This is a genomic window from Bacillus sp. MYb209 (assembly GCF_002975175.1).
Taxonomy (GTDB): domain Bacteria; phylum Bacillota; class Bacilli; order Bacillales; family Bacillaceae_G; genus Bacillus_A.
The window spans coordinates 1-57,671 of record NZ_PCNZ01000008.1; the positions used below are offsets into that span (position 1 = coordinate 1).

The following is a 57,671-nucleotide window of genomic DNA, read 5'->3' on the forward strand; positions in this document are numbered from 1 at the left end:
TCGTTGGGAATTCACTTACTTCTGTAATTTTACCTGTCCACTTCTTCTTATTATTTGCTTTCGCAGTTACAGTAAACGTTTGATCCTTTTGAATTTGTGACTTTTGAAGTTCTGTTAAAGTCCCTTGAACTTGGAACGGATCTTTAGAAGCTACTTGTAAGAATGCTTTTCCTTGACCACCTAAAGCTTGGGATGAACTTTGCGCTGCATCTTTATCTAACTTCTGTACAACACCAGCAAAATTACTATAAATCGTAAGTTCTTTCTGTTTTTTATTTAACTCTTCTTTTTGTAACTTTCCTTTTTCCTTCTCAAGGTCAGTTGTTTTTTGTGTCATTTCTAATTCACTTACTTGCTCTTCCATTGGGTCTGTTACTTCTTTCCCAGCCCCGCTATCTTTCACCTTCTTAATTTCTTTCTTCAACGAATCAATCTTCTTTTTCCCTTGATCATAACGCATATCAGCCATCTTCTGATCAAGCTCAGCTTGCTTCATTTGCAGATTAATTTCTTCATTATCATAAGAGAATAATTTCGTTCCCTTTTCTACCTCTTGTCCTTCTTTCACTTCAATATCTTTCACTTTTCCTTTAGTCGGATCTGCATAGAAACTTTCAATATTCCCTGGCTTCACCTGACCAGAAATTAATTTCGTATTATTAAGCTTACGCTCTGTCACTTTCTCAAAACTTACAGCATCTGTCTTCGCTGTGCCTTTCTTCTTACCTTGCATAACAAAAATATTAACTGCTGCAACAATAACAATTAGTGCAATAACCCCGATAATAATCCATTTCTTCTTCTTATTTGGAGTACGAACCGTATTTGGTAACATATTCTCTCTCCTTTTATATCTTATAGTTTAATAGATATTTAATTGTATAAAACTTTCTGAAAATAAATATTCCACTTACATTGTTACACTCATTTTACAAAGTTTTACACAATCATTTATATTGTAACAAAAATTCCAATGATTAGAAATATGACATCTTATCTTTTAAGATAGTTTTAAGGAAAGATTATCCTATAAAAAAAGCGATCCAAAATAATGATTGGATCGCTTTTCCGAATAAACTATTATGCCACTTTAGGACCTTTTCTCTCATGTCCACGTTGAACGATGAATAAGAAGATTGTTGATAAAATACCGCCCGCTAGTAGTAAGATGAAACAGCCATCCCAGCCAGAACGATCAACAATAACACCAATTGCTGCGTTTGCTACAAGACTTCCTCCTACATAACCGAACAAACCACACATACCAACTGTTGTACCTACTGCAAACTTCGGCACTAATTCCATTGCACTTAAACCGATTAAGAATTGTGGTACGTAAATTAAACAACCGATAATAGAAACTGCAATACTTACAACAAGTACGCTAGATGCTTGCCAATATACAACCGTACCTATAACAACTCCGGCCATACTAATAATACATAATGGCATACGTTTCCCTTTAAATAATTTATCACTTAAAAGACCAACGATTAACGAACTTGGAATTGCCATACCTTCAAAGATCGCGTATGCAGCATGTGCTTCTGCTTTTGAAAAACCTTTAACTGTTGTTAAATAAAGTGGAACCCAGTTAATAACACCGAAACGAATTAAGTAAACAAATGCATTCGCAATACATAAATACCAAACGAACTTATTTTTCACTACATATTTCATTAAAATTTCTTTTGGTGACATCTTGTTAGCATTATCTGCTTTTTCAAGATTTTCATAGTCATTACGATACTCATCAATCGGAGGAAGACCTTCCGATTCTGGTGTATCCTTCGCATTAATCCAAACAAGAACTGAAATTACCATTGCGATAATAGCTGGGAAAATAAACACGCCGCCTTGCCAATGGTTTTCACCGAAAATACCTACACCGATTCCGACAAGTGGTGGTACAAGCATTCCGCCAACGTTATGTGAAATATTCCAAATACCTGTTTTCGTACCACGCTCTTTCTTCGAGAACCATTTTGTCATAACGATACTACAAGGTGGTGCTCCCATACCTTGTACAATACCGTTCAGGACAAGTAATGTAACAATCATTCCAAATGAATTTGCAAATCCGAAGCAGATATTTACAAGCCCTGATAAGAATAATCCGACTGCGATAAAGCGCTGGGCAAAAGCTTTATCTGATAAATTCCCCATAAAAAACTTACTAAATCCATAAACAATTGCCATTACTGAACCTAGTAGTCCAATTTGAGCTGTACTAAAACCATATTCTTGTACTAAATACGTACTTGATAACGTAAAGTTACTACGAACTAAATAATAAGCAGCATACCCAACTGAAATTCCAATTAGTACACGAATACGCAGTAATGTATATACTTTAGCAATCATATCCGCTGGTAATCTCTCAATTGCAGGTGCTGGCTTAAGCCATTTAAACATATTTTTTCGTCTCCTTTTCTCACTTTTGAGAGAGACGCTGTCTATTCCATATCTCGATTATTCCACTATTTGATATATTTTGGTTCGTCCTTCTAACTGGCTGGCCTTCTATTTCTTTCTCGTTCTTCGCAAACATCGTTGGTACACCAAACGACACTTTTTCTAGAATATGCCCCGCTTCTTCTGATAAACAATAATCAATAAATAAATCCGCAATAATACCACTCGGCGCACGTTTTAGTTTTGAAATCGCATTGACAGACAAACCTGTTTGCTCAGGTACGTTACTTAAAATCGGAAAGCCTTGTTTTTGAAGCATTCTCTGATCTCCCATGAAATTAATGCCTATCATATATTCACCGCTCGCTACAAGTTCCGCTGGCATATAACCATTCACCGTTACTTCACCAACTTGCCCTGCAAGATTCTTTACATACGCTTTTGCCTCTTCTTTACCTAAAGTATCAATAAGTGATTGAAACAGCGTATATGCTGTACCCGAAACGTTTGGATCTGGCATGACAATCTTTCCAGTGTACGCAGAATGTAATAAATCTTGCCACCTTGATGGATACGGCAGACCAAGCGGCGCTATTTCTTCGTTCCACCGCTCTTTATTAATTGCGATTGCCAATTTCTCCACTTCGTAACCGTACCAATAACCATCTTTATCTTTAACAGTTTTTGAAATACGATTCGCATGCTGACTTGTCACAGGAATAGAAAGATTCTTTTGCTTCATCATTTGATGTGCATCTACTGTGCCACCAATAATAATATCCGCTTTCGGATTTCCAGATTCTTCTTCCACTCTTCGAAGAAGTTCTTCTGTCGAAAGACGAATAAATTCATACGTACATCCACGCGGTTTACAAAATGATGAAAGCAAAGCCTCACCAACCTCCTCACGAGCTGCTACATACGCAACGAGATGACGATCATCCAAAATAGGGAGACCACTTTTATTATATTTAATAGAGGTTGTATCTCGAGAGCAACTAGACATCGCTCCTCCGATTACTAGCAAAAAGAAGAAAAAGGCTACCTTTCTCATGACACATTCTCCTTTACAAAGAAATCTGCTAGGGATCCTTTCATATACATGACATTCCCGTTATTATCACCGAGATATTGCACAACAAAATACGATGGATACACAGAAATCGTAAGAATATCTTCTCGCTCATTCTTAATACGCTTACCTGTTTTATAAGCAGTAATATAAGCGATAGGATCCTTCTGCGATTGCAATAACTTCTGAATTTCTCCGTAATCTGTAATTTGTTTTGCGTATCGAATAGAATCAAATATTTGCGTAAGATTTGTAGTACGTATTACATCCCCTTGCCTCACTACAACTTCCTTTGCCTCTGCAAAGAAATTGCTAATGCGCTCTGGTGTATAATACAGACTTAACAAATACGTTTGAAATGCTGAGATCATCGGATCCGTGCCATTCTTTCCGTATACGTTCGCCTCATACTGGAACAAGTCACCTACTGCAAAAGTACGTTTATGTCCATTCAAGTACGTTACTTCTCCAGTAAATACTTGTTCTTGGCTCTTAGCTTCTCTCGGCTCTATTCGAATTCGGTCAAAGAATGAAACAATCGTATGCAAACGAACTTCATCCGTTACAACAATTTCTCCCCACTTTTCATGCCTTACTTTCACTTCAGTAGGAAGAGATTCATTCACTCTTTGTAAAACAACCTGCTTGTCATCCACAATCCTGATTCGGTTATATATTTGCTTCTCAATAACATAAAACAAAATAAGAGAAACAATAATACAAAAGACAAACATAACAATTTGAAATGATAGCCTTTTCATTTCTGCCTACCTCCAAGATAAAAAAACGTTGTTTCGAAAATACCGCATAATTGTTTCATAAATGTATCATTTAACCGCTTTCAAGTTTTTTATGTCTTCCATCCGTCTCGGAAGTAAAAATGTAATAAATATTGTAGTCCCCATCTCTTCGCTGCTCTCAATTCGCATACTTCCGCCCTGCTTATTCATAATCTCCTGACAAATATACAAACCATAGCCATTCCCGTAACTAGAAGGAAGTACCTTACCTCCTGGAGACTCATTCCACTCCGCAAGCACACCTTCATCTATACCGATACCATCATCATGAACAAAAATCTTCGCCTCATGCTCATTTACAATTACATTCATACGAATTTGCGAGGCATCACTATATTTAATCGCATTATCAAGCACATTTAAGAAAATTTGCTTCGTCTTATCAAAATCCGCAACGACATGTACATCCGTTAACTCATTTATAACTTCAATTTCAAACTGCTGCAAGCGAGGTCTCACAATCGAAATTGCCTCTTCAGCCAAATCCTTAATATTCACAACCGTAGGTGACACTTCAAACGTGCTCGTCCCATACTTCGAAGATTTAAGTAATTCTTCTACAAGTGATAATAGACGCTCACTTTCTACAGTCACATAACGGAGACTCTCCTGAACATCTTCCTTCGATTGTAACTTCGGAATTAAATCGACATAACCGATAATCGCTGTTAGCGGTGTTTTCAGCTCATGTGTAATTCGGTCTAAGAAATCTTTCTGCTTCTCTTTTTCTTCCTTCAGTTGCTTAATGTGCAGTTCAATTCCATCAGCCATCGCATTAAAAGATGCTGAAAGCTGCGCAATTTCCACATACTCATTTAGCTCAATCTTACTTTCATAATCTCCATTCGCAAGCCGATGTGCCATTTGCCTTAATTGATCAATTGGTTTATGAAGAGACTTCGCCAAACGAATCGCAAAGAAAATACCGGCAGCCACTAAACAAAGAGACGTCATTAAAAACGTCCAACTCACATTTGTTAAAACTTCCTTCTCATCCGTTAGCTCATTTATGAAACGAATGCTCCCAATGACATCGTTTCCATAATAAACCGGACTTGAAAACAAAAGAATTGGAGCTGGTTCTCCCTCCTCGAAAACATAAGATTTCTTTCCCTTCAAAGAACTCTCAATGTCGATATTTCGATGAAGTAATGCTCCCTTTTGTGTATCTGCCACAACATCTCCATTCTTCCCAATCATCTGCACACGGACATCCATTCGCTTTGCTAAATAAGAAGCAATTAAAAGCGAATTCGGACCTAGCGTCTCGACTTCCGCTTCCTTCTCTAAATAATTCATCGTATAAATTTGTGCTTCCACACTTAATTTCTCTAAGGAATCTGCCGCATTATGATACACATTCTTCTCCAGTGCAATATACACAACTGCATACAAAAGAACAAGAATTGGAATCAGCAATCCAACTATTCCAAACACCATATTTCGTTTTAAAGACATATCATCACCTTTTAGCAATCAAGCTTATATCCAACACCATAAATCGTCTTAATATACTCCCCACTCTTCCCGAGTTTCTTCCGAAGTCTTTGCACCATAATATCAACCGCTCTCGTATTTCCGATATACTCAAAGCCCCATACTTTCTCAAGTAACTCATCTCTCATAAACACACGCTGAGGATTCGAAACAAACAACTGACATAAATTAAACTCTCGATACGTTAACTGAATTTCTTGCCCACTCACATGTACCTTTCTTTCCTTTGGACAAATTACCAATTCTCCTGCTCGAATCACCCCATGATTAGAAGACACTTCCTCCTTCTTTACACGACGACTCATATTTTTCACACGAAGAATAAGCTCCGCATAATTAAAAGGCTTCGTCACGTAATCGTCTGCACCAAGCTGCAGACCAAGCAATTTATCATTCATCTGACTCTTCGCTGTCAGCATAAGGACCGGAATATCACGATCCTTCTCTCGGAATAAACGTAATAACTCATACCCATCCGTATCAGGAAGCATCACATCTAAAATGAGTACATCTGGCTGCTCATTCCATTTCTCTAAAGCTTCTCTCCCGTCAGCTGCCGTCAATACTTCATATCCTTCCATCTCTAACTGCATCCGAATCAAATTACGAATACTCGATTCATCATCAACTACAAGTATTTTCATCATTCTCCTCCTTCCATCCTGTATTATAGTACAGTTTAGTATAGCAAAAATCATACAAAAAAAGAGAGGGTATTGTCGAACATATGTTGAACGACGATCCCCTCTCTTTTTTATTTTTACTTACTTCTCATAACCATGAGGTTTCTTCTGATGCCAATTCCACGCATGCTCAATAATTGTCTTCACATTTACATGCTCAGGATTCCACCCTAACTTCTCTTTCGCCTTTTGAGAAGAAGCTACTAAACGTGCTGGATCTCCTGCTCGTCTTGGTGCAATCTCTGCTGGAATTTCATGATTCGTAACTTCACGAACTGCATCAACGATTTCTTTCACACTGAAGCCATTACCATTCCCTAAGTTATAGAAATCACTTTCCCCGCCATTTTGTAGATCCTTAAGTCCAAGGAAGTGTGCTCCTACTAAATCATCAACATGAATATAATCACGGATACAAGTACCGTCTGGTGTATTATAATCATCACCAAACATCATAATCTTCTCACGTTGACCTAATGCAACTTGTAAAACAAGAGGTATTAAGTGTGTCTCAGGGCGATGATCCTCACCAATAATGCCACTTGGAGTTGCACCAGCTACATTAAAGTATCTGAAAATCTTATACTTTAAATTAGAAGCTTGGCTATACCAATGAAGCATCTTTTCGATCGCTAACTTCGTCTCTCCATACGTATTCGTTGGATTTGTTACCGTCTCTTCAGTAATAAGATCAACATCTACCTCACCATAAGTAGCCGCAGTAGAAGAGAAGATAAACTTATCTATTTTGAACTCATCCATTACTTCTAGCAAGCAAAGTGCACCATACACATTATTATTATAATATTGAAGAGGTTTCTCCATACTAACGCCAACTAAAGAATCAGCTGCAAAATGCATAACCGCCTCAATATTTTCTTGTTTAAAAACATCTCTTAGAAAACCTTTATCACGAAGGTCCCCTTTATAAAACTTTGCACCCTCTGTAATCGCATCTTCATGCCCAGTTTGTAAATTATCAACTACTACTACAGATAGGCCTTCATCTATTAATTTTTTTACAGCGTGAGAACCGATGTAACCAGCTCCGCCACATACTAAAATTGAAATCATGTTCTTCCTCCTGCTCATATGTTAGAGTCTTATAGTTACTTCCCTATTATAAAAGGTATACGATTCAACGTATACCCTTTGGCACTTGGGAAACCGAACTCCTCTTGTAAGTACGGTAAAATCTCCTTCGTAGTTGCATTTGGCCATGCTTCCCAATGGTCAATATATGCATAACCATTTTACTTCGCAAATTGCTTTAATGCTTCAATTGCTTTCGGATAATTTTTCGCACCATACACTGGGTTTGATGGTTGGATCATAATCGTATTGCCTTTTGCACTACTAGAAAGTTCTCCAACAAATTTTTGTGCATTAGCGACAGAATTTCCATTACCCGTTTTATTATTGTCTGTAATGAACGGTGCTTCAAATAAAATAACATCTGGATTTTCTTTCGCAATATCTTGAGCACGTTTATTCGCAATTAGTTCCTCAGTACTTTCATTCTTATATTCCTTAACCGTCACATTCCATAAACCTTTTCCATAATTGGCATCTAAATTAGATACAAACTTAGACACCCAAGTATCCTTCGCAGGTGAAGAAGCTTCATCACCAACAATAACAATGTTTACTGTCTTCTTATAAGCTGCAGCTTTCTTTAATTTCTCTTTTACTGCATCTGGTAAATTCTTTGCATATGCTTCGTTAAAAGATGCCTTTGCATCTTGCTTTTCTTCTTCCCTTTTCGTCTTCGTATTCTCTACTTTAGTCTTTGTCTTTGTCATTTTCACTTCATTTGTTTGTACTGTTGCATTAACAACCTTCTTATTCCAGTGTATCTTACCACTTACAATAGCAGCTACAAACAATACGAACATAACAAGGACCGTTATTGCTTTCTTACTCATCGATTCACCTTGTCTAATAATCTTACATTATATAATACTAATATAAAGACATAAAAAACAAACCCAGCTCTTTCCAAAAGAGTCGGGTTTATTCGTATTATTACTTATTTTAACTCTAGATGCGTTCTTAATTTATTCGTTAAATCTTGTTTCGCTGCTTCTGGAACATAGTAATACCAAATACCATCAGATGCTTTATGACCATCACCTGGGATTTGAATATCCTCACTATTTTGTAAGCAATCTTTATAATTCTTTTGCATATCAAACATTTGATCTTGCGTTAAGTTTGTTTTCACATTCTTTTGAATCGCTGTTAACACATCACCATAACTTGTAAGTGATGTGAAACTTGCACCCTTTTTAATAACAGCTTGCATCACTTGACGTTGACGCATTTGACGACCGAAGTCACCACGTGGATCTTCTTTACGCATACGAGTGAATGCTAAAGCTTGATCACCTGTTAAATGAATATTTCCCTTTTGGAAGTGCTTTCCTTCAAGAGAGAATTCCAAGTCATTATTTACATCAACACCGCCCACAGCATCAACAATGTCCTTAAATCCTTCCATATTCACTTCTATATAATAGTTAATAGGAATATTTAATAATTTTTCTACTGTCGCAACAGACATATCTACTCCACCGAATGCATAAGCATGGTTAATTTTATCACTTTTTCCTTTTCCAACAATTTCTGTATATGTATCACGAGGGATACTTACTGTCTTCATAGAATTGTTCTTCGGATTTAACGTAATAACCATTAAAGAATCTGAACGACCTTTATCTTCACCACGTTCATCCGCGCCTAATAATAAGATTGAAACAGGCTCAGATTTATTAATTTTCTCTTCTTGTTTATTATTTTGATCACGTTTTAAAGGTTGATGAACTGTATCTAATGTTTTTGAAACTGAGGAATATATATTATAAGCGTAAACTCCTCCACCTATAATCAGTACTCCTATGATTCCTAATATCCAAAATAGAATTTTCTTTTTCATTATCTTACCCTTCTTTCTTAGATTTCCAAAGGAATAAAGTGCCAATTAAATTATACATGGAATTAGCTCTCTTCATCAAATGAAGCTATGTTTCATATCTAACATCTAACTTATATATTTCCTCATATAACCTCTTATCTATACACTAGATAAAACGGAGAATTCCTTTTATTAATACAAAGAAAGCCCAATTGCACAAATAACAATTGGGCTTTCCTTCTCAAACTAAGATTATCTCCCTAAATCTGGATTAGACACAAGCTTCGTATACACAATAAAACGATCTGGTGCGTCACCAATATACTCAAACGGATAGCACGTTGTTAGCGTCAGCGTCTCATAATCAGTTGGAACAATAATTGTTTCATCGTTTGCTCTCGTAATTTTAAAGTCTGTGATTTCATACACAAAATCACCATATGGTGTTGCGAATTTGATTTGATCACCTTTTTTCACATCTTCCAACTTACGAAAACTTGTATTACGGTGTCCACTTAACACAACATTTCCGCCTTGCCCTGGTAACATACTTCCAGAAAAATGTCCAACTCCTGATTTTAACTCTTTCGGATGCGTTCCTTCTACAACAGGAACCTCATATGAAAGAGATGGGAACTTCAGGTCACCCAGTTTCTCCCCTGGATCGGGAATCTTAGACCACATTTGTTTAAACTCTTTTTCCGCTTCCTCTGGCTCATACGATGTAATCACTGTATGAGCTAACAATGTTGTTTGCTTAGTAAGTTCCCAGCCAAAAAAAGCAACAATACCAAGACCTAACAAAATAATGGAAACGGGAATCCCAATGATTACCCATCTCCATTTTGATTTACGTTTATGTACTTTCTTTCTCTTCTTCATAAAATGAATTATGCTTGCTCTGTCTTACGAGCTAATCGCATCGCTGGAACTAATGCAGCTGCACCTAGAAGTACAATTAAGCCACCAATTAACATATACGTTTGTTCATTAGATGCTGTATTTGGCAGTTCAGCATTTGTCATTGGAACAAAGTGACCAGTTGCGTTTAGCTCACGCTTCGCTTCCATCGCAACTTTCAATGCATTTACCATGCTTTTGAAGTTAGCTGCTTGTACCATTTCTCTTGTTGGGTTAATTGTCGCAAGCAGTTTTCCATCTAAATCTTTTAATTGAATTAATAAGTTATTATCCTTACTAATTGTATAGTTTAAAAGATCTAACGACTTCCCACTTTCATCTACAAGTGAAACTTGTAAATGTGCAAGTTTCACACTATCGAGGAATAAACGAAGCATTTCTACTTTTTGCTCATTCTTTAAACTCATAACATCCTTCGCACCTGAAAGAATTTCACTCACTCGAGCTGCATTTGCATTAATTTGAGCTTGCTCTTGATCAGTTAAGCCCGTCTTTTGTAAATATGCATATAAATAGTCCACGTGATCAAGATTTAAAGTTTTTAATGCACTTACTAGCTTTTGTGAAGCTTCTTTTCCATTCGTATCCGCATGTGCAGCTGGTGCAGCAAACGCTGTTAAGCTAAGACTAAGCGCAGCAACTAATGAACCTTTTTTCATAATGTCTTTGAAATTCATGGTTGTTTCTCCTTTTTATAACAATTTGGTAATTTAAATATATCACGAAGAATCCTATGAGGGATAACTTAAACATGATTTCTCATTATCGGAGTTAGTATAGTCATATGGACACAACTTAGTTAAGTCCTTACAATGGATTTCAAGGAGGAAGTGTCCGTATGACAAACAAGAAATTTAATGAAGACTTTAAAAAAATGGTTGTTGAATTATATCGTTCGGGACAGCCCGTAAAAGAATTAAGCATATACAAGTCAATAATTCCAAAGCATACTCATGAATTATAAAATAAAGTCTTCTTTCAGTAAAAAAGGGTGCCCTTATGACAATGCTCGTATCGAGTCGTTTCATGCCATTTTAAAGAAAGAAGAAGTATATCGTACACAATATGTCACGTTTGAAGAAGTAAATCTAGCACTATTTCAATACATCAAGGGATGTTATAACCGTAAGCGAATCCATAGTAGTATTGGTTATAAAACTCCCCAAGCAATAGAAGATCTAACTAAAGAAGTAGCTTAGATCTTCTATTGTTTGTGTCCAAAATATTGACTCAAATCCACCTTTTTAGTAAAAAACTATTTTGACCATGCTCATTTTAACTTAGCACTTCTTCCCTGTTAGTTATCTGTATACTAATTCCTTAAAACATCCGATTCCTTTTTTATTAATAAAGCTGCAGACTTTTTCTCCCTTGCCAAAATATATCCATAGGTTAACAAATAAAATAAAAAATAATTAGCATTATTTTTCACTCCAAATGAATTATATCCGGAGAGTGCAAAAATAAAAATTATCGCTAATATCTTATACTCTATTCTGCATAGGATAAGAATTAACAAAAGAATGTAGAATAATATAAAATACCCCACATCAAAAAATAAAATAATCCAAGGGTTTTCAGGAATTATAGGGGTATTGTATTGACCGATTATTCGAATATTCTCTGAAGCTCCACCTAAACCCATAATTTGGAATGAAAACAAATGTTTTATAAAATAGTCTATTAACATAAAGCGTGCATCCGTAGAATCACCTGCATTACCAACTCGACTCATCAAAGTAGATCCTAAAGATGTATTAAATGTCAATAAAAATGCAATCCCCATTACACATACAGTGATAAAATATTGCTTAATTTTCTTCGATCCATCCTTGAAACTCTGTCCATTATATAAAAGCACCATAAATGATATAACAAAGATACTTCTTGAACCGGTTAGCAAAATATCGATTACAAATAATAGAAGTAAAGTATACTTTAACTTATTATCCTTAACCCTCATTTGAACAATAATCATTGAAAAAAGGAAGAATACAGCATTATCTAATGGATGTCCAATTATGGTTTTAATTCTGTACCCTTCACGGTATGTTGACTCTAACCATGTCGCATTGCTTCTACTATAAAGTTCTTGAAAAATATTAATTTCTGTAAAATATTCAAAAATCCCTAGTAACCCAATTAATACTGAACAACAAATCATAACATTTACTGCCTTATTGACCTTTTTAATATTAACTTGCTTTTTACAATAAAAAAACAGGAAGAATGCGATAGGCCCAAGATAGTTATGAATTGCTAGTGGTAGTCCATCCATTCCTTTAACAACAAAAGTGACTCCAAAAAATGAAAAGAGTACTAATATACATAACAGAAAAATCTTATCAAAAATTATTTTTTTTGTTAATAAATTTTCTATAAAAAATAGAAAGAAAACAACTAACCAGGCAAGTACAAAAGGATGAATCTTTAATGGATTTAACTCATTATTATTATAAAAATCAAGAAGGAAAAAATCCCCTGTTAAGGCCAAAGCAATACTAAGTACTGGAATTATAAATAAAAAAGGGGTTTCCCGCCCTAAAAATTTTGTTAATAAATAAAAAATAAATCCAAGCAACAAATATATAAAGTATGCATAATAATTTGTTCCCAGTAAAAAAGAAAATGCAATAATGCAAATTAATGGGAGAACCAAATTAATAATAACTTGCTTTAATTTTATTTCCATATTTCCCCTCAACATCTGCTTAATATATTTAACTGAAAAATGTTTCCTTTATAGTATAGGTGTAAAGTGAATTGCACCACTGAACTACTACCCATACCGTATAAGCACCTGAAAATTCATTTATCAAAACACTAAATCAGTTATATATTTAATTATGTTTCAACCAACTACTTGATTGAACTAAACGATATACTTTATCTAGACATTAAGTAAACCATCCATAAAACAGTTAAAAATATTTTTTCCCATTTAAAGTGATGATACTGAATACTCAATGTGTTTTTGCAAACAAAATACAAAAACCTAATTCGAAATCTGCTGGACACAAAGTTCCTACAAGGACAATTCACTCATCTAGACGAATACATTCGATGATACTTAGGCGGCTAATCTAATTTAACATCAAATGTATTTTTCATTGCACTACTCTATAACAATACTTCTTTTCTATAATTTACTTGGTTTCATTAAGAATGTACCTATTTTTATAATTTAAATACATTTTTATTAATATTACCGAATATAATAATCGTGCCAGTGCCACACTAATTGCAGCCCAAATCACTCCAAAAGAAGGTACAGTAAGGAAAATCAAAAGTATAATTAGCCCCATTTGAATATACTTACCTAAAGTAATGAACATTGGTTTTCCTAAGGAATAAATAGCCTGTTCAATAGGAACAATAATAAATCCTAATATTGCCGAAATCAACATTATTTGAAGAATAGTAACAGCCCCTAAATACTTTTCCCCCAGAAAAAATGGGACAATTAGTGGTACTAAAGGTACCATACATAACATGAGGACAGAAACTATTACTGTAGGCTTTATAATTTTTTTAGTTTTGCTCACTACTTCTCGCCCATCTAGCTCTGACATTGTAGGTAGCATTACTTTTCCAAAAGCAAATGGAAGAAATGAAACAATGGCCGATAATTGGAAGGCAGCGTTATAAACTCCAATTTGCTCATAAGTAACCCAAATAGAAATCATAAAGAAATCAATTCTACCTAAAACATTATTAGGTATAGAAATCATTAACATCCACTTTTCATAATGAATAATCTCTTTTAGTAATTTTTTAGGGAAATGTGAAGAAAAGTAAATTTTAATACATTTAAAATACTTAAATGCAAATGGTAAGGAGATTATAATTGGGATGAAGTATAGAATAAATACATACTTCAATAACAACATATTATTTAATAGTAAACTTAAAACTATAAGTATTAAAGTAAAATACCTAAATATGTTAATCAATGCTCTCAACTTGAATTTTTGAATGGCTTGTAAATAAGTATCATTAACAAATAAAAGTGATTCTCCTATATATCCCACGATTAAATATGGGATATATTGAATTATTTCATCTTTACCTTGGCTAGAAAAAATATGACTGCCAAATAAGATTAATCCTGTAATTACAGTTGCAGTAATAATTATTTTTGTGAAAAAATACAAACCAAATATACTTTGCATTTTCCCTTTATCTCTTGCTGAAAATCTTACTGCTGTATTCTCCATACCAAAATCAAAGAATGCACTACAAAAAGCTACAGTGACAAATACAAATGAATATTTACCATAATCTTCGGGACCAAGTTGCCTAGATAAAATTAAAATACTTATAAAACTCAATGCCTTTGTAATAATACTTTCTAAGAATACGATACTAAGATTTTTGAATAAAGAATGATTGACATACTTGTTTAAATTAACTTTTAAACTTTTCATATAAAAATACCTTTATCTTCATTTTTCATATTTAGTTTGTACATAATCCTCTATAAACTTCGTTATATCTCTGAATCATTTTTTCTAGAGAATATTCACGATTTAAATATTCTAAAGTTCCGTTATTACTCTCATACCGCTGGCGATAATCTTTATCAGTTACTAAATGATATAATTTTCGGGCTAGTTCTTGATGATTTTCCTTTTCAAAATATAAACCATACTCTTCATTTTCTTTTACAATCTCAAGAGGTCCCTCAAGTTTACTAACAACTACCGCACAACCAGCTGCTAAAGCTTCTACTACTACTAATCCAAAACCTTCATATCTAGATGGCAAAACAAAAATATCTACGTCTTTATATAACTTTTCTATATTCTCTACATTGCCTAGAAATTCAACATTTTCTTCTAAATGATATTCTACAATTAAATCATTTAATTCATTAATATGTTTTGGATCTGCCGCGCTTCCAGCAAAAAAGCAATTAAATTTAGCAAACCCATACCGATTCTTTAAAATATTAAGTGCTTTAATTAAAATATCTTGACCTTTTTTTTCTGGTACGATACGAGCGACACAGGCAATATTAAATGCATCTTTATTTCGAACGTTTAACTCTCGGCTACCACCAAACTTTTCAAGGTCTACCCCATTATAAATTAACTTTATTTTTTCTTTTGGAACGTATTTATTCACAACATTATAGACCGTTTTCGAAATAGTAATGTACATATCAACAGGATACTTATTTAATGCTTCATTATATATTTTAGTATCGTGTACAGTAAATACCAATTTTACTTTCATAATTTTCTTAAGCAAATATGCAAACTTTAAACTAAACGTATCATGACAATGAACAACATCAATTTTATTTTTCTTTATAAACTTACACGCTTTATAGATAGTACCTATATTTATAATGGGATTTCTCGTTCCTTCTTTTCTATTACATAATAAAAGGGAGTCTTTATTAAGAATTTCTATATACTCTTGACTCCACCTATCATTTATCACGCAAAGATAATGAGGAATTTCACTGTTTTTCACCATTAAGTCTACAATAATTCGTTCTAAGCCACCGCCAAGAAACAATTCGGAATTCAAATGCATTATTCTCATCCTAATTCTCCTATTCTACTTTAAGTTTAGCCTTTCTTGCTTTAGAATATCCGAATTACATGATATATTTATTCATTTGATTCACAAATACTAAAAATGTAACTACTTGATCTTTTTCAAGTGTACTCCCTTCCCTAAATAAATCTGCACAATCATTTTTTAAAGTCGTATCCTGGATTAAATTAATATTTTCATCATATCTTTCCTCATAAAACTCTTTTAGATATTTATTTGTTCTATACCAATAATCCATCGGATGCATATGATTTTTTGAATTTAATTTTAAACCCAGTTTATTTTTAACTAATTTAATACCTGCTGCTGGAATGCTCGTCCAAGGAACTGGAACTCCCTTCACAGTTATTACTTTTTTGTTTATTTTACCTTTTACTTTTTCATAAATAAAATCTGCAGCTTCCGGATAATATTCGTTTATCCATTTAATATAAATTCTGTGTCCTTTTCTATACTCTAGTGGCAAAGTTAAGCAAAATTCCATAAAATCAATATCTAAAAATGGAGAAATTGTCTCAGTATATTGGAACATAGGCTTTAATCCAGTATTTACTCCTGTAAATCCTCTATTATAAAATTTAAAAACCTCTTGGTCTTCTAAATGAAAAGCCTTATCTACATCGTACTCCACCTTATCAATCAGTTTAGTAGAATATGCTCCTGCGCCTGGTGCAAAACTTTTTCGTTCGCCCTTATCATAAAAAGTTCCAATTATTGCATCGCCAATTTGTCCAGTATGGATTATCCCATATTTATCTAGGTTGATATTACTAACCATACTTAACGTATGGGCAATAGTACAAGCTTGACTCCTCGCCCCCGATATTTTAACTGATTCATCAAAATATTTATAAATATATGTTCCATTGTCTAATGCTTTAAACATCCACTCTGTTTTTAATTTATCAGAAATTTGTTTGGGTATTTTTTCATCCAAGTAATCTGTTTGAGAGAAAGTATAGTTAAGCATATTAGTATATCCCATAGTATGAGCAACCCAGGCGGTCATTCTAGAATCTAATCCACCACTTAATGCTACCAAATGTTTATAACCATACTCTAAATCTTTTTCGAATGCTCTCTTAATTGCATTCTTAAAAAGAACGTCTAATTTTTCCAACGCCTCTGCTTCTGAAATCTCAATAGGCCTATTATTTAAAGTATAGTAACACTTTTTGTCAATTCCACTTGTAGAATACTCAATGTAATGCCCCGGTGTTAACCTATACACATCTTCAAACAAAGTTTCATTACACAACACATGAGAATGCGTCATTAAACTATAAGCAGCATTATGATTAATACGGAATTTTCCACCTGTTTTTTCACAAACTAACTTTATAAGCACTTCAAATTCAGTAGCAAAATAAAGTGTGTTCTCCTTCTCATGAATATGGTAAAAAATCTCTTTATCACCTACATGATTTGTATATAGGGTAAAGAGATTTTCGTCTTTGTTAAGCAAAGCCCCTCCAAAACTTCCTCTAAACTTTTGGAAGAACGTTTTAGGATCTATATTAGACATCTTATTTAGCAACGTCTCTATTCTGTCTTCATTAACATTATATTCTCTATACAAATCGCCCTTATTTAAAATAACACCATCTAAAATGGAGAAATGATTTTGATTTTCTTTAAACATTTTATCTTTTTCAAATTTCTTAATTGTATTTCTGAAAAATTTCCCATATAACAGTGGAGTAGTAATTTTTCTTTCCTCTTCAATTAAATGCTGATTTTCATCGATAATGTCATAAATATTAATATCCTTATCTAATATCTCTTTTTTATTTGAAATAAAGCCAAAAAATCCAGGCACTACGCTCAACTCACTTTAACTAAAATTTTTAGCTATAACTTTTATTAGGGTTTTTTTATAACTTTTTCATATAACGCAACAACATGATCTAACGAATTATAAACATTATATTTTGAACTTATTTTCTCAACATTATGTTCGCTCATTGAATTACTTATTGAATTATCATTCAATAGGTAGATGATTTTATTTTTTAACTCATCTATATCTCCAGGCTTAATAATGAATCCATTTTCCTTCTCAACTACAGAAGGAATAGATCCAACGTCAGTAGATATAACAGGTAACCCATAGCTCATTGCCTCTAAAACAGACATGGGCATACCTTCATTGTACGATGGTAATACATATATAACACTTTTGTGATAAATGTCTTCTATTTTCTTTTCATCTGATACCCAACCAGGAATAATAAACAAATCATCTAAATCTAATTCACTGATTTTTTGCTGAGCTTTTTCAATTTCACCATCACCAGCTAATACAAACTTATATTTACTATCTATTTTTCCTTTTAGTTTCGCACCAACTTCAATCAAATCATATGTACCTTTTCTCTGGGAAAGTACTCCCATTGTTGTGATGTATATTCCTTCTTCGGAATTATTGGACACCTGTTTCGGAAATACGGCATTGTCCAATGACACAACTTCCGTTTTACAGATTGACTCATAATATTCTTTCCACTGTTCTCCTAAAGCTAGTATAACAGTAACTTTATTTAACGTATCTATGATTTGTTCCTTACGTTTATCTGAGCTTTCATTATAAAAATCTTTAAATTGTGACCCATGCATATGTAATATGATAGGAATATTTTTTCGATTCAATAACTGTATAATCTTTCTCTTACGTACAAAACTACCTCTATAAGACATATGAATATGTGCTACATCATACTTACGACTTAATACATTCAGTTGGAAAAATAACTTTATATATTGACCTATAAAGTACATGATATTCACGAAATGATTGCTACCATAATACGTTGGGAAATATTCTAGATTTGTTTTTTTATTAAGGCCAGCTTGCATATAATTTTTCACCACTCTGGTAATCCCACCTGTTACTTTTAAGTGAGATCCGATCATGATAACATTCATTGATTCACCTTTTTTCTGATATTTTTTCTAAATCTCTTTTCCAATAAAATTATTAGGATACATCTTAATTTTTTAATGGAAAATTATACGTTTTCCATTAAAAAATTCTCTAATACACCTATAATGTTTTCGGTATTAGACTCATATTTTCTAAATTTCATATCCTTTACGGACTTTAATGCATTTTCTATTTCACTAACATCAAAAACTCCGTATATTAAATTGGAGTTTTTGAACTGCTCTATTATTTCAAATTGGTGATTGTCTACATGTTCACCATGTTCTACCATTCTAGGGATACCAATAACCTTTTTCTCTTTCTTTACTCCATTAATAATGGATCCTGTTCCTCCATGGGTAACAATTATTTCACTTTTATCTATTAAATTTAGAAATTCTTCCTTATTTAAAAATTTTTGATATGAATAAAAACGTGGTTCATATGTCGAATAACCAATTTGAGCAAATACGTCTTCAGAACTCACTTGTTTTTCTTCAATCAAACGATCAATTTCTTTTAATAGTCTATCAAATTGAAACTTTTGGGAACCTACTGTAATAAAAATCAATATATTCCACCTCCGTACTTTGCGTCAGGATAAAACTCCTTCATATCTTCCCATTGCACTAAAAATAAATCTGCATGCTTATACAATAATTTCCCAGTAATAGTCGGCGAAGTTATCTTAGAAAAGGATTCAATAAATATTAATTTCTTCCTAAACAATTTAGCTAATAGGCACATTGGCACTGTCGCTAATGCACCAGTTGAAATAACAACATCAGGTTTTTCCTTTAATAAAATTATTAAAGTTTGTACAAATAAAATTATTAATTTAAAAAAGAAAGTAAACTCTCTTCTGTTAATTTGAACTACATCATAATGCTTAATATCTCTTGAGTTAAATTGATAATTTGTTTTTTCTGTCAAAATAAAACTTTTATTTTTTTTCATCATGGGATATAACATCATTAATTGCTCTAAATGTCCCCCTGATGAAGCTGCAAAACATATTTTCAAAGCTCTCCCTCTTTCACTGGCTTTTCCTAGAAAATTAGTAAACTGGCGTATTTGCTATTCTTACTTCTATTTACTTTTTATATTAATGAAATCAAACACACACTTGTTTTTTATCAACTGCTCTCCTTCCTATAGAACGATACTTGATATCACTATTTTGAGCATCTTCTATTGCAAAACAGTTTCTACCATCGTATATATTTACTTCTTTCATTTCATTTTTAAATGTTTCTAGCGATATAGATTTTATTTCATCCCACTCTGTTAAAATAAATACAATATCAGTATCTTTAATGGCCTCAATGACTTCGTTCACATATTCTACTGCATCCGGTAATGCTCTCTTTGCATTATCCATTGCAATTGGATCATAAGCTTTTACATGAACCCCCATTTTGACTAGTTCTGGAACAATGACTAAAGATGCTGCCTCACGAATATCATCCGTATTTGGTTTGAAAGCTAATCCCAGTACACCCACTTTTTTTCCGTCCAATGTACCAAAATCTTCTACCGCCTGATCAAGTAACCTACGTTGCTGTTTATTATTAAACTCAATTACTGCGCTCAATAAACTGAAATCATATTCTACATTTTCTGCAATTTTCTTAAGAGCCTTCGTATCTTTAGGGAAGCAAGAACCACCGTATCCGATACCCGCCTTTAAAAATTGATTACCTACACGACTATCTAATCCCATTCCTACCGCTACTTGCTCAACATCTGCCCCTACTTTTTCGCATACGTTAGCAATCTCATTAATAAAACTAATCTTTGTAGCTAAAAATGCATTAGATGCATATTTAATCATTTCTGCACTACAAATATCAGTCTCATATATAGGAATACCAAATGGTTCATTAACCTTACGGATAGTCGCTGATGCCTTTTCACAATCTGATCCAATTACAATTCGATCGCCATTAAATATATCATACACTGCAGATCCTTCACGAAGAAATTCTGGATTTGATACCACTTCAGCTTTAACACCTTCTGATAACAGTTTATTTAATTTGCTTTTAATGTAATGGTTCGTCCCTACAGGTACGGTACTTTTCGTTACCACAATCACGTCCTGTTGAACATTTTGAGAAATTTGTTCTACAACTTGATTAATATAAGTTAAATTTGCAGTTCCATCTTCATTTTCTGGGGTACCTACTGCAATATAAATAATGTTCACTTCTTTAAATGCTTTGAAATGATTAGTAGTAAATCTTAGGCGCCCTGCTGCGATATTTTTCATCATCAAAGTATCTAATTCAGGTTCATAAATAGGTGATTGTCCACTTCTCATTTTTTCTACTTTTTGTTCATCCGTATCTATACAGACAACATTATGTCCCACTTCTGATAGACCGACGCCTGTAACTAACCCTACATAACCAGTTCCTACTACTGCTATATTCATATTAGTGTATCTCCCTTGCAATCATTCTTTTTTGAATACAAGTTAGAGCGTATGCCATAACTTTTTATTAAATATGTATCCTATTGGTAATTCTGATGTATATTCCATGCTATTAGAAAGCATCTTTAGATCCAAATAACACCAAAACTGTTTTAAACATCAATTTAACATCAAACCATAAACTACGATGTTGTATATATGTTAAATCCAGTTCAACCATCTCTTTAAACCCAACACTATTTCTCTCCGTCACTTGCCAAAGCCCTGTACATCCTGGCGTAACAAGTAATCTCTGTTTATCATAAGAGGTATATTCCTTCACTTCTCTTGTAAGAGGTGGCCGTGGCCCAACTAAACTCATCTCACCTTTTAAAACATTTAATAATTGAGGTAATTCATCAATGCTTGTTTTGCGAATAAATTTTCCGATTTTTGTTACACGAGGGTCATCTTTCATTTTAAACATGGCACCCGATACTTCATTATGTTGTAATAAATCTTTTAATTTCTCTTCTGCATCAGTTATCATAGAGCGAAATTTATACATCTCAAATTCTTTCTCATTTTTCCCAACTCGGTTTTGTTTAAAAAAGATTGGACCCTTTGGATCTTCTAACTTAATAAGTAGTGCAATGATAAGAAAAATAGGCGAAAGAAGAATAAGACCACATAACGCACCTACTATATCCATTAAGCGCTTCATAAATAAATATAACCACTTTTGATTTACCTCTTCAGCAGCAAGTAATCCATTTTTCTTGACCGTTTCACCTGATACTTTCATTAAGGCCACTGCTATTCCACCTCACCTTTTATACATATACATTTTCTTTTTGTACAAGCTCATTCATATATTTAATTAATTCGTCTTTTAGCTCATCGTGCTGAAGTGCCATTTCAATCGTCGTCTGAATAAATCCTAATTTCTCGCCAACGTCATAACGTTTACCTTCAAAATCATATGCAAATACACGTTGGATTTCATTTAATCTTTGGATCGCATCCGTTAACTGAATTTCTCCACCGGCCCCTGTTTCTTGATCCTCTAGGAACATAAAAATTTCTGGTGTTAATACATAACGTCCCATAATTGCGAGGTTTGATGGAGCTGTTCCTTGTGTCGGTTTTTCAACAAATCTGCTCACTTGATAACTACGCCCTTTTTGTTCTAGTGGATCGATAATACCATAGCGATGTGTTTCATTTTCTGGAACTGTTTGGACACCAATTACCGATGACTTTGTTGCTTCATATTGATTCATTAATTGACGTAAACACGGTGTTTCCGCTTGAACAATATCATCACCAAGCAATACGGCAAATGGTTCATTCCCAATAAACTTACGTGCACACCATACTGCGTGTCCGAGTCCCTTTGGTTCTTTTTGTCTTATGTAGTGAATGTTAATTTTGGAAGAAGCTTGTACTTTTTCAAGCATTTCATACTTCCCTTTTTCTAATAAGTTCTGTTCCAGTTCAAAGGAATGATCAAAGTGATCTTCGATTGCACGCTTTCCTTTACCAGTTACAATAATAATGTCTTCAATTCCAGATGCAATGGCTTCTTCCACAATGTATTGAATCGTTGGCTTATCAACGATAGGTAACATCTCTTTCGGCATTGCTTTCGTAGCTGGTAAAAACCTTGTCCCCAGTCCAGCAGCTGGAATAATTGCTTTCCTTACTTTTTTCAAATCAGTACCCCAAAGCATTTTTTCATATATATGTATGTAGCGATAACAAAAAACCCTATCTATAGAGTCATATTTATAACCTCATAGGTAGAGTTTCTATCATAAATAAATTATGGGCATCTAACCCTACCTCACATCATGCTTTTGACAACAAACGCGTCTAAGGTAGAAATTTACTCTACCCACAGCATAGCCGAGTGTCTCCATTGATATTGGTTAGGAGGCATCACCAAGTTGTTTTCTCTTTAAAAGAGACCGAATATTTTTTTTCGTCTTATTTTCTCGGGCTCTTCTCGATAAATCATTTTTCCACTTATTAGTTCATACGTATTTTCCTTGAAGTAGTACAATGTAGAACTCCCAAATGTTTTCTCTACTGTTTCATACGCAGCTTGCAAGTGAAAGGACCGCGTTGTTGTGTTATGAGCATCTGATGATATGACATGTGTTAAATGATGCTCAATAAGTTGCAATGAAAACTTATTGATTTTCTTTCCGAACTTCCCTGTGACGCTTCCTGCTGTAATTTGTGTTAGTGCCCCTTGATTGACGAGCTTATACAACACATCGGGGCGTTCAATAATTTCCATATTCCGTTCTGGATGAACTATAACCGGCGTGATCCCTTTCACACGTAATTCATATAACATTTTTTCTGCATAGCGCGGGACATGGTTTGCTGGAAATTCAATTAATATATATTTATCGGTACGATTCAGTGTAACAATACGTCCCAAATCATAGTCTTCTAATAACTCTCCGTACAACCTGATTTCTTGACCAGGTAAAATGGTTAAATTGATATCCTCTTCTTTTAATCTTTCATTTAACTGCTTTACCTGATGAAGAATGCTTTCTGCTAGATTCATATAAACCCCATTTTGGTGATGAGGAGTAGCAACGATTGTATGAATTCCTTCTTCGCATGCTGCCTTTGCCATTGCAATGCTGTCTCCGATTGATTGTGCTCCGTCATCGACATTAGGCAAGATATGACAATGTAAATCAATCATTCTATTTCATCCCCTCTTCACATATTCTTCACATACTGAATACAAGAAGAAAAGATGAATGTTCACCTTTCCTTCTTTTGCATTTAGTTAGAACCGTAATAGTAATATTCGGATCCATTTTGTTCTTTATCATTTAAGACAACGCCAAGTAATTTACCTTTTGCGCTATCTAATGATTGTTTTGCTTTAAGTGCCGCCTCTTTTTCTGTTGCACCACTTCGAATAACAAGTACAGAAGCATCACATTGATTTGCCATAATTTGTGCATCTGTAACTGGTAAGATTGGTGATGAATCAAAAATGACAAGGTCATACGTGCCATAAGCTTCTGAAAGTAAATCTTTCATCGAGCTTGCACCCAGTAATTCCGCTGGATTTGGTGGGATTGGACCACATGGTAAAAATGTTAAATTACCGATTTTCGTTTGTGTCACACATGTTTCTAGTGTTTTACTACGTGTTAATACACTTGTTAAGCCAAATATATTCTCCACTTGCATCATTTGATGTAATGCTGGTTTACGTAAGTCTGCATCGATAAGTAATACTTTCTTACCTTGTTGTGCGAAAACAACTGCAATATTAGCAGCCGTTGTTGTCTTTCCTTCACTTTGATTCGCAGATGTTACGATAAGAGAACGAATCTTCTTATCAATAGATGCAAATTCAATATTTGTTCGTATATTTCGGTATTGCTCTGACACAGATGATTTTGGTTGTTCATATGCAATCAGCTGACGGCGAGCACGTAATATTTTTTTCTTAATAACCAATTGTATGACCCCCTACTCTCTTCGTTGCTGATAAACTACCGCTCTTTGTACCATCTTCCTCCATATGAGAAACGACGCCAAGAACCGGTACACCAAGTAGTTTTTCAATATCTTCTTCTTTTTTCATCGTGTTATCTAAGTACTCTAGTAAGAATGCAATTCCAACAGAAGCCATTAATCCAACAACAAATGCAATTGCTATATTTAACTTTTTATTTGGTTTGATTGGTGACTGACCTTCTGCTACTTCTGCTTTTGATAAGATCGTTACGTTATCAATACTCATAATTTTTGCAATTTCGCTTTTGAATATTTCCGCTGTTGTATTTGCGATATCACGAGCTAGTTTTACATCTTTATCTTGAACTGTAACAGCTATTACTTGTGAATCTTTCTCATTTTCTACATTAATTTTTCCATTTAACTCTTGAGTAGACATGCCTAACTTTAATTCACTCTTCACCTTATCTAAAATTACAGGGCTTTTTACAATGATCTTATATGTATTAGTTAATTGCACATTGGTTTGCACCTCGTTATACTGAATGATTTTCTCATCTTGTTTCTTTTGGTTAACAAGAATTTGCGTCGAAGTCTGATAAATCGGCGTTATAAAGTAGAAACTTACGATCGCGCTTACAAGTGCTGCACCAATCGTAATTACAAGGATCATAACTAATCGTTTTCTTAAAATAGCAAATAACTCTTTCAAACTTATTGTTTCTTCCATGCCTTCCTCCAGCTTTCAATAATTTGTTATAAAAACTTCTGAAAATAAATAATTTGTCAGGTTTTAGGCTGACAAAAAAAATCTGGTATCTAGCCCTAAAGTTGTTTAGCGATAAATAACCATTTAACATATTACAGAACTTACATTAGTATAGCAAGAATGGTTGAGAAAATTGTTGGAGAAATTGACAAATATTATACTGCCGAATATGACGAATTTCGACACAGTTTTTAATGTATAGGTTTTCATTTGTTATATACTGTCGATATATGGGTATTATTAATATTACTAGTGAATATACCATTGATTGATCTGTGTATTTATACTATCCTGTTTATAAAAATCTTACCTTTGTTAATTTTTATTTTGTTTTTTCTTAATCTTTCAATATCTTTTTCAGACTTTAGTTGATAAACTTTTTTCGAAGGTCCCCTATATTTTTTAATCAAACGTTTGTTTAAAAGTAAGAGAACTTACCTATCGACAAATCCTCTTACCTTTCGTCCATTTCTTCATAATTCGCTTCAATAACAATAAAAAAGATGAATGACCATACTCTCTTCATTCATCTCCCAACGTAAAGTTATGTTAACAAATCTTTATTCTTTCTTATCACCAATTGCAAATGTGATTTCAGCTTCACAAGCGATTTCACCATTTACAGTTGCTACTGCTTTTCCTTTTCCAATCGGTCCACGGACACGTGTCATTTCGACTTCTAGACGAAGTTGATCACCTGGGCGAACTTGACGTTTGAAGCGGCAGTTATCAATACCAGCAAAGAATGCAAGGCGACCGCGATTTTCTTCCTTCTTCAGTACCGCAACAGCACCCACCTGCGCTAATGCTTCTACAATTAGAACACCTGGCATCACAGGATAATCTGGAAAGTGTCCATTAAAGTATTCCTCATTTGCCGTTACATTTTTAATCCCAACCGCACGCTTTCCTTCTTCTACTTCTAAAATTTGATCGACTAGTAGAAATGGATAACGATGTGGAATAATTTCTTTAATCTGTTGAATATCTAGCATATCATTCTCTCCTTATATACCAAATTGGTCATACCACCAACACACTGTCCTTATTATCCCATTCTCCATTGTTTTTGTCACGAAAAACAAGAAATGCTTTCTACCCAAAATATCTATTAGGACTATTCATACAAAAAAGATACACCCTTTTCCCTTCGCTAATCGGTATAACAAAATAATAGCAATTAACACGGAGGTTGGAAAAAGGTGTATATCAAAGTTAGGGAGAGAAAATATACATTATTTTCCTCGTATGTCGTATTCATAGCTCATTATAAAGGACAAAAACAAGAAAGAAAAATTCAATATTTACTCCTTTTTACCATCATACCCTTAATTTTCTACAAATTTCTACAAATTTCTTCATTTTTCTTATATTATCTTAAATAGCATATCTAGAAATTAAGATTCGTAATCCAGAACACTATGCTTTATAAAAAAATAAATCTTCGTGGATTAGCCTTTAATAAAAACCCTATAAAATATCATCACAAAAGATACATTTTCATTTTACATAAATGTCCAATATTACATATAAATTCTTTTAAATCTATTTAACGATACATGAAAATAGAGTATAACTAATAAGAAATTGTTACTTTTCCTTGTTTATCTGTTAAATAAGGCATTCCGGAGTATTTGAAAGAAAAATTCAAATGAAATTAAAAGAAATACTTATATAATATTCTTCACTATCTCTCTTTCATTTCCTCAAATCGTTTCCCTTCTTAATTACTTATATAAAATTAGTAGCAATTCAAAATACCAACAATTCATTAGGCACTACCTCTCATTAATCACTGACCATAAAAATGTCTACAAGGTGCTTCAAAATATATTATCACAACTACACTAATAAACCTTTATATACAAAAAGCAGCGAGACCTCTAGTCCTAAAGACGAGGGGTCTCGCTGCTTTTTGTATATGGTATAAATAAAATCAGGTTCCATGTTAAATTATAACACGGATATTTATACATGTATATAGATGGTATATTAATAAGTCACAAAAAGTATTTCTAGTTTTTTTTACTGGTCACACAATTAAATTAAGCTCATATTTCCATAAAAAGACCAGTACACAAATACCAATTATCCCCCAAACCATAAATAATCAAATTGTGTTACCGGCCCGAAAGAAATAAAGGCAGTGTATTCCTTAAATTTATAAAAAATAATTGTGACTAGTCATATTTAAATGTTTACCTTAGCCTGTTGTCCAAGTAGACTACTAAATAAACCACTTTCATCTTTTGCCAGTTGTGCGAAACTACCGTGTTGAATAATTTGTCCTTGATCCATTACAATTACTTGGTCAGCTTTACGTATAGTAGATAGTCTATGTGCAATGACAATAATTGTCATGCTTCCTTTCAATCTTTCCAATGCTTCTTGTATTTTCGCTTCATTTTCAGCATCTAACGCACTTGTTGCCTCATCTAATACTAAAATAGAAGGCTTTCGAAGTATCGCTCTAGCCAGAACAAGACGTTGTCGTTCTCCCCCTGAAAGTTTGACTCCCCTATCGCCAATCAGTGTATCCAATCCTTGCGAGAGCTTGCTAACAAACTCAGCGGAAGCAGAAAATTCCAAAGCTTCCCAAAGCTGCTCCTCACTTGCATTTGGTTCAACCATTCTCAAATTGTCTCTTATACTGGCATTGAATAGAAATGGATCTTGAGGAACATAGCTAATAGATTTCCTCAATGATAATAGGTCCTTACTTGTCAACGGTTTGTTATCTATTAATAACTGACCGCTCTCCGGCTGCATAAGTCCCATTATGATATCAATTAATGTACTCTTTCCAGCACCGGAACGCCCTGAGATAGCCGTCATACAATTTGCAGGAATACGCAAATTAATATCTTTAAGTGAGTACACAGCATTTTCTTTATTGTAGCGGAAAGAGATATTTTGACACTCAATAGATTGTTCTATCTGCATAGGATTTATACAATCATAATCCTGCTCTATATCTTGCAATTCTATACTTTTCTTACACTCTTCCTGTAATTGCAGCAAATCTTTAAAAGCGGGAAGATTCGCTGCAATTTGTTCCATGTTTGATTGTATACCTGCAAATCGTGGCCACAAACGAGAAAATATAAGAATAATTAATAATAATTGCTCCGTTTTCGTCTGAAACAGCTTAACAGATAAAAAGATAAGAATAGCAATGAAAACAGCTGATGCAATTTTATAAAAGAGTTGAGAATTATTTCTCACCTTAATATATGCAAACTGTTCACGTTCCACATCTTCTACCCAATTACGTAACCACATATAACGAGATCGTTCGAGTGTATTGCTCTTAATATCCTTAATTCCATTAAAATGATCAGTTATACCTGCAAGATACGCTTTTGAATTCTCTGAGGTTCGACCACCTAATCTTTTTGATTTTTTAATAAATCTTCGTGAAAGAAAGGCAAGTACCACAGCGCAACATAGTAAAAAAATTGTTATATCTGCCGCTAACCAAAAAGCGAAACCAATCTGTATAAATGTAAACATTAAAGAAGTGAGCAACTGTAAAAATAAATTAGTGCCTGCGCTAACACGCCCTAATTCCGTTGTCAAAGAATTGATAAGATCTGATTTTCTCTTTTTCACAAAAAAACTCCAGTTGGCCTGCAACAATCCACGATAAGTTTCCAATCTCAAATGATTAATAAAACGTATCTGGATTTTTGCATTACGAACTGTTATATTCCTTTGTAAAAGCGCTTGTCCCACGACCAATATAATATATATTCCTAATACAAGTGGTAATCCTAAAGTAGTTGGAAACTCACCTAGGAATCCAAGAACCCCTGAAAGAGGACTTGTCTGTTCATTCATCTTCGCAATACCGCTAATACTTATCATAGGAATTAATAATAAAATGCCGATTCCTTCTACAAGACTGACCAATACCATTCCCATGAGATTAACAATGAGAATGTTTCCAGTAAAAGAGTATAACCGCTTTGTAAAATATAAAATATTTCTCATTTTCACTTCTCCTTACGGTACCTCATTTCCCTCCAAATCCATAAAACCGGCCGCAAAGGGAAATATAAAACATGCAGCTGTTTTGGCAGTGGTAAAGTTTCCACATCCTGAGGATAAGGATACAACCAACTAAGATGAAACAGTAGCTTTTGAGAGCTTGTCTTTAACAAATATAAATATCGCTCATGATATTTTGAAACTTCTTCTGGGACAGGATCTGTATGCAAGTTAATCATACTTTCCAAGTAATATATAGCAAGCTGCGCTAATTGCGTTACCCTTCTCCCTGACATTAATACTTTTGTCTCTTCTTCTATTATAAGAGTATCTAAAAGCTTAGAAGATAAAATAAGGGCCTGACCTACCAGTTGTTTGCATCCGTATTTTTCCAACATAACAATGAGTTCTTTCCAATCTATTTCTTGCCTTACCATACGGTCAATGTCTGTTAACCATCGAAGCCTGGACCAACCATGCCTAGTCCCATGAGTCACAAGAAACATAAACAAATCCTCTCTACCTAAAAAATAGACAGGATAATTTGTGATAGGACTCGTCCTCTTTCGCTCCCATAACTCATCAAAGCGTGGTTCCTTTCCCGGCCCTGGGTGTAGTCGCCAATGAATCTCCAATTTCACCTTACTTATCGGATGCATGTAAGTTGTATGGTGGCGTCTCCACTTCCATTCATTCATAACCGTCGGAAAATCATCCTCTTTGACATAACCATTCTTTACAAGTAATTCGTTCACTTTTCCAAGATCATCTATAGGAACAAGGGCATCCAGATCCCCTGATGTTCGAAGGGAAATATCTCCATATAGATCCGTACCAAGAATAGGGCCCTTCAAAAATAGAAGTCGAAGTTGGTTTTCAGCAAATAATTTACTTACCTTTCCCATTTCTCCACTTAAATGAAGCATATGGAATGTATTCCTTTTAAAATATGTACTTAATACTTGCATAACATTTGATGGAACTAACTGTTTATCAATAGATTTCATTTTTGGATAAATGAACGCATACATACGATGATGCAGCGCCAGTTTCAAAAATTTGTTCCAATCAATATTTATGAACCAGTCTTCCGGGATTTCTTGTATCTCTTTATCTTCCTTCTTTATAATTTCAAGTAACAATTTTAGTTCTTTAGGTAAATGACTCAAATCAAGATTACAACCGGTATACATCTCATTCTCCTTCAAGATTTTTTTACCCTATCCTCTTTGCAAATTTACCAACAACAGTAAATCTCTTCATTTCTTCTACGCCAGTAATATAAAAGGGCCCGCTACGTAACCACGCATGGGCAATCATATTTCCTGTCTCATCTTTCGCGGTCCCTAAGTAAAGGGTACTTTCAATTTGACGCTTCTCCAACATTTTCATTGCAGCGATAGCTTTAACGAGACACTGGCTTTCCCAAAATGTATAACGGCTCATCATATGCACTGCTTGAGAAATTTTCCTTAACGTAATCTTTTCCGATTCATCATAGCTTAAAGACGTTTCTGCCATATGAATTCCTAATATAGGAGCAGCTTTAGAAAACGGTATACTTTTAAGAATACGAGCCCAGCCTAAATAAAAGAAAGCTTCTATAAGTAATAATTTTGTTCCCATATCGAACGACAAGAAAGCTTTGGCTTTATTTATGATATTCATCGATCCTACTCCTAATCTATTAAATCTGGAACGTTCAATTAAAAATCAAAGTTTTTCATCAACCGAGATTAACCCTTCTGCATACAAATGATTTAAGAAAGAGAGTACTTGTTCCTTACATTCTGCCTCTTCAATCATATATCGAGACAATAATATATCAATCACTTGATTGACAGATATTAATTCATTAATTAAACTCCAAATTTCACCACCTATACCTCCTAAGTTATAGTATTTCCCATTATGGATGCTCATCATCACTTTCTCCCCATCCATATCGCTCACTACATTTTCCTGACCTTGTACAACAAAACTGTGTAATGAAATTGTTTGTTTACTACTCATTATTTTTCCTCCTCTTTTAAAGACTCTAGAATTTTGGATACTAAATCATGTGCCGTAAACTTTGAAATAGGACGTCTCAATTGAAACATATCTATTTTGTTTACGATATTTGTAGAATGCATAAAATGCCATTCCATCATCCCCAATCGTGGGATTAATGAATTCCTATATGTATGACGCAGCAATGTGCGTAGTCTCTCCAGTCCTTCAATCTGCTGAAGTTCAACATCCCCATTTTCTACTTTCACTAATTCGAATACACCTGCCAATGGTAATGGTTCCTCGAAAAAGTTAGCTGTAACGGGGACAGCATATTTAGTTTCCCTTTCAAATAATGGCTGATAATGCGCTGTCTCCATTCCAAACTGATCAAGACTCTCTTTCCATAACTTTTGTTGCGGATAAGATGGTGTAACAAAAGGAGTATTATCCTCAGAAAGAGACACAGCAATTACATCATCGCTTAAAAGCTTATAGCCTTTGCTTAAAAGGGCTGATGCAAGAGTTGATTTTCCAGCTCCTGATCTTCCTACAAAAGCATACGCCTTTCCATTGATGGCTATTACACTTCCATGCAGAGGGAGTATTTTTCTCTGCATCAACAATGCCCCCATACAAGTCCCAAGAATATAAAGCCGAATCTTATCTTGATCAGACCCTTTCATAGGTGAAACAATGATTTTTTCTCCATTTTGAATACAAAACGTAGCAGTTTCGGGGATTTGAAACATAATTAATTCTTTTTCAACTACAAACACTGACTTCGGAGAAGATAACTCTCCCCATAATTGGGACAAATCTGCAGTTTCTATTTTTACGTCTACTTCATTTTCGTAATTACTTACTTGAGGCAATTCCGGCAGGGGAATCTCACTTAATAGGGCTAATCCGAAGGCTTTGTAAATCTCTTTCTTTACAGTATGTATCATCTTTCTCACTCCAAATAGTTGAAAAATTGATTAAAAAAACCCTTATACCGTAATTAAACTATATAAGGGCTGTAAAGCATATAAATCTTATTTAAATATTAGTGCATTAGCTGTGGTGAAGAGCGCCTTGCTCATCCTCATCTTCAAAAACTTGGTCAACAAGTCTCTTTCCAGGTCCAGCCATTGTCATGTTGATATCAAGTACTTCTAATACTGGTGATTGCCATTCTTGTTTCATAATTTCACCCCCTTTCAAATATATTTTTTGATAAATCGATAGACAATAAGACTACGCATTAAAATTCTAAAATCTGGATCAAACACGTATTCTACTCGTGGTTCTCCTTGAATTTTCAAAATCGCGCTCTTAATAATCTCCATATTAAAAAAGTTAGAGGCCACTGGGTCTTTACTAAGCTGCTGAAGTTCCTCGATAAACATTTTCCATGAAGGAATCATGCGATGAACCACATCAGCTGCCTGTATTCCCCGCACACGCTGATTTAATCTTACTTTGTCAGGAAGAAATCCTTTTGTGGACCTCCGGACAAGTGCACGATTTAAGCCATTTTGAACAAATTGTTCGAGTGGTAACGATAAACAGAATCGAATTACCCGTAAGTCATTCGTTGGATCATGCCCTTGTAAACCATAACGCAAGGAGAGCTTTGTTCCACTTGTACCCGTTGTATTCCACAAGTTTAGCTGTTCAAAATGTTTCTGCCTTATTTCATATATATTTGGGATAGAAGCCCCTGTTACTTTCACACCATGTTCTTCAAGCTTTCTAAATACATCAGTACGTTTTGCAAGTTCTGGACTAACTAACGTTGGCAGTTCGTATTGCTGTTCCGAGGAAAACATGTTTTTTATCGATGGAAATGCTTTCTCCCCTACGACTTTCAGTATTCTCGATTTTTTGACCCCAACGTTCTTACCATACAAATCAATTTCACGATAAAGCTGCAACCAGCTGAACTTTTTAAGTAAAATCGCATAATAATCTAAAGCTGGCCCCCAAGAGATTGTGAAATTTCCTCTCGCTCCATTTAAGAGCACCCCAATCCCTTGTTGTTGGGCTTTTTCATAAATTCCTTTCACCCAGACGGAATTTTCGAAAAATTTATATGGCATCTCCATAATCTCAAGCCAATCATCAATTTCTGAGAAAGAATTTTCTCCCGGAAAATTCAAATAATTCCCTTTAATATTCCCTACATGTTGTACTGTAGTTTGAATAAATGGCTTTTCATCAGCAATCGTATGACCACGAGTCCAATCAGTAAACCCTTCCGCAGGTACTGAGCTGAATGTATATAATTTTTTGTTCTCTTTTTGCAGGGCTCTCGCAGCAAAGCTAGCAACAGCTCCTGAATCTAATCCCCCACTTAAATGAGAACCAACATTACGATGAGTACGTAACCTTGATGTTACTGCGCTTTCAAATACGTCCCTGAACGCCTCTTCATAATCTTCATTTGATTTGAGTTGCAACTGCTCCTTTACAAATAACGTGTCGTATTTCGCAATACTAACTCTTCCCTTAACTACGGAGATAGTATGAGAAGGCGGGACTTGCTCTATATTTTTATGCACTGTTGAAAATGCATCTATTGTATCAAGCATATTAGGTATCGCTAAATATTCAGCTAACCATTGCTCATTCAATTCCTTCCCGACGTACGGTAAAGAAAACAGCGGTTGTATGCTAGTACAAAAAGCAAATTGATTTTGATTGCGGTAAAAGTAAAAAGTCCGACTTCCTGAAAAATCACGTGCACCAAAGAGCAATTGCTTTCTCTCATCCCAAATCATAAAAGCAAAATCACCAATTAGATACTTTGGTACATGCTCTCCCCACTTTTGATAAGCGAGTAAAATCAACTTACTATCAGGCATCTCTCTTCTATGTACCTTGTCTACTTGCAATCTATCGAATAATTCATTGCGATTATCAATAATAGCATCAGCAGTTATAACCAACTGTGTTTCATAATCATAGTAAGGTAATTGTTCATTAATAGATTCAGATGTTATCCATTTTGCATGGGAGCCAAAAAAAATATTTTCCTTGTGCCATATATCGGTATTGTCACCTGGATAACGAGATAAATCTTTCATGATTCCAATCCTATGTTCAGGCGGTATCGGTTCTCCATTTAAATGATAAATTCCGGTTATTGCACTCATTTTTTCCTCCCACTACGAGACAATTAAGGGAAAACCCGATGGATAAGCAAATTACTAGATATATCAAAAAAATGTTATTAATATACCAGAAAACCCTTTCCTCAAACTACCTCGTTTACGCATAACAGATTTTAAAACCCAATTTTATAGCCTTAAATCTTTTTTCAGTTGAAGTATTCAAGCTTTCAGGCTACCTATCCTATTGTAAACCCTCGCATTTTAATTTTCTCAAAAAAAGAACAAAGGTGTGATTTTCTTAATTCGAATCAAAATATTACCATCTGAATTTTATATAAATAAAAATCACTGAATTTAATATATCAATAAAACGTTTATATTCTTTATAAAGAATATAAACTCAGATTACCATTTCACTATTGCATTGTCAAGTATCTATATACTCAAGAAAACAAATATTTATGTATCTTTTTTAGTAACTGTAAGAACAAATAATACAGTAAAACTTTAATCGGTAGGAGGCTTTACATCCCTACCGACTATTAATCTCATCAATCGAGCTTTTACGAACATTCCATCTATCTTCTAAGTTTCCCTAAAATCTTAAGGTAGTGCTCTTAATGTTCACAAATAGCAGGATAAACGTTATATCTTACAAATACACAGGAGAATTTTCATCTTTTTATATTTTGAAAATTTCTGTGCTATGATATTTCATATAATTTATTATTAACCTATTAATTAACGCTGATTTTCATATTTTATGTTCTCTATTACTTCATTCCCCTGCTTATTTAATCAAAACAGGAGAATAACCTTTTTATATTTATACCATTTTCACAAAAGGGATGATATAATATGCGTTTACCACTAATAATGCTAGCAAAGAATATAATTCGCATTTACCACAAGATTATGTACGCTTACTATTTCACTCTTTATAGGGATTGCCGTGACTTTCATTCAAAAAAAATTTTTTTCCGTAAAATGAAATTTCACAAAAACGGCACTGACTGAGATATTAAATCCTCCTAGTTCATTAACGCCTTTCTTAATTGAAGCTCTTTCTATTTTTTATCTTTACATGCTAGCACTTACCGTCAATATATTCTTAATACATGTAATAACTCTTGTCTGATCTTTTTCTGTCATACCTGATCCAGATGGAAGACATAGACCGGTTTCAAATAGTTTTCTAGCAATATCTTCACGTTCACTATGAGAATAATAAGTTATTCCCTCAAATAGCGGTTGCATATGAAGAGGTTTCCAAACAGGACGCGCCTCAATGTTTTCATTTTCCAGTTGTTTCAGTAATGCCTGAATCGATACTCCTGTTTTTTCTTCATCTACAGTAAGAACTGTAAGCCATCGGTTTGAATAGGTATCCTCTAACTCAGGCATAAACTGTACCCCTGGAATATGAGATAATTCTTGATAGTACCTATCAAATATTTTTCTCCTTGCCTGTACTCTATCTCGTAAGACTTGCAGCTGCGCCCTACCTACACCCGCTAAAATATTACTCATACGATAATTATATCCAACCTCACTATGTTGGTAGTGTGGAGCCGGATCTCTTGCTTGGGTAGCTAAAAATCTTGCTTTTCTCAATGCTTCGACATCATTCGAAACAAGCATACCTCCACCTGAGGTTGTAATGATTTTATTGCCATTGAATGAATAAACACCGAATTTTCCGAATGTTCCACTCGCTTTACCTTTGTAGGAAGAACCAAGTGATTCCGCTGCATCTTCTACTACTGGAACATTATATGTATTACATAACGAAAGAATCTCATCCATTTTAGCGCTTTGTCCATATAGATTCACAACAATTACTGCTTTCGGAAGTACCCCTTTCTCTTTTGCATCACGTAATGCACATTCTAAAGCCTGCGGTGACATATTCCATGTTTCAGGCTCTGAATCAATAAATACTGGTGTAGCCCCTAAATATAAAATTGGATTTGCGCTCGCTATAAAAGTAAGACTTGAACAAAACACCGTATCTACATCTCTTACATCCAGTAAGCGAAGTGCCAAATGGATAGCAGAGGTTCCTGAACTAACTGCAGCCGCATCAAGAACTCCAACATGGGATGAAAGTTCACTTTCAAACGCATCTACATTTGGACCAAGTGGAGCAATCCAATTCATATCAAATGCTTCCCCTATATATTTTTGTTCATTACCGCTCATATGTGGAGCGGAGAGATAGATTCTTGTTTTTTCCTGTGAGTATACCACTTTAAACACTCTCCTATAATTCTTTTTTTATTACTCTAGCTGGAATACCAACTGCCTTACAATTCGCTACAATGTCACGGATCACTGTTGCTCCGGCACCGATAACGGACCAATCGCCAATTGTAATATTTGGAATCACATTAACTCCTGCTCCTATATGTACTCCTGTTCCTACAGTAACGGATCCTGTAAGCACTGCATTTGGGGAAATATGTGCAAAATCATTTATCTTATTATCATGTTCAATAATAGCGCCTGAATTGACAATAACGTGATTCCCAATTTCAACATCTGCATTAACAATTGCACCTGGCATAATAACCGTACCAGCTCCAATCTTTGCACTTAAACTAACAATAGATTGTTTATGTATAAGCGTCGCATAGCGATGACTGGGAATCTCTAACTGCTCCATAATTATCTTTCTTGTTCTGTTATTCCCTATAGCTATCACTAACTTTGTATCTACATGCTCATCCATTAACTTTACAGCTGCAGAAATAGGTCCAAAATAGACACCATCCTCAATTTTCAACTCTTTATACACATCATCTAATTGCGCAATGATTTCATAATTTCCATACGATAGGATAATATCTCGGATTACTTTACTATGACCACCTGCCCCAATCATAATTATTTGCATCCATCTCACCTCCTCAAGAATTCTTTGTACCATTAAATTTTTCCACAGTTACATGCCCAACTTGATTGATTCCTTCTGACTTAAATACTTTCTTTACCGTTAACAACAAAATTTTCATATCAAGCCAAAAAGTCCGTTTTTTTGCATACCATACATCAAAACCAAATTTTTCCTCCCAAGAAATCGCGTTTCTGCCATTTACTTGGGCCCATCCCGTAATCCCTGGTCTGACATTATGTCGCTTGGCCTGCTCTTCTGTGTATAGTTCCAAATACTCCATCAATAATGGTCTTGGACCTACCAAACTTAGGTCCCCTTTTATAACATTAAACAACTGTGGCAATTCATCTAAACTATATTTTCTCAGAAACCCTCCGAAACGGGTAAACCTTACATCATCAGGCAACGCATTCCCCTCACTATCCTTCTCGTCAGTCATAGTTCTAAACTTATAAAGAAAAAAAGGGACACCATGCAATCCCGGGCGTTGCTGCTTAAATATGATAGGGGAACCCAACTTAATTCTAACTAAAACAGCCACTATTATAATAAGAGGTAAAAGAAACACCAATAATGACAAAGAAACGAACAAATCGAAAAGTCTTTTCATATATAATCATACTCCTAATTTGGTTTATGTATTAACCTCTACTCCATAACTGCCTAAAACTTCTATCTTCATAAAAAGCAGCCCCATTCATAGTTGAAAAATAACGAATTGATTTACTTTTTTATTTAAGGACATGTCATGCAAAATATTTAATTAAAATACTCAGTAATAAGAACACCACCATATTCAACAGAACATAGTGGTGTTTCATTTCTAAAAGATTCTTAATATTTTCCTTTTATTTACTTGCTCTTACTTTAAAGCATTATAATTTTGTGTCAATTCATTAGGCGCTGGTGCTCGATGGATTGGGTTAGTAACGGGATTATAGAAATGTAGATTTCAAATTAAAAAGTGCCCTTTTTGTTTGACTGAATTTTCACCCTCAGGTTTCCCATTATACTTTTAACAACTCCAAATAAATACTTAAATTCATCTGTCTTATAAAAAATAAATACATAAATAGCATTTGGAATTATTAAACAAATCATCCCTCTTAATATTAATGCTAGTAATCCATTATACGGAATAAGACCACATATTAAACTTGTGATAACGCAAGCTCCTAGCCCTATCATCACATAGTAAGTATATTTTAAAAAATAATCCCTAACCGGTTTACGAAATACTTTCTTATATACTAAATAAGGGGCAATCCAAAATGGAACCACTAGTGTACTTATAAGTGTTCCAATAAAGACACCTGTTATACCCATATATTGCACCAAGACAATAGAAGCCACCAGATTTACGGCAGCCTCTAAAAAGGGAGCATACCTATCTTCATGAAAAATCCCTGATGTTGTTTTGACCATAGATATAGAACGTCTCATTCCTGATACATAAAAATTTATCATTAATATAATTAATACACTTATATCCATAATAAATTTCGAACCAATCCATAAAGTAATAAAGGGTTGCATTATAATATATAAAAATATGGAAAAAAATGAGTATATCCAAAAATTACAAAGCATAGTAATCTTAAATATGCTATAAATTTTTTCATCGCTTTCTTTTGCAACCAAATTCCCTACACTATGATTAATATTATCAAAGATTTGATTTATAAAGGTTCTACAAATGTTAATTAACATATAATAATTTGAATACAATCCAACAGCTGTAACACTGACAAAAGACGCAATTAACATGTTATCAGTACCAAAGACAATATATCCACCTATATTATGTAGCACTAAAGCCTTTACATTTTTAACAATATTACTTTTGGTTTCACTATCTAATTTGCTTGCTGCTTTATTTTTTAAAAATGGGTACATCTTATCTACCAATATAGCCAAGAACGCAGAGGTACTAATTGTTATAATAATATCGATTATTAGATATAAAATATAACTATGCGTAAAGTATAAAATTCCTATTTTAACGCAAGTAGATATAATAGATGAGATAGAATAAATCCCTGTAACAATATATCCCTTTTGACATACATTTAAAAATGAGGTTTTATAAGAAAATAGATAAGATGAAGCTGTATTAATTAAAAATATAATATAAATAAAATGAATATTGTCTACCTTTGCATCTTTAGCGATATATCCAAGAAAAGGTAATAAAAGTAATCCTAGTAACAATACTATTAAAGCTATTGCCATATATGCCTTTCTATAAAAATTCATAAGCATATTGATTCTATCCTGATTATTTTCTGCCACTGGTTTATATAGATTATATATGATAGCAGATCCTATTCCTGCTTCAGCTAAAGATAACATTCCTAATATATTAGTAAATAATCCATTTACCCCCAGGTACTCAACACCTAAATAAGTAATAAATATGGTTCTGGAAGCAAAACTTAGTAACGTAATAATAACTTGACTACCTATACCGGCTGATATATTAATTATTGAATTTTTAACTCTCATTTTTCCTCCCACTTCAGAAAGTATGAAAACACTTTCAATCAAAGAGTATTACCTGATTTCTCTTTTATATGCTGCAACTATTAAAGGGTACACTTTAAACTTTATTGCTAAATAATATATATACTCCTTAAAGTTATTGCATCGATATGAAAAACCAATTCCTTTTACACTATCTGAGAACATTTCATAATTCACTATTCTACGAAAAGCATTATTAACATCCACATTAGGATCGCTTTTTAAATTATTAACCAACAGTCTATATATGTGATTTATATAATAATTAGCCATATCTTTTTTAAATTGCTTATCGTGTAGTAAACCAAATTCTTGTGAAAGTTGTCTTCTCATTTGATATTGTAAAACTAAACTGTTCTCTAAATTTGGTTTATACGGAACCCTCATTAAGCTATTTGGATTATTAATAGTATAAAAATAAAGAACTTCTGAGATTGCACATACCCTTTGTGAGTGCAATAAAAACTCTAAATTAAAAATAACATCTTCTCCAATAAACACTTGTTCATTAAATCTGATGTTTTTTTCTTTTATAATGCTTAAATTGTATATATACCTCCATGCAAAGCATAGATCATTCTTGGAATGAACATTTGGAGAGCTCAGTACAAAATCCCTCCCGTTCATAACAGTATCTAATTTGAAGTTAGGAATAATACTATTATTATTTGGAACAGTTTTGTATCCACATATTACAGCATCACACTTTTCATCTTCTGCAATACCATATAACCTAGTAAAATAGTTTTCGCTTACCTCATCATCGGGATCTATAAACACTATATACTTCCCTGTAGCAGCTTCGATCCCTGCATTTCTTGCGCTACTCACTCCTCCATTTTCTTTATAGATTACTTTAATTCTATTATCCTTTTCTAAATATTCTCCACATATTTCACCACATTTATCTGTTGAACCGTCATTGACTAAAACTAATTCAATATTGACGAAAGGCTGTTTTAAAACACTTTCAATACATCTAGCTAACCATTTTTCCACATTATATATGGGAACAATAACACTTATTAATTCATGCAATCCTTTCACCCCTACATTACTTACATAAGTTAAACCCTCACGCCTATCTTATTACAGCTTTAATTTCGTTTAAATATTTCTCATCTTGAATATCGCCCACATTTTGTCCAGCACCTGCTTCACATACGTACTTATTTTCAATTTTGATTTTAGTTTTTGCTTGTCTTAAAAACCATTCGTATTCAATATCCACATGCCCTATATCAATTGCTTGATATCCCTCTTTATACAAATCATATGCTAATATAGTAGCAGTAGGCCCTATTGCTAATAGAATCAATTTAGATTTATTATTTTTTTTTGCTGCTGTTAAGATTTTATTGTAATGTAAGAATGCGTGCTCCTCTGGTACTAAAATCCTTTCAATTGATTTAGCATTGTCAAACAGATCATTTCCAATACCTAATCTACTCTTACTGCCTTCTATTAAAACTATATCCCTATCTTTCCATATTAATTTTAATAATATAAACCATTCTTTACATTTTGACTTATCTCGAAAGGGATAATAGAATCTCGATATAAAGGAATTATAATATACTTTTCCCTTCTTCAAATCTTTATACCACTTTAATCTATATTTTGCAGTATGAAGACTCCAATAATCCTTTGGTTCATCTGCATATTTTGATAAATCTTGAAAAACATCCGGTAAACAAACTAAGAACTTCTCATCTTCACTTAGCAATATTTCTTTTAATCTTTTTGATAACAAATGATCCGCCCGTTGAAATGTTATATCTAGATTATGAATTAATTTAAATTCACCATCACCATACCTGGCTACGGAAGCTTTATCATGAATAATTTTTTTTAAAGTTTCATCTATAGATTGAATTCTAGGAGGCTTGAAAAAGCACTTCGTGAATCGATCTTTTATGATAGTTAATCGATTCAAACTCTGAATTTTCACATCAACCAATTTATTCCAAATAAAAACTAACATACTTTTTATTTTTATTTGTACCATACCAAGCTCCTTTCTAATACTTTTCTCGATAGAGCATTAGATTATCTTTCCTCTTTTTCTTAAGAAAATTACTCTTATCCCTCTATTCACATCTTACATAATATTTATTCTTATTATTTCCCAATTTTTCAACTAGCCTTTTTTCTCAATGAAATATCGCCTCTAGAATTTTCAGCGGCAAGTTTCCGGCCTATTTTTATTGATGGAATTTCAATAAATTTATAACATAAGACCGACACAACCATAGTAAATATGAAAGAAATTAATAAAATTAAAGGCACTGATATCTTTCCATAGAAAATATGAACTGTTGTTAATAGAACAATTGGATGTACTAAATAAAGACTATATGATATTTCCCCTATAAATTGTACTGGTTTAATCAGTAATAATTTAGAAAATAGTTTTGAACTTAGGGCGGATAGAATAATTAAAACTGCGCCAAAACATATATACCAATCGATGATGATAAGATACAACTCATAATCAATTTCACCAATTAGTTTGGAAAGTAACATAAATGGGATACGTGGATAGCTAAAAAATAAAAGACCTAAAGGCAATAATAGATATTTTACTTTTAAATTAATAATTTTACTCACTAAATATTCTCTGTTTTTAGCTAGTAGTGCACCAATAATAAACATTGAGCTATAATGTAATGTGATAAAGTAATTGGTGGATACTGGAATATTAAATTCGCTTGGAATGTTCTTCATTAATAAATAACCAATAACTGATAAAAACATCGCTATCCCAATACTTACTTTCCAGTTTACTCTAAGTAAAAGAAAAATAATTAAAGGAAACACTATGGAAATTCGCATCTCGTGAACTAATGACCAAATCACCATAATAAACGCATCAGAATTAAATTCTCTCAAGAATAAAATATGATCCATTACTCTATTAAAAGAAACTTCTATGTTCCATGAACCCCATTGTACCAAACCGGGAATAGTACCAATTTTAGAATGAATCCCCAATTTAATTCCTATTGCAATAAAAAGAATCACAATATAAGGAATATAAATCCTACAAACTCTTTTAATAAGATACTTTAAATAATTAAATTTCGTCCCTTTATAAAAAGGCAAGGATAGAACAAATCCACTTAACACAAAAAATATAATAACAGCCGAATGACCTTGCCATAATATAGAAAAATAGGCCCCAAATGTTGAATACATTACCTTTTTACCTAATATCGGAAATAATGCTAAGAAGTGTCCTAATAGAACAATGATTGCAGCAATACCCCGAAGGGAATCCAATTCTTTATAACGTCTCGTCATAATTCTTCCCTCTGTTCTAAAATGAAATTTATTAATCTAACTATTAAAATTTAGTCATCCTTATAAGGATGACTAAATTTTATAATTATTACGTAAATTAATTAATCTAATACAAAACCCTTGTGTGAATGGCAATATATCGAATAACGTAGAATATACACCTATATCCTTCGTATCACCTTGAGAGAAGTCAACCGCTCCGTTTCTTCTTGTCACTCCCATCAAATAACCGATAGCTTTATCTGCACTTTCCAAACATTCCTTTGAAATATCCTCTATCTTTGCTGCATTCAACATAAACCACCCCAGTGTGGATGTAGCGGAGGAATCTGGTCCGCATTCGTTCCTGGTTACAGTCCAATTCCAATTGCCTTGTTGTTGAAATTTCATCGTAGCTTTTGCAAATTTACGTACACTTTCTTCTAATACAGGTTTATAGCTGTTGTTTTCCGGTAATTCATTCCACGTATCTATAAGACCTATAGCAAACCATCCAAGACCTCTTCCCCAGCCATATAAACCTAGAGGAACTTTATCTTCTAATCTATAAGCATGGCATGGTATATGACTTAAGTTTAACATTCCATATGTTTCATATTCTTTAATCTGCTTTACAGCCAAATCTATACACTCACTTTTGTTATACCTAATGCCGTAAGTCACTAAGAATGGACATATGAAACCAATGGTATCTACGTATCGATACCCCTTCATAAACTTTCTATATTCTATCGTACCATCCTCACCTATATGCTCTTGTATCATTTCCCAAGTAGCATCCAAGGCTTTTTTATATTTATCTATATCCTCAAAATCCAGCTTCATGATCGCATAAGCAAGTATTGCTCCATCTACATACTGAGGTTTGTGCACCCACTGACCATTATGATCAAATTTAGAGTTCAAAAACTTCGTAATTTCATGTTTCACTGCTTTGTCATCGTTATATTTCAGGTATTCAGATAACCCTAATAGTAAAGATGCTTCTTGCCAATGCTGTATAGCACTTTTCGTATAATTTCCTTTCAACATATCAATTGCTATTAATCTTGTGTTATCAGTTACCTTAATCTTTGGTGTTTTATTTAGCCACTTAACACCTATATGAGTGATTGACTGATTCCATAAGCTTTTATCCGTATATCTCCCTATTTTTATTCTTCCCAACCAATTCTTTCCCATAGGAATGAAATCAATCACTACAATAATTGCGATTACAGCAAGTAACACAAGGCACGCTGCCTGTATAACCATATAATTATGTCCTTTCTATACTACTTAAATAATGTATATAATTTTTTTATCTCCGACTCGGTTCCTAGCTCTTCATCTGATAAGTTCTTTATTAACTTATTTCTTAATTCTTCATTATGTATTAATTTCTTAATTCCCTCCGAAAGTGAGTGAGCATCCATGTCTATAATCAGCCCATTTTCTTCATTTTTAATTTGATCTTTAGCTGTACTGAAATTTGTTACCATTATTGGTTTATGCAGTATTTTTGCTTCGTCTATTGCGATAGATTTTCCTTCGAACCTGGATGGTTGTACATATATATCTGCTTCTCTTATATACGGATAGGGATTTTCTTTCAGTCCTAACAGTAAAAAATGATCTTGAAGGTGATTTTCTTCTATCATTTTTTCTAACTTACCTCGCCCTTCCCCTTCTCCAATGATATACCACTTTATTTCATATCCATCTCCAACCAGATTCTTACATGCTTCTATAGCCAAATCAAATCCCTTTTCATGACTTAGCCTTCCTACAGAAACAAGCTTTACCCCTTTACGCTCTAGATCTACCTTTTCCTGTGACATTTTATTTATCGTACTTGGAGATACGATGTTATGAATAACACCTATTTTGTCGTTATATATAGAAAATCTTTGTTTTAAAACATTGGCACATTCCTCAGACACCGTCACTATATGATCCAATGAACGAAAATAACCCATATCAATGTTAGGATCCATTCCTAATTTGTCATAATCAGTGTGTATAAAACCAATTTTCTTATTCGCATTTACTTTGTCTATACAAAAGTAAACTGGGTTCTTTTCTAAGTACCCAATCGCTACATCATACTTTTTACTTATATTCTGTAAAGATTTTGATAGATATCGCCATACTCTCTGTTCACAACGGGCTTTGTTTTTTTCACTTTTAAATATGTAACCTGCACAAACCCTTGATAAGGCTATATCTAGTCTTCCTTGTCGCAAGCATTTCATGACAGCTGCTTTTATCGGCATATCAAACAACTGATACTCAGAAGGTTCTTCCAATACATTCACTTGTTTAGGGATTTTATTAAGGAATAAACCTTCATGCTTAAATAAAAATAAATCCACATTATAGCGAGAGTAATCCATCGTATTCAACAGAGAGATTAATGACTTCTCAGCCCCACCGCAGTTCAAATTATTGATAACAAATAATACGTCTTTTTTCATAATAATCACCTTTTAAAGAATTCCGTAGAGCTTATTTATTTCTTTTTCGGTTCCTAACTTTTCTGTAGATAAATTATTTACGATTCTTTCCCTTAATTCTATATCTTTGATAAGCCTTTCAATTTCAGTTGCTATTCCTTCTTCAGACATCTCAGTAATAATTCCGTTTATTCCATGATTTATTTGATCTTTTGCAGTTTCAAAGTTGGTCACCACTATCGGTTTATGCAATATTTTTGCTTCATCAATTGCTATAGACTTACCTTCATATCTAGATGGTTGCACATATATATCTGCTTTTCGTATATAAGGATAGGGATTTTCTCGAACCCCCAAAATTGTAAAATGGTTTGATAGATGATGATCTTCTATTAAACGTTCTAATACATCTTTTTCATTTCCATCCCCTAATACGTACCACTTTATCTTGTATCCTTTTTCAAGAAGTAACTTGCAAGATTTCACCGCTAAATCTAAACCCTTTTCATGACTTAATCTGGCGACAGTAATAATATTGGTATAATGTCTATCAAACAAACTGTCATCTTCTATATCTTCTTTAGATAAATCATATATAATGCTAGGAGCTACTATATTATATATAATCGTAACTTTATTTTTTAGTTGTGGAAAATTTTCTTGTAACGATTTTGCACACTCTTCTGAAACCGTTATTAGATTATCTAGTTGTTCAAAATATGAGTTATCGAACTGGCAATCCATACCTGAATTCGAGTAATTTGTATGTATCCATCCAGCCTTTTTTTTGGCATTGACTTTATCAACTACGAAGTATATTGAAGACTTTTCAAGATAGCCTATCGCTGCATCATACTCTTTTTCTAACACTTCAAATGACTTACTTTGATATTCCCATGTATACTGTTCTGAAATTGCAGCTTCCCTTATCAATCTATTTTTAATAGTGAACATCAATCTTGAATATGCTAAATCAATTTGTCTATTCTTTAAAAAGCCCATTATTGAATTTTTAAGGCTAGATGCAAATATTTTATAATCACTTGGCAGATCTAATATATTTACCTCTCTTGGTATCGAATTTATGAATATTCCTGTTTTATTAAACAAAAATAAATCTACATCATATAAACTGTAATCTATCTGAGATAGTAAATTTATCAAGCTTTTTTCTCCACCACCAGCAGATAAACTAGGCATAACAAATAGTAGTTTTTTTTTCATAATGTACCCCAAATTACTTAGACAATTCTTTCAAATATTCTACTGCTTTGTAAGACATTTTCTTTATATTAGGTATAGATTGTTGTAACTTTTGTTTTATTTCCTCTTCCTCTCGTACCATCTCATCAAATCTTGCTTTTAATTTATTACTATCAGATATCTCCTCTATATCTAAAACTAATTTTTCTTCCCCAAATATATCTTTAGATATCCCTTTGGACTTTACACTATATCCCAATACCATAGTCGGAATAAAACTAGAGTAAGCAGCTATAGTTGCATGCGTTCGAGCTCCTATAAAGAAACGCATTCTAGCTATATACCCCTTATACTGTATTGCATTTAAGTTATCTGGTAACAGAATCACTCTGCCTGTGTCCTTAAATTCTTGGTAATATTTGTAGAGAACTTCGTAATCATTGTTCCCATCTTCAATAACGTGAGGTGTAAGAGCAATCGTCATATCTGTAGTATTTAATATATGATTAACTAACTCTCTTACCGCGACTTGAGAATTCTCATTTCTATTCCATACAAGCGGGCTAAAATTAAGACCCATTGTATTTCCTTCCTGCCATCCATTAGGCAACTCTAATTCTTCTTTTTCCATTGTAAACGCAGCATCAGCACACAATTGAACATTATTTAATCCTTGTTTTTTTAACATATTATAGGTAAGACTTTCGCGTGCTAATATTAAATCAAAGAGCTTTAGATCTTCCAACTTTCTTTCAGACATATCCTCTTCTCCTATAGAACATCCCCATAGTACTAGCTTTTTCCCCTGCATTTTTACTCTTCTATCAATCTCATACCACCCAGGTTGCTCTCCATAGCAATAATTATCCCCTCCGATAGATAAACATACATCGGAACTTTTTATATGCTTTATTATGTTATGATGAATTTTCCCTAATGCATAAGACTCATCGTTAAAGAGTTTTACTTTAACTGAGGACAATAACCAATCATATGAATATTTTTTCAGACTGCGGCTAGAACCATCATATATATAATCTAACTTATTGATTACCTTATCTGTTTCAGGTCTATCTGATGCCAAACATACTTTTGCTCCATCTATTTTTTCTTTTATAATATTTGTAGAAGCTCGAACTATCGCTTCGCACCCTCTATTCAAACTGCCCCCATGGGCAAACATCATAAACTTCACACTAAATTCCTCCAGTTTTATTTATTTCTAAGCCTGCTGTAAGAGACTGCGAAGTATAACCCCACAGTAGATTTTCTTTTAATCATATTTATTAAAAATTTCTCATATCTACCAAGCTTGCTATAAGTTACTTCACAATATAGTGGCAATGCCTCTCTAACATATTGATTACATATCATTTTTTTTATGTATTCATATCTCTCACTAAACCGTATTTCCTTAGACGGTTCAAAATAAATATATACGTAGGAAATTACACTATTTATAAACTTTCTTGATTTCAATTCACGTATCTTTGCCTTATCGACCTTTTCGATGTAAATTTTCGGTAGTTCCATGTTATATACTTCCACAGCTCGCTTGAAATAATCTTTTTTTGAGATATCCCGAGTTGCGCTACCCGCTACATCCCTATAATAATACCCCGTATAATCTATATATTTCATATTAGTTGCATTACTAAAAAATTGAATATTAAACATTCCATCTTCTCCTAATGCAACCTTCTCTGGAAACTTCACATTATTTTTCGTTATTATGCTATTTTTATAAATTTTGTTTACAGCAGTATTTAAATTATCGCTTTTAAGAAAATAGGGTAATATCTCTTTATTTATATATTCTTTTTCCAGAACAATATTAATTGGAAATGGATATTCAATTGTTACCTTATGCCCTTCAATCTCACTTCTTAAATTTGATATAATTACATCACAATTGCTTTGTTTTGCTGAATTATACAGAGTTTCATACATATCCGCTTCTACATAATCATCTGCATCAACAAATCCAATATATTCACCATTAGCTATAAGAATTCCTTGATTCCTTGCAATACTCACACCTTGATTTTTTTGATTTATAAGTATAATCCTGTCATCTAGTGCCCTATACTTTTCAATAATCTCTACACTATTGTCCGTTGAACCATCATTGATAAAGATAAATTCGCAGTTATGAAGCACCTGATTTAACAGTGATTCTATACACCGAGTAATATATTTACCAGCATTATAAACCGGTATAATTACACTGACATTTCTATTCATGAGCAAATCACCCCTTTGCTTCGAATCTCTTATACTTTCATTTTTAAAAATTTTTGTAGTTGTACCAGTACAATTAATAAACTTTTAAGCCTCCATAATTTCATACAACTTATTTAATTCATACTTATTACTATAATCAGTATTACTACAATTGTTAGCTAACTGCTTTCTTACGGTAGCATCCCTATACAATTTTTCTATTCCATCTGCTATTCCTTCAACGGATAATTCCGTAATATATCCGTCAACCCCATTTTTCACTTGACTGTTTGCGGTTGTATAATTTGTAATTAGGACTGGTTTTGCAAGTATCTGAGCCTCTCCTACTGTAACAGCTTTTCCCTCATATCTAGATGGTTGGACATATAAATCAGCTTCTTTTATATATGGATATGGATTAATTTGCTTTCCTAACAACACAAAGCTATTTTCTAATTTCAAATCCCTTATTAGACTTTTAATCATTGTTTCGTCTCCACCATATCCAACTACATACCAGGCTATATTCTCATAGCCTTTATCTTTCAATATCCTTAAAGCCCTAACAGCATTATCGATTCCTTTTGCATGAGATAGTCTAGCCACAGTTATAATTTTAAAACGGTTATCAAGAAGCATAGGGGTATCTATCTCTTCATTCGCCATGTCTCTAATAAACTGCGGGGAGGTTATATTTTCCATCACTATAACCTTATTTTTTAATGCACTATATTTTTTTAAAAATGAATTTTTGCATGCTTCTGATACGGCTACAATATAATCAAATTTATTCCATACTTTTAAATCCATCTCTATATCTGTCTCAATTGTAGAATAATCTGTATGGATCCATGCTATTTTTTTCTTAGCCTTGACCTTATCTGCTACAAAATAATGCGGCCACAAATAACTAATTGCAACATCATACTCTTTATCTAGTTTAGGTAAAAATGGAATAGCATATTTCCACATTAATTGCATTTGATAATATCCTGTCTCTACTATTCCTTTAGCTTTTCCTGCAAAACGAGTATTTATCTTAGATAAAATTCTAGAAAATCCAATGCCATACTCTTTATCCTTTAAAGTTTCTCCGATTGACTTCCTAAAGGTGGTGTATTGTGGAACTTCTTCTAATAGATTTACCTTGTTACAAACTAATTCCAAAAAATCCCCTTGATGCCTATACAGCATTAAATCAACAGCGTATTTTTTGTAATCAAAACCCTCAAGCATACTTATAAGGCTTCTTTCTACTCCTCCAACTTCCATATCAAATGAGGCCACCAGTATATCCTTCATATATGCCTCCTAATTTTTTGTAACAAATTTTCTTATCCGCGCTATATTTTCTCCACCTATAACCTTAGATGCTAACAGTTTTAAACCACTCTTCAATCTCGCTTTAGGTGGTAACCAACTTTTATAAAAATGATGCATTGCATATGTATTTGGAGTAATAAATTTTCTACAGTTAATATAATCATATGGAGAAAAATATGTTTGAGGATAGAAGGCTCCTATCCCACTTATTTCTTGATATTTTCCATTCAACTGTAATCCTTTATTTTTTAGTATCTCGCTTATAATGGCCACATTGGTTAAACTGTCATACTTTCCATCCTCTTTAATAAAACTTTTTTCTTCGTATGAATCTAGAAACATTTTTATTAATACATTTCCTTTAGTGGCTCCTATTGTACTTGTAGCTATATAGTTCTCTTGTTCAAATCCCCAAAATGAATCATGATGTAGCATATCATCAAAAGATTTGAATACCTCCACATCCGTATCTAAGTAAATTCCTCCAAATTTATAAAGAGCGTATACTCTTACATAATCACTTACAAATGCAAATTTTTTGTATTCATAGGCTTCCTTGACATATAAATTACAATTTATATCAAAATTATCTTCATTCCACTCAATTATTTCATACCCAGCCAAATTCTCTTTCCAGCTATCTATACATTTTTTTACTATTATTGGTTTTTCTCCTTTACCAAACCAACAATAGTGAATGATGCGTGGAATCTTTTCTGTAAATGCCAACTCATTATCCCCTTTCTAAACTATATAGAATAATACACCTATACACCTAAATTTCCATATTTCATTGATCAACTAGTCATTAACATATTTCACCTTAAAAAACTTAGAAATTTAAAAAATTACTTTTATAAATAATGTTTAATGTTATTACATTCTCGTATGCATAGAAAATAAAATAAAATATTAATATTGCATAATAAACTAGTTTTTGGTCTTTATCAGTAAATAATTTTATAATCCATGAAATTAAAATTAATTGGTATAATCCAAAATATATAGAAAATCTTGCAAAAATCCAATTTTGTGTTGAAATTATCATGAATACAAGTCCTAATATAGACATATTTACTACATAGTCACTTTTAGGAAATATTTCCCTGAGTTTCTCTCTTCCAATGTAAGCAATAATAATTGGAGGAATATTAACTCCAACTCTAAGTATATTTGCTCCGCCCTCAGAAAAGTTCTTGTAATCTCCATACTGACTATCTCCTATGACTGAGAATAAGGTATCTAAAAATTGATTAAACCCTATAACTATGAATACAGAGCAAAAAAGGGTTACATACGTTTCCCATGACCATGCTTTTCTCCTAATCATAAAATATATTGGAATAAGGATAAGTGCAGTTTGGTGTATTGTTGATGCAAATAGAATAATTAGAATATACTTTTTCCAGTTACCTTCAAATATATATTTTGTTGCAGCAAAAATAATTGCTGCTGCAAGAAATTGCCTTATCCCATTCATTGATATTAAATACATTCCACCTGTTATATATACATATAAACTTAATTCGAACATTCTTGTATATTTATATAAAACCAATACAATAAGTACATTTGTTATTAGTGCCGTTACAAAAATCAATATTTGAGGGTCATTAGAGAACTGTTTTAAAATCATCTGAAGCACATTAAAACCCATATCTTTTCCTTCTTTTATATGTTCCCAATCAAACGTATCTTTTTTATAAGAATACATATAAAAAAAAGTATCCCCGATATTATTACGGAGACCAGACACCATTACAAGAATAACTATTGTTAAAAATACTAACAGCTTATTTGGCTTTGATTGAACAATGTGTGGTCCCATTATTACAGGAGTAGAAAAATATCTTGCTAAAAAAGAAAGAATATAAACTAAGGCCAGCGTAACCCAAAATATAAACATTTTTAAATTCCTTTCATATTATAGATTGTAAATATAAAACTCTTTGCTATTCTTTAACCAAATAATTCAATAATATAACCTATCAGTCCTATATTTCTCTTACAATCTAAATACATATGACAATAAAATACACAGTTAATTAAAGACCTACTATTTATTTTTCAAAACAGTAGCTTTACTTGTCTTTTGAATATAAAAATGAAGTATAATCCCAAAAGGTGTAGCCACCAAAGTAATAAATTTATATGGGGACTCAATGAGAAATTTATAGTTTTTGATCATCAAGTTGCTAGATACATAATGTATAGATTCCCGAAATTTTTCTTTTAATGTAGGAGCATATTTCATAGCAACTTTTCTAAAGAATGAGAACCCTTGGGGATTTTTTCTATATTGCTTAATAATGTTCATGCTAGATCCATCTGCTAAATACTCAACATGACAAAGAACTTTATTCATGATGAGTAACGGATGCTCTTGATCAATAAGAATATATTTATAACTTAAAGGACAGTACTTTTCGCCCGGAAATATTGGATATGGTGGGGTTTTTCGTGTTAACTCTGATCGATAAACTAACTTTTTATCACCTGTGACTTTATATTTCGCATGCAAATCTGTCAGTTTAGATTCCTTCACATGTTCCGGCATCATCGTTCCAATAACTTTTCCATTTGGATTAGCGTCTAATCCTATTATGCCAGCGTAATCATTACTTCCATACTCCTTCCAAAAACGAGTGATATTTTCAACGGCATCATCCGCCATATAATCATCAGAATCAATACAAACATTAAGTTCCGTATCAATTAATTCGTAAGCAGTATTATGTGCCCCGTGCATTCCCTGATTCTCTTGATAATGATACTGAATTGAGATACTGCCTTGGGAAATCCAATTTTCTATTAACTCTCTTGTGTCATCTGTAGATCCATCATCAATAATTAACCAAACAAAATCCTTACTTGTCTGTCGCTTTAAACTTTCATAACATAAATGCAGCGTGTAAGCACGGTTAAATGTAGGTGTAAAAATTGTAAGAATAGGTTTCAATTTACATCTCTCCATCAATCATCTAATCTATTAAAATTCATCCCCTAATATTGTTAATATACTATTTAATACTAATCTATCAGGTCTTACATATTCATGGTAATATCTATAATTGTTAATCATCATTTGATATCTATAATTTTCATTATTTGATAAAGTATATATTTGATTTATACATTCTTCTGGTGTTTTAAAAACAAGATAATTTTGACCATCACGAAAATCACCTGGGACTTCATAATGTAATTCTTCTGTTACTATAGCCTTGCTTGCTGCAACATACTCTGCAAATTTCCAACCAATAGATTGATGTAATCCCATAGTTGCAATACAAATTGCAGATTCTTTTACCTTTCTTAGGTAATTATTCCGTTCAGTAGCTTTTCCGTCTTCTATAACAATATCTGCATAATTTTTATATGCAAATTCTGATGGTGCTACTCCTCCATAAAATTTATCTCCAAACTCTTTTCGACAAAGTCTAATGCATGTTGCTCGAAAATCATTAATATATGCACGTTCTTCCTTTTTATTCGAAGAAATTTGCCCTTCATAATCTCCATTTACATCCCATAGCCTAGCCATAAAAAGAATTTTTGAATCTATTTCTTTATGAGGTATATCTTCAAAAGAATTAATACGATATAAACCATTGTAATATTGAGACAACGGAACCTTCCGTATTATTTTCTTAATTTTCTCCCTAAGTGGATCTTGAGGCATCGGTGAATGCGCAATATTTCCAGGTATTGTAACCATATAATTTAATCCAAGAGGATAAATTTTTTCCTTATGCCTTAACTTTGAATTATAAAAACTATTAAAACTTCGCTTGAAGTAAAAGTCGTATTTTTCTAACAACACATTCATAAACTCAACATAATCCTGATTTTGCTTAAGCAAATTATCATAACCATCATTAACATCATATAAAACTCGAGTTTTCCCGTTGATTATAACTTCCATCATATTATAAGGTAATTGATCTTGATGATTCTTACTAAGTTTCTCTATCCTCAAGTCTATTACTCCTTGTTGAGCAAGTAGAACAAAACCTGCATTTATATTATAGAGATGCAGCGGAACTTCTCCTAGCCTAAGACAACATGAAACTCTTGACATCATTGTGCTCCTTTTTAATCCTTTAGACATTATTTAAAATATAGAAGTTACTATTAATTAAAGCGCTTGAAGATAAAAACTCTCAAGCCAAGTAGCCGATTCACTTATATCATATCCTTCTTTCTTGATATATCCTTCTACATCTTGCATACGTTTATTGACATCCAATATATCCTGCGCCCATATTTCGGGGGAGGTATTTATGCTTTCAAAACTCACTAGACCTGCTCCCATGTCTACTTCTTTAGTTATCGCATCCGAGATTACACAAGATAACCCAGCTCCTTGCGCTTCTATAAGAGTAACAGGCAATCCTTCATGAATGGATGGGAATGCAAATACATCAAAAGCTTGAAGTAAATGGTCGATATCGCTCCTTATGCCAAGAAACTTTACATTAGCCCCTAAATTTAATTCTTCCACTTTTTGTTCAATCTTTAACCGTAACGGACCATCCCCCACCAAAACAAGAACGGAATCTCTTCTAAGTTTAACTAACTGAGCAAACACTTCTATAAGGAATCCATGGTTTTTTTGATGCGCAAACCTTCCTACATGCCCTACTACAAATTTATCAACTGTAAGATTTAGTTCCTCTCTTATCTGTTTTCTAATTTCGGGGGAAAATGAAAACTTTTCAGGCTCAATTCCATTTTTTAAAATCGTGGCAGTATCTGTTTTACCTGCAAATAACCAGCGAGATGCTGCATCCGAGCATGCTAGAAGATGTGTCGCACTTCGTAATATATACTTCCCTGCATACCACTTATATACTTTCGCAGCAACTCCACCTTCACTGCTAGTATTGTGACTATGTGCGATACGAACTGGTATACCGGCTTTCTTAGCTGCACGTAACACAAATCCACTCATCTTATCCATGTGTGAGTGTACAATCTTATATTCTTGATGAGATTCAAAAAAATTATCTAAAGACTTTATGTATTCGTTATGACCACCATCAGTAATATATGGAATCCTGTGCACTTTCCCACCTAATTCTGATATTTCTGTATCGAAAACACCTTCCTTACAAGTAAGAAAGTCAAACTGCACTTTATTTCGATCTATATTCCGGTACAAGTTCATAATAAGGGTTTCTGCACCACCACGGTTCATATTGACTACAACATGTAAGATTCTTAATGGACAATCCAATCTAACGCCTCCGTTCTACTCATAAACATGGTGTAAATATAGCTCTTTTCTTCTAATACTTTATTGACGGCATAATTATTTTTAATAATCTCACGACCAGACTCTCCGAATATGCCTTGTAAGCTACTATTTTCAGCAAGATATTTTATCTTTTCTGCCATTGTCTGTATGTCTTCACGACCTACTGTCCAACCATTTACACCATTTTGAATTAACTCTTTATGACCCCTGTTCTCACTGGCTATAACAGGCAATCCGCAAGCCATCGCTTCCATAATATTAACTGGTAACCCCTCACGTAGACTGGATGCAACAGAAATATCACAAATAGGTAAAATTTTTGCAATATCATTCCTATAACCAAGGAAATCTATCATTTCAAATACACCCATTTGTTTAGCTAAATTTTTGCAATCATTTATCAAAGGACCATTCCCAGCCAATAGAAGCCTCGCATTGGGAACATGATCTTTTATTAAGGCCAATGTACGAATCAAAAACTGCTGATTTTTATTTTTATTAAACTCAGCCGCATAAAACATTAAAAAATCATCCGGTTTATAACCCATCTCAATCCTTAGACAATTCTTTTGAGCCTCACTAACTGGTTTAAAATATTCTGTGTCCACTCCCACCCCATGAATTTGTTCAATTTTAGGTACTTTAAACTTTCGCTGAACAGCCAAGTTATAATCTTCTTGGTTAATTGTAATGAGGCAATCTGTATAATTTGCTAGCATTTTTTCAATTGGATAATATAACAGCCAATTTGCAAGCGGGGCACCTTTACAAAAATGAAATCCATGCGCAGTATATAAAACTTTTGTTCCATGCTTTCTAGACTTTCTTGCTGCCAAACGTGCAACGGCTCCCCCCATCGGGGTATGGCAATGAATAATTTTATATTGATTTTCATCAATAATATCTTTCAGCTCTTTATAAGCCTTAATATTCTTAAATTGCAAAGGTGACCTTTGAATAGAAATGTCATACTTCTTATCCACATATGGAAGTTCTATGTTGCCAGCAGCAGCAACATGGACTTCCCAGCCTTGTTCTTTAAACCATTTCATATACGGCAAATGAAATGCTTTAAAGTGAAAGTCTACCGTCGCACAAAATAATACTTTATTTTCCATATATATATCACCCTACAATTATTATATTGTAACTAACCACCTGTGCATACTTCATTCTCATTTCTCTACATAGTAAAACATAAGTCTAAGCATATATATGCAGATCAAAATCCATATTTATATCATATTTCGTGGAGTTATATGACTATTTGCCAACGTCAATACACGTTTTCTTAATTCCGTCTTCTCGAGATTCTTATAAGTTTGGAGAACTGCTTCAATTTCGTTTATACAAAGGTTCGATGTTTTACCTATATAAATTTTAGGATGAATTTGTTGTTCATGTATTTCTTCTTTTTTCAATAGTTCTTCAAAGAGCTTCTCTCCAGGTCTTATTCCAGTGAACTCTATTTGTATTTCTTCCAGCGAATTTCCTGATAATGTAATTAAATTTTTCGCAAGATCTACTATTTTCACAGGATCTCCCATATCTAACACAAATATTTCTCCACCTTTAGCTAATGCACCAGCCTGTATTACAAGCTTGGACGCCTCTGGAATTGTCATAAAGTAACGAATCATATCTGGATGTGTAACCGTAACTGGACCACCTTGCTTAATTTGTTTTTTAAACAACGGTATAACACTACCGCGGCTTCCTAATACATTACCAAATCTTACAGCCACAAACTTTGTATTACTTGTTTTGTCCAAGTTTTGAATTACCATTTCAGCAAGCCTTTTTGTTGCTCCCATTACACTTGTCGGATTCACAGCTTTATCTGTAGAAATCATTACAAACGTCTCGACCCCATTCCAGCTTGCCGCTTTTGCCACGTTTGTTGTCCCAATTAAATTGTTTTTGATAGCTTCTTCGGGGTTACGTTC

General features: G+C 33.3%; 52 protein-coding genes and 2 pseudogenes (1 of these 54 running past the window's edge). 2 read left to right on the top strand and 52 right to left on the bottom strand.

Annotation, left to right across the window (positions count from 1 at the left end; genetic code table 11):
* The 11 genes and pseudogenes from CQZ94_RS14855 to CQZ94_RS14905 all read right to left on the bottom strand — a co-directional run.
* Window positions 1-835 (bottom strand): efflux RND transporter periplasmic adaptor subunit (locus tag CQZ94_RS14855; RefSeq protein ID WP_105586019.1); only part of this gene is annotated, 835 nt, incomplete at its 3' end.
* 245 nt (window positions 836-1,080) lie between these two features.
* On the bottom strand, window positions 1,081-2,415 hold the full coding sequence (gene pgtP / locus CQZ94_RS14860) for an MFS transporter (RefSeq protein ID WP_105586020.1): 1,335 nt from the start codon (window positions 2,413-2,415) through the stop codon (window positions 1,081-1,083).
* 19 nt (window positions 2,416-2,434) lie between these two features.
* A complete protein-coding gene (locus CQZ94_RS14865) occupies window positions 2,435-3,469 on the bottom strand; it encodes an ABC transporter substrate-binding protein (protein ID WP_105586021.1) in 1,035 nt (344 codons plus the stop codon).
* Entirely contained in the window at window positions 3,466-4,248 is a 783-nt protein-coding gene (locus CQZ94_RS14870) for a DUF3919 family protein (protein ID WP_105586022.1), read from the bottom strand. The genes CQZ94_RS14865 and CQZ94_RS14870 overlap by 4 nt, the downstream gene beginning before the upstream one ends.
* Before the next feature lie 66 nt (window positions 4,249-4,314).
* A complete protein-coding gene (locus tag CQZ94_RS14875; RefSeq protein ID WP_105586023.1) occupies window positions 4,315-5,745 on the bottom strand; it encodes a HAMP domain-containing sensor histidine kinase in 1,431 nt (476 codons plus the stop codon).
* Window positions 5,746-5,756: 11 nt separating this feature from the next.
* On the bottom strand, window positions 5,757-6,428 hold the full coding sequence (locus tag CQZ94_RS14880) for a response regulator transcription factor (RefSeq protein ID WP_078213850.1): 672 nt from the start codon (window positions 6,426-6,428) through the stop codon (window positions 5,757-5,759).
* Window positions 6,429-6,548: 120 nt separating this feature from the next.
* Window positions 6,549-7,541 (bottom strand): UDP-glucose 4-epimerase GalE, encoded by a 993-nt coding sequence (galE, locus tag CQZ94_RS14885; protein ID WP_105586024.1) that lies wholly within the window; start codon window positions 7,539-7,541, stop codon window positions 6,549-6,551.
* 35 nt (window positions 7,542-7,576) lie between these two features.
* A pseudogene (locus CQZ94_RS14890) lies at window positions 7,577-8,392 on the bottom strand (SGNH/GDSL hydrolase family protein).
* 104 nt (window positions 8,393-8,496) lie between these two features.
* Window positions 8,497-9,402, bottom strand: a complete 906-nt coding sequence (gene tagU, locus CQZ94_RS14895; protein WP_105586025.1) for a polyisoprenyl-teichoic acid--peptidoglycan teichoic acid transferase TagU — start codon at window positions 9,400-9,402, stop codon at window positions 8,497-8,499.
* 231 nt (window positions 9,403-9,633) lie between these two features.
* Entirely contained in the window at window positions 9,634-10,263 is a 630-nt protein-coding gene (locus CQZ94_RS14900; protein WP_078213853.1) for a class D sortase, read from the bottom strand.
* An 8-nt stretch (window positions 10,264-10,271) separates the two neighbouring features.
* On the bottom strand, window positions 10,272-10,979 hold the full coding sequence (locus tag CQZ94_RS14905) for an LPXTG cell wall anchor domain-containing protein (protein ID WP_105586026.1): 708 nt from the start codon (window positions 10,977-10,979) through the stop codon (window positions 10,272-10,274).
* Window positions 10,980-11,140: 161 nt separating this feature from the next.
* Here CQZ94_RS14905 and CQZ94_RS31760 point away from each other — a divergent pair, with 161 nt between their 5' ends.
* Window positions 11,141-11,266 carry a hypothetical protein gene (locus tag CQZ94_RS31760; protein WP_255291059.1) on the top strand — a complete coding sequence of 42 codons (126 nt, stop codon included), beginning with the start codon at window positions 11,141-11,143 and terminating at the stop codon, window positions 11,264-11,266.
* Window positions 11,241-11,501: pseudogene (locus tag CQZ94_RS14910) on the top strand (integrase core domain-containing protein); the annotation flags it as partial. The gene CQZ94_RS31760 and the pseudogene CQZ94_RS14910, both read left to right, overlap by 26 nt.
* A 113-nt stretch (window positions 11,502-11,614) precedes the next feature.
* Here CQZ94_RS14910 and CQZ94_RS14915 read toward each other — a convergent pair.
* The 41 genes from CQZ94_RS14915 to CQZ94_RS15115 all read right to left on the bottom strand — a co-directional run.
* Entirely contained in the window at window positions 11,615-12,994 is a 1,380-nt protein-coding gene (locus CQZ94_RS14915) for a hypothetical protein (RefSeq protein ID WP_105586027.1), read from the bottom strand.
* Window positions 12,995-13,448: 454 nt separating this feature from the next.
* The gene (locus CQZ94_RS14920; RefSeq protein WP_105586028.1) at window positions 13,449-14,729 is read right to left on the bottom strand and encodes a flippase; all 1,281 of its coding nucleotides are present in this window, start codon (window positions 14,727-14,729) and stop codon (window positions 13,449-13,451) included.
* 31 nt (window positions 14,730-14,760) lie between these two features.
* Window positions 14,761-15,855 (bottom strand): glycosyltransferase family 4 protein, encoded by a 1,095-nt coding sequence (locus tag CQZ94_RS14925; protein WP_078213857.1) that lies wholly within the window; start codon window positions 15,853-15,855, stop codon window positions 14,761-14,763.
* 55 nt (window positions 15,856-15,910) lie between these two features.
* Entirely contained in the window at window positions 15,911-17,689 is a 1,779-nt protein-coding gene (locus CQZ94_RS14930; protein ID WP_231348241.1) for an asparagine synthetase B family protein, read from the bottom strand.
* Between the two features lie 44 nt (window positions 17,690-17,733).
* The gene (locus tag CQZ94_RS14935; protein WP_078213858.1) at window positions 17,734-18,795 is read right to left on the bottom strand and encodes a glycosyltransferase family 4 protein; all 1,062 of its coding nucleotides are present in this window, start codon (window positions 18,793-18,795) and stop codon (window positions 17,734-17,736) included.
* Window positions 18,796-18,878: 83 nt separating this feature from the next.
* Window positions 18,879-19,364: a PssE/Cps14G family polysaccharide biosynthesis glycosyltransferase gene (pssE, locus tag CQZ94_RS14940; RefSeq protein ID WP_105586029.1), complete on the bottom strand. Its 486-nt coding sequence runs from the start codon at window positions 19,362-19,364 to the stop codon at window positions 18,879-18,881.
* Entirely contained in the window at window positions 19,361-19,816 is a 456-nt protein-coding gene (gene pssD, locus CQZ94_RS14945) for a PssD/Cps14F family polysaccharide biosynthesis glycosyltransferase (RefSeq protein WP_078213860.1), read from the bottom strand. Before pssD ends, pssE begins: the two co-directional genes overlap by 4 nt.
* A 91-nt stretch (window positions 19,817-19,907) precedes the next feature.
* Window positions 19,908-21,230, bottom strand: a complete 1,323-nt coding sequence (locus tag CQZ94_RS14950; RefSeq protein ID WP_078213861.1) for a UDP-glucose dehydrogenase family protein — start codon at window positions 21,228-21,230, stop codon at window positions 19,908-19,910.
* A gap of 112 nt (window positions 21,231-21,342) precedes the next feature.
* Complete coding sequence (locus CQZ94_RS14955) at window positions 21,343-22,023, bottom strand: sugar transferase (RefSeq protein WP_078213862.1); 681 nt, start codon at window positions 22,021-22,023, stop codon at window positions 21,343-21,345.
* 19 nt (window positions 22,024-22,042) lie between these two features.
* Window positions 22,043-22,924: a UTP--glucose-1-phosphate uridylyltransferase GalU gene (gene galU, locus CQZ94_RS14960; RefSeq protein ID WP_078213876.1), complete on the bottom strand. Its 882-nt coding sequence runs from the start codon at window positions 22,922-22,924 to the stop codon at window positions 22,043-22,045.
* Window positions 22,925-23,169: 245 nt separating this feature from the next.
* Window positions 23,170-23,937, bottom strand: coding sequence for a tyrosine-protein phosphatase (locus tag CQZ94_RS14965; protein WP_105586030.1), 768 nt, complete (start codon window positions 23,935-23,937; stop codon window positions 23,170-23,172).
* Window positions 23,938-24,020: 83 nt separating this feature from the next.
* Complete coding sequence (locus CQZ94_RS14970; protein WP_105586031.1) at window positions 24,021-24,710, bottom strand: CpsD/CapB family tyrosine-protein kinase; 690 nt, start codon at window positions 24,708-24,710, stop codon at window positions 24,021-24,023.
* On the bottom strand, window positions 24,700-25,440 hold the full coding sequence (locus tag CQZ94_RS14975) for a YveK family protein (protein WP_105586032.1): 741 nt from the start codon (window positions 25,438-25,440) through the stop codon (window positions 24,700-24,702). The genes CQZ94_RS14970 and CQZ94_RS14975 overlap by 11 nt, the downstream gene beginning before the upstream one ends.
* A 599-nt stretch (window positions 25,441-26,039) precedes the next feature.
* Window positions 26,040-26,474: a 3-hydroxyacyl-ACP dehydratase FabZ gene (fabZ, locus tag CQZ94_RS14980; RefSeq protein WP_002184592.1), complete on the bottom strand. Its 435-nt coding sequence runs from the start codon at window positions 26,472-26,474 to the stop codon at window positions 26,040-26,042.
* Window positions 26,475-27,669: 1,195 nt separating this feature from the next.
* Window positions 27,670-29,472, bottom strand: coding sequence for an ABC transporter ATP-binding protein (locus tag CQZ94_RS14985; protein ID WP_078213866.1), 1,803 nt, complete (start codon window positions 29,470-29,472; stop codon window positions 27,670-27,672).
* A 2-nt stretch (window positions 29,473-29,474) separates the two neighbouring features.
* Window positions 29,475-30,662: a nucleotidyltransferase domain-containing protein gene (locus CQZ94_RS14990; protein WP_105586033.1), complete on the bottom strand. Its 1,188-nt coding sequence runs from the start codon at window positions 30,660-30,662 to the stop codon at window positions 29,475-29,477.
* A 22-nt stretch (window positions 30,663-30,684) separates the two neighbouring features.
* Entirely contained in the window at window positions 30,685-31,137 is a 453-nt protein-coding gene (locus CQZ94_RS14995; RefSeq protein WP_001021513.1) for a lasso peptide biosynthesis B2 protein, read from the bottom strand.
* Between the two features lie 45 nt (window positions 31,138-31,182).
* Window positions 31,183-31,482: a lasso peptide biosynthesis PqqD family chaperone gene (locus CQZ94_RS15000; protein WP_000095761.1), complete on the bottom strand. Its 300-nt coding sequence runs from the start codon at window positions 31,480-31,482 to the stop codon at window positions 31,183-31,185.
* The gene (locus CQZ94_RS15005; protein WP_078213869.1) at window positions 31,482-32,411 is read right to left on the bottom strand and encodes an aldolase; all 930 of its coding nucleotides are present in this window, start codon (window positions 32,409-32,411) and stop codon (window positions 31,482-31,484) included. Before CQZ94_RS15005 ends, CQZ94_RS15000 begins: the two co-directional genes overlap by 1 nt.
* 106 nt (window positions 32,412-32,517) lie before the next feature.
* A complete protein-coding gene (locus CQZ94_RS15010) occupies window positions 32,518-32,649 on the bottom strand; it encodes a paeninodin family lasso peptide (protein ID WP_000808480.1) in 132 nt (43 codons plus the stop codon).
* A 14-nt stretch (window positions 32,650-32,663) separates the two neighbouring features.
* Complete coding sequence (locus tag CQZ94_RS15015) at window positions 32,664-34,601, bottom strand: lasso peptide isopeptide bond-forming cyclase (protein ID WP_078213870.1); 1,938 nt, start codon at window positions 34,599-34,601, stop codon at window positions 32,664-32,666.
* A gap of 1,038 nt (window positions 34,602-35,639) precedes the next feature.
* Window positions 35,640-36,809: a DegT/DnrJ/EryC1/StrS family aminotransferase gene (locus tag CQZ94_RS15020; RefSeq protein WP_105586034.1), complete on the bottom strand. Its 1,170-nt coding sequence runs from the start codon at window positions 36,807-36,809 to the stop codon at window positions 35,640-35,642.
* A gap of 13 nt (window positions 36,810-36,822) precedes the next feature.
* On the bottom strand, window positions 36,823-37,455 hold the full coding sequence (locus CQZ94_RS15025; protein ID WP_078213782.1) for an acetyltransferase: 633 nt from the start codon (window positions 37,453-37,455) through the stop codon (window positions 36,823-36,825).
* A 13-nt stretch (window positions 37,456-37,468) separates the two neighbouring features.
* Window positions 37,469-38,065 carry a sugar transferase gene (locus CQZ94_RS15030; RefSeq protein ID WP_105586035.1) on the bottom strand — a complete coding sequence of 199 codons (597 nt, stop codon included), beginning with the start codon at window positions 38,063-38,065 and terminating at the stop codon, window positions 37,469-37,471.
* 347 nt (window positions 38,066-38,412) lie between these two features.
* Entirely contained in the window at window positions 38,413-39,960 is a 1,548-nt protein-coding gene (locus CQZ94_RS15035; protein ID WP_105586036.1) for a lipopolysaccharide biosynthesis protein, read from the bottom strand.
* A 48-nt stretch (window positions 39,961-40,008) separates the two neighbouring features.
* Window positions 40,009-41,016 (bottom strand): glycosyltransferase, encoded by a 1,008-nt coding sequence (locus CQZ94_RS15040; RefSeq protein ID WP_016127645.1) that lies wholly within the window; start codon window positions 41,014-41,016, stop codon window positions 40,009-40,011.
* 43 nt (window positions 41,017-41,059) lie between these two features.
* Window positions 41,060-41,986: an SP_1767 family glycosyltransferase gene (locus CQZ94_RS15045; protein ID WP_078213785.1), complete on the bottom strand. Its 927-nt coding sequence runs from the start codon at window positions 41,984-41,986 to the stop codon at window positions 41,060-41,062.
* Between the two features lie 128 nt (window positions 41,987-42,114).
* Window positions 42,115-43,281 (bottom strand): acyltransferase family protein, encoded by a 1,167-nt coding sequence (locus CQZ94_RS15050; RefSeq protein WP_078213786.1) that lies wholly within the window; start codon window positions 43,279-43,281, stop codon window positions 42,115-42,117.
* 72 nt (window positions 43,282-43,353) lie between these two features.
* Window positions 43,354-44,535 (bottom strand): glycoside hydrolase family 88 protein, encoded by a 1,182-nt coding sequence (locus CQZ94_RS15055; protein ID WP_105586037.1) that lies wholly within the window; start codon window positions 44,533-44,535, stop codon window positions 43,354-43,356.
* Between the two features lie 20 nt (window positions 44,536-44,555).
* A complete protein-coding gene (locus CQZ94_RS15060) occupies window positions 44,556-45,737 on the bottom strand; it encodes a glycosyltransferase (protein WP_016127641.1) in 1,182 nt (393 codons plus the stop codon).
* Between the two features lie 12 nt (window positions 45,738-45,749).
* Window positions 45,750-46,940: a glycosyltransferase gene (locus tag CQZ94_RS15065; protein ID WP_078176133.1), complete on the bottom strand. Its 1,191-nt coding sequence runs from the start codon at window positions 46,938-46,940 to the stop codon at window positions 45,750-45,752.
* 13 nt (window positions 46,941-46,953) lie between these two features.
* Window positions 46,954-48,114 carry a polysaccharide pyruvyl transferase family protein gene (locus CQZ94_RS15070; RefSeq protein ID WP_078176134.1) on the bottom strand — a complete coding sequence of 387 codons (1,161 nt, stop codon included), beginning with the start codon at window positions 48,112-48,114 and terminating at the stop codon, window positions 46,954-46,956.
* A 17-nt stretch (window positions 48,115-48,131) separates the two neighbouring features.
* The gene (locus CQZ94_RS15075) at window positions 48,132-49,163 is read right to left on the bottom strand and encodes a glycosyltransferase (RefSeq protein ID WP_105586038.1); all 1,032 of its coding nucleotides are present in this window, start codon (window positions 49,161-49,163) and stop codon (window positions 48,132-48,134) included.
* 84 nt (window positions 49,164-49,247) lie between these two features.
* Window positions 49,248-50,444: a glycosyltransferase gene (locus CQZ94_RS15080; protein WP_105586039.1), complete on the bottom strand. Its 1,197-nt coding sequence runs from the start codon at window positions 50,442-50,444 to the stop codon at window positions 49,248-49,250.
* Window positions 50,445-50,453: 9 nt separating this feature from the next.
* Window positions 50,454-51,194, bottom strand: coding sequence for a glycosyltransferase family 32 protein (locus tag CQZ94_RS15085; RefSeq protein WP_078176137.1), 741 nt, complete (start codon window positions 51,192-51,194; stop codon window positions 50,454-50,456).
* A 103-nt stretch (window positions 51,195-51,297) separates the two neighbouring features.
* Window positions 51,298-52,371, bottom strand: coding sequence for an EpsG family protein (locus tag CQZ94_RS15090; protein WP_078176138.1), 1,074 nt, complete (start codon window positions 52,369-52,371; stop codon window positions 51,298-51,300).
* Between the two features lie 150 nt (window positions 52,372-52,521).
* Complete coding sequence (locus CQZ94_RS15095) at window positions 52,522-53,424, bottom strand: glycosyltransferase family A protein (protein WP_105586040.1); 903 nt, start codon at window positions 53,422-53,424, stop codon at window positions 52,522-52,524.
* Between the two features lie 30 nt (window positions 53,425-53,454).
* Entirely contained in the window at window positions 53,455-54,546 is a 1,092-nt protein-coding gene (locus CQZ94_RS15100) for a hypothetical protein (RefSeq protein ID WP_105586041.1), read from the bottom strand.
* Between the two features lie 57 nt (window positions 54,547-54,603).
* The gene (locus CQZ94_RS15105) at window positions 54,604-55,704 is read right to left on the bottom strand and encodes a glycosyltransferase family 1 protein (RefSeq protein WP_105586042.1); all 1,101 of its coding nucleotides are present in this window, start codon (window positions 55,702-55,704) and stop codon (window positions 54,604-54,606) included.
* Window positions 55,689-56,843, bottom strand: coding sequence for a glycosyltransferase family 4 protein (locus tag CQZ94_RS15110; protein WP_105586043.1), 1,155 nt, complete (start codon window positions 56,841-56,843; stop codon window positions 55,689-55,691). The genes CQZ94_RS15105 and CQZ94_RS15110 overlap by 16 nt, the downstream gene beginning before the upstream one ends.
* A 117-nt stretch (window positions 56,844-56,960) precedes the next feature.
* Window positions 56,961-57,671, bottom strand: partial view of a polysaccharide biosynthesis protein gene (locus CQZ94_RS15115; RefSeq protein WP_002184563.1) — the final stretch only. The gene runs 1,104 nt beyond the window's last position; the window shows 711 of its 1,815 coding nt (coding positions 1,105-1,815); the start codon falls outside the window, past its right edge; the stop codon is at window positions 56,961-56,963.

What these genes read in the sequence shown, in the direction of transcription:
- CQZ94_RS15005 (WP_078213869.1), bottom strand. Translation starts at nt 32,411, where the DNA reads ATGATACATACTGTAAAGAAAGAGATTTACAAAGCCTTCGGATTAGCC.
- CQZ94_RS14965 (WP_105586030.1), bottom strand. Translation starts at nt 23,937, where the DNA reads ATGATTGATTTACATTGTCATATCTTGCCTAATGTCGATGACGGAGCA.
- CQZ94_RS14995 (WP_001021513.1), bottom strand. Translation starts at nt 31,137, where the DNA reads ATGAATATCATAAATAAAGCCAAAGCTTTCTTGTCGTTCGATATGGGA.
- CQZ94_RS15025 (WP_078213782.1), bottom strand. Translation starts at nt 37,455, where the DNA reads ATGCAAATAATTATGATTGGGGCAGGTGGTCATAGTAAAGTAATCCGA.
- CQZ94_RS14950 (WP_078213861.1), bottom strand. Translation starts at nt 21,230, where the DNA reads ATGAATATAGCAGTAGTAGGAACTGGTTATGTAGGGTTAGTTACAGGC.
- CQZ94_RS14870 (WP_105586022.1), bottom strand. Translation starts at nt 4,248, where the DNA reads ATGAAAAGGCTATCATTTCAAATTGTTATGTTTGTCTTTTGTATTATT.
- CQZ94_RS15050 (WP_078213786.1), bottom strand. Translation starts at nt 43,281, where the DNA reads ATGACGAGACGTTATAAAGAATTGGATTCCCTTCGGGGTATTGCTGCA.
- CQZ94_RS14865 (WP_105586021.1), bottom strand. Translation starts at nt 3,469, where the DNA reads ATGAGAAAGGTAGCCTTTTTCTTCTTTTTGCTAGTAATCGGAGGAGCG.
- CQZ94_RS14925 (WP_078213857.1), bottom strand. Translation starts at nt 15,855, where the DNA reads ATGAGAATAATGCATTTGAATTCCGAATTGTTTCTTGGCGGTGGCTTA.
- fabZ (WP_002184592.1), bottom strand. Translation starts at nt 26,474, where the DNA reads ATGCTAGATATTCAACAGATTAAAGAAATTATTCCACATCGTTATCCA.
- CQZ94_RS14900 (WP_078213853.1), bottom strand. Translation starts at nt 10,263, where the DNA reads ATGAAGAAGAGAAAGAAAGTACATAAACGTAAATCAAAATGGAGATGG.
- CQZ94_RS14990 (WP_105586033.1), bottom strand. Translation starts at nt 30,662, where the DNA reads ATGTATACCGGTTGTAATCTTGATTTGAGTCATTTACCTAAAGAACTA.
- pgtP (WP_105586020.1), bottom strand. Translation starts at nt 2,415, where the DNA reads ATGTTTAAATGGCTTAAGCCAGCACCTGCAATTGAGAGATTACCAGCG.
- CQZ94_RS14985 (WP_078213866.1), bottom strand. Translation starts at nt 29,472, where the DNA reads ATGAGAAATATTTTATATTTTACAAAGCGGTTATACTCTTTTACTGGA.
- CQZ94_RS14920 (WP_105586028.1), bottom strand. Translation starts at nt 14,729, where the DNA reads ATGAAAAGTTTAAAAGTTAATTTAAACAAGTATGTCAATCATTCTTTA.
- CQZ94_RS31760 (WP_255291059.1), top strand. Translation starts at nt 11,141, where the DNA reads ATGACAAACAAGAAATTTAATGAAGACTTTAAAAAAATGGTTGTTGAA.
- CQZ94_RS15010 (WP_000808480.1), bottom strand. Translation starts at nt 32,649, where the DNA reads ATGAAACAAGAATGGCAATCACCAGTATTAGAAGTACTTGATATCAAC.
- CQZ94_RS14880 (WP_078213850.1), bottom strand. Translation starts at nt 6,428, where the DNA reads ATGAAAATACTTGTAGTTGATGATGAATCGAGTATTCGTAATTTGATT.
- tagU (WP_105586025.1), bottom strand. Translation starts at nt 9,402, where the DNA reads ATGAAAAAGAAAATTCTATTTTGGATATTAGGAATCATAGGAGTACTG.
- CQZ94_RS14915 (WP_105586027.1), bottom strand. Translation starts at nt 12,994, where the DNA reads ATGGAAATAAAATTAAAGCAAGTTATTATTAATTTGGTTCTCCCATTA.
- CQZ94_RS15000 (WP_000095761.1), bottom strand. Translation starts at nt 31,482, where the DNA reads ATGAGTAGTAAACAAACAATTTCATTACACAGTTTTGTTGTACAAGGT.
- CQZ94_RS15055 (WP_105586037.1), bottom strand. Translation starts at nt 44,535, where the DNA reads ATGGTTATACAGGCAGCGTGCCTTGTGTTACTTGCTGTAATCGCAATT.
- CQZ94_RS15075 (WP_105586038.1), bottom strand. Translation starts at nt 49,163, where the DNA reads ATGAATAGAAATGTCAGTGTAATTATACCGGTTTATAATGCTGGTAAA.
- CQZ94_RS15110 (WP_105586043.1), bottom strand. Translation starts at nt 56,843, where the DNA reads ATGGAAAATAAAGTATTATTTTGTGCGACGGTAGACTTTCACTTTAAA.
- CQZ94_RS14975 (WP_105586032.1), bottom strand. Translation starts at nt 25,440, where the DNA reads ATGGAAGAAACAATAAGTTTGAAAGAGTTATTTGCTATTTTAAGAAAA.
- CQZ94_RS14935 (WP_078213858.1), bottom strand. Translation starts at nt 18,795, where the DNA reads ATGAATGTTATCATGATCGGATCTCACTTAAAAGTAACAGGTGGGATT.
- CQZ94_RS15080 (WP_105586039.1), bottom strand. Translation starts at nt 50,444, where the DNA reads ATGAAGGATATACTGGTGGCCTCATTTGATATGGAAGTTGGAGGAGTA.
- galE (WP_105586024.1), bottom strand. Translation starts at nt 7,541, where the DNA reads ATGATTTCAATTTTAGTATGTGGCGGAGCTGGTTACATCGGTTCTCAC.
- CQZ94_RS15030 (WP_105586035.1), bottom strand. Translation starts at nt 38,065, where the DNA reads ATGAAAAGACTTTTCGATTTGTTCGTTTCTTTGTCATTATTGGTGTTT.
- CQZ94_RS15090 (WP_078176138.1), bottom strand. Translation starts at nt 52,371, where the DNA reads ATGTTTATATTTTGGGTTACGCTGGCCTTAGTTTATATTCTTTCTTTT.
- CQZ94_RS15015 (WP_078213870.1), bottom strand. Translation starts at nt 34,601, where the DNA reads ATGAGTGCAATAACCGGAATTTATCATTTAAATGGAGAACCGATACCG.
- CQZ94_RS15065 (WP_078176133.1), bottom strand. Translation starts at nt 46,940, where the DNA reads ATGAAAAAAAAACTACTATTTGTTATGCCTAGTTTATCTGCTGGTGGT.
- CQZ94_RS15100 (WP_105586041.1), bottom strand. Translation starts at nt 54,546, where the DNA reads ATGTCAAGAGTTTCATGTTGTCTTAGGCTAGGAGAAGTTCCGCTGCAT.
- CQZ94_RS15060 (WP_016127641.1), bottom strand. Translation starts at nt 45,737, where the DNA reads ATGAAAAAAGACGTATTATTTGTTATCAATAATTTGAACTGCGGTGGG.
- CQZ94_RS15035 (WP_105586036.1), bottom strand. Translation starts at nt 39,960, where the DNA reads ATGAGAGTTAAAAATTCAATAATTAATATATCAGCCGGTATAGGTAGT.
- CQZ94_RS15045 (WP_078213785.1), bottom strand. Translation starts at nt 41,986, where the DNA reads ATGGTACAAATAAAAATAAAAAGTATGTTAGTTTTTATTTGGAATAAA.
- CQZ94_RS14905 (WP_105586026.1), bottom strand. Translation starts at nt 10,979, where the DNA reads ATGAATTTCAAAGACATTATGAAAAAAGGTTCATTAGTTGCTGCGCTT.
- CQZ94_RS14875 (WP_105586023.1), bottom strand. Translation starts at nt 5,745, where the DNA reads ATGTCTTTAAAACGAAATATGGTGTTTGGAATAGTTGGATTGCTGATT.